Source organism: Streptomyces sp. NPDC047061, assembly GCF_040643955.1.
In the GTDB taxonomy this organism is placed as follows: Bacteria; Actinomycetota; Actinomycetes; order Streptomycetales; family Streptomycetaceae; genus Streptomyces.
This window is the reverse complement of record NZ_JBEYVI010000012.1, coordinates 170297-227415: the sequence shown is the minus strand read 5'-3', so window position 1 is coordinate 227415 and position 57119 is coordinate 170297. Positions and strand designations below refer to the sequence as shown.

Annotated in this window: 51 protein-coding genes and 1 pseudogene (1 of these 52 cut by a window edge); 15 read left to right on the top strand and 37 right to left on the bottom strand. The window is 71.7% G+C overall.

All coding sequences use genetic code 11. From position 1 onward, the window contains the following. The first annotated feature begins 108 nt into the window (after positions 1 to 108). The 5 genes from ABZ887_RS20015 to ABZ887_RS19995 all read left to right on the top strand — a co-directional run bounded on the left by ABZ887_RS20015 (position 109) and on the right by ABZ887_RS19995 (position 5886). Complete coding sequence (locus tag ABZ887_RS20015) at positions 109 to 966, top strand: helix-turn-helix transcriptional regulator (protein ID WP_361291037.1); 858 nt, start codon at positions 109 to 111, stop codon at positions 964 to 966. A 227-nt stretch (positions 967 to 1193) separates the two neighbouring features. Next, complete coding sequence (locus ABZ887_RS20010; RefSeq protein ID WP_361291058.1) at positions 1194 to 1649, top strand: flavin reductase family protein; 456 nt, start codon at positions 1194 to 1196, stop codon at positions 1647 to 1649. A gap of 73 nt (positions 1650 to 1722) precedes the next feature. Continuing rightward, positions 1723 to 2121, top strand: a complete 399-nt coding sequence (locus tag ABZ887_RS20005; RefSeq protein WP_361291034.1) for a hypothetical protein — start codon at positions 1723 to 1725, stop codon at positions 2119 to 2121. A gap of 1562 nt (positions 2122 to 3683) precedes the next feature. After that, the gene (locus ABZ887_RS20000; protein WP_361291031.1) at positions 3684 to 4952 is read left to right on the top strand and encodes an MFS transporter; all 1269 of its coding nucleotides are present in this window, start codon (positions 3684 to 3686) and stop codon (positions 4950 to 4952) included. Between the two features lie 235 nt (positions 4953 to 5187). Further along, the gene (locus tag ABZ887_RS19995; RefSeq protein ID WP_361291028.1) at positions 5188 to 5886 is read left to right on the top strand and encodes a transposase family protein; all 699 of its coding nucleotides are present in this window, start codon (positions 5188 to 5190) and stop codon (positions 5884 to 5886) included. 80 nt (positions 5887 to 5966) lie between these two features. On the opposite strand, the gene ABZ887_RS19990 is transcribed toward ABZ887_RS19995, so the two are convergent. After that, positions 5967 to 6860, bottom strand: a complete 894-nt coding sequence (locus ABZ887_RS19990) for a helix-turn-helix transcriptional regulator (protein WP_361291025.1) — start codon at positions 6858 to 6860, stop codon at positions 5967 to 5969. Between the two features lie 27 nt (positions 6861 to 6887). Beyond that, the gene (locus ABZ887_RS19985; protein ID WP_361291022.1) at positions 6888 to 7694 is read right to left on the bottom strand and encodes an SDR family oxidoreductase; all 807 of its coding nucleotides are present in this window, start codon (positions 7692 to 7694) and stop codon (positions 6888 to 6890) included. Positions 7695 to 8083: 389 nt separating this feature from the next. Here ABZ887_RS19985 and ABZ887_RS19980 point away from each other — a divergent pair. From ABZ887_RS19980 to ABZ887_RS19970, 3 genes and pseudogenes are all read left to right on the top strand, one after another. Continuing rightward, positions 8084 to 8470 (top strand): annotated as a pseudogene (locus tag ABZ887_RS19980) (alpha-L-rhamnosidase C-terminal domain-containing protein); the annotation flags it as partial. A gap of 142 nt (positions 8471 to 8612) precedes the next feature. Further along, the gene (locus tag ABZ887_RS19975; protein WP_361291019.1) at positions 8613 to 9440 is read left to right on the top strand and encodes a glucose 1-dehydrogenase; all 828 of its coding nucleotides are present in this window, start codon (positions 8613 to 8615) and stop codon (positions 9438 to 9440) included. Continuing rightward, positions 9440 to 10189 (top strand): glucose 1-dehydrogenase, encoded by a 750-nt coding sequence (locus tag ABZ887_RS19970; protein ID WP_361291016.1) that lies wholly within the window; start codon positions 9440 to 9442, stop codon positions 10187 to 10189. The genes ABZ887_RS19975 and ABZ887_RS19970 overlap by 1 nt, the downstream gene beginning before the upstream one ends. Here ABZ887_RS19970 and ABZ887_RS19965 read toward each other — a convergent pair. The 17 genes from ABZ887_RS19965 to ABZ887_RS19885 all read right to left on the bottom strand — a co-directional run bounded on the left by ABZ887_RS19965 (position 10186) and on the right by ABZ887_RS19885 (position 24964). Then, positions 10186 to 11259, bottom strand: a complete 1074-nt coding sequence (locus tag ABZ887_RS19965; protein ID WP_361291013.1) for an MBL fold metallo-hydrolase — start codon at positions 11257 to 11259, stop codon at positions 10186 to 10188. The two genes, ABZ887_RS19970 and ABZ887_RS19965, sit on opposite strands and share 4 nt — an antisense overlap. After that, positions 11256 to 12815, bottom strand: coding sequence for a class I adenylate-forming enzyme family protein (locus ABZ887_RS19960; protein WP_361291010.1), 1560 nt, complete (start codon positions 12813 to 12815; stop codon positions 11256 to 11258). Before ABZ887_RS19960 ends, ABZ887_RS19965 begins: the two co-directional genes overlap by 4 nt. 64 nt (positions 12816 to 12879) lie before the next feature. Beyond that, positions 12880 to 13200, bottom strand: a complete 321-nt coding sequence (locus ABZ887_RS19955) for an EthD family reductase (protein ID WP_361291007.1) — start codon at positions 13198 to 13200, stop codon at positions 12880 to 12882. A 19-nt stretch (positions 13201 to 13219) separates the two neighbouring features. Then, positions 13220 to 13603 (bottom strand): nuclear transport factor 2 family protein, encoded by a 384-nt coding sequence (locus ABZ887_RS19950; RefSeq protein ID WP_361291004.1) that lies wholly within the window; start codon positions 13601 to 13603, stop codon positions 13220 to 13222. Continuing rightward, complete coding sequence (locus ABZ887_RS19945; RefSeq protein WP_361291001.1) at positions 13600 to 13950, bottom strand: nuclear transport factor 2 family protein; 351 nt, start codon at positions 13948 to 13950, stop codon at positions 13600 to 13602. Before ABZ887_RS19945 ends, ABZ887_RS19950 begins: the two co-directional genes overlap by 4 nt. A 105-nt stretch (positions 13951 to 14055) precedes the next feature. After that, entirely contained in the window at positions 14056 to 14682 is a 627-nt protein-coding gene (locus tag ABZ887_RS19940; protein WP_361290998.1) for a TetR/AcrR family transcriptional regulator, read from the bottom strand. A 116-nt stretch (positions 14683 to 14798) separates the two neighbouring features. Continuing rightward, positions 14799 to 15587, bottom strand: coding sequence for an enoyl-CoA hydratase-related protein (locus ABZ887_RS19935; protein ID WP_361290995.1), 789 nt, complete (start codon positions 15585 to 15587; stop codon positions 14799 to 14801). Beyond that, positions 15584 to 16354, bottom strand: coding sequence for an SDR family oxidoreductase (locus ABZ887_RS19930; RefSeq protein WP_361290992.1), 771 nt, complete (start codon positions 16352 to 16354; stop codon positions 15584 to 15586). Before ABZ887_RS19930 ends, ABZ887_RS19935 begins: the two co-directional genes overlap by 4 nt. Continuing rightward, on the bottom strand, positions 16351 to 17172 hold the full coding sequence (locus ABZ887_RS19925) for an SDR family oxidoreductase (protein ID WP_361290989.1): 822 nt from the start codon (positions 17170 to 17172) through the stop codon (positions 16351 to 16353). Before ABZ887_RS19925 ends, ABZ887_RS19930 begins: the two co-directional genes overlap by 4 nt. Then, positions 17169 to 18383, bottom strand: coding sequence for an acyl-CoA dehydrogenase family protein (locus tag ABZ887_RS19920; RefSeq protein WP_361290986.1), 1215 nt, complete (start codon positions 18381 to 18383; stop codon positions 17169 to 17171). Before ABZ887_RS19920 ends, ABZ887_RS19925 begins: the two co-directional genes overlap by 4 nt. 12 nt (positions 18384 to 18395) lie before the next feature. Continuing rightward, complete coding sequence (locus ABZ887_RS19915; protein WP_361290983.1) at positions 18396 to 19403, bottom strand: phosphotransferase family protein; 1008 nt, start codon at positions 19401 to 19403, stop codon at positions 18396 to 18398. Beyond that, positions 19400 to 20611: an acyl-CoA dehydrogenase family protein gene (locus tag ABZ887_RS19910; protein WP_361290980.1), complete on the bottom strand. Its 1212-nt coding sequence runs from the start codon at positions 20609 to 20611 to the stop codon at positions 19400 to 19402. The genes ABZ887_RS19915 and ABZ887_RS19910 overlap by 4 nt, the downstream gene beginning before the upstream one ends. A gap of 10 nt (positions 20612 to 20621) precedes the next feature. Next, positions 20622 to 21770: a thiolase family protein gene (locus tag ABZ887_RS19905; protein ID WP_361290977.1), complete on the bottom strand. Its 1149-nt coding sequence runs from the start codon at positions 21768 to 21770 to the stop codon at positions 20622 to 20624. Beyond that, positions 21767 to 22138, bottom strand: a complete 372-nt coding sequence (locus ABZ887_RS19900) for an OB-fold domain-containing protein (protein ID WP_361290973.1) — start codon at positions 22136 to 22138, stop codon at positions 21767 to 21769. The genes ABZ887_RS19905 and ABZ887_RS19900 overlap by 4 nt, the downstream gene beginning before the upstream one ends. After that, positions 22123 to 22911: an enoyl-CoA hydratase/isomerase family protein gene (locus ABZ887_RS19895; RefSeq protein WP_361290970.1), complete on the bottom strand. Its 789-nt coding sequence runs from the start codon at positions 22909 to 22911 to the stop codon at positions 22123 to 22125. Before ABZ887_RS19895 ends, ABZ887_RS19900 begins: the two co-directional genes overlap by 16 nt. A gap of 101 nt (positions 22912 to 23012) precedes the next feature. Then, entirely contained in the window at positions 23013 to 24146 is a 1134-nt protein-coding gene (locus ABZ887_RS19890) for an acyl-CoA dehydrogenase family protein (protein WP_361290967.1), read from the bottom strand. An 11-nt stretch (positions 24147 to 24157) separates the two neighbouring features. Further along, a complete protein-coding gene (locus ABZ887_RS19885; RefSeq protein WP_361290964.1) occupies positions 24158 to 24964 on the bottom strand; it encodes an SDR family NAD(P)-dependent oxidoreductase in 807 nt (268 codons plus the stop codon). Between the two features lie 57 nt (positions 24965 to 25021). Here ABZ887_RS19885 and ABZ887_RS19880 point away from each other — a divergent pair, with 57 nt between their 5' ends. From ABZ887_RS19880 to ABZ887_RS19850, 7 genes are all read left to right on the top strand, one after another. Continuing rightward, positions 25022 to 26113: an alcohol dehydrogenase catalytic domain-containing protein gene (locus ABZ887_RS19880; RefSeq protein ID WP_361290962.1), complete on the top strand. Its 1092-nt coding sequence runs from the start codon at positions 25022 to 25024 to the stop codon at positions 26111 to 26113. A 203-nt stretch (positions 26114 to 26316) separates the two neighbouring features. Next, positions 26317 to 27699, top strand: coding sequence for an FAD-dependent oxidoreductase (locus ABZ887_RS19875; RefSeq protein WP_361290959.1), 1383 nt, complete (start codon positions 26317 to 26319; stop codon positions 27697 to 27699). Between the two features lie 165 nt (positions 27700 to 27864). Then, positions 27865 to 28734, top strand: a complete 870-nt coding sequence (locus tag ABZ887_RS19870) for a branched-chain amino acid ABC transporter permease (RefSeq protein ID WP_361290956.1) — start codon at positions 27865 to 27867, stop codon at positions 28732 to 28734. Positions 28735 to 28746: 12 nt separating this feature from the next. Further along, complete coding sequence (locus ABZ887_RS19865; protein ID WP_361290953.1) at positions 28747 to 31311, top strand: ATP-binding cassette domain-containing protein; 2565 nt, start codon at positions 28747 to 28749, stop codon at positions 31309 to 31311. 88 nt (positions 31312 to 31399) lie between these two features. Further along, the gene (locus ABZ887_RS19860) at positions 31400 to 32578 is read left to right on the top strand and encodes an ABC transporter substrate-binding protein (RefSeq protein ID WP_361290950.1); all 1179 of its coding nucleotides are present in this window, start codon (positions 31400 to 31402) and stop codon (positions 32576 to 32578) included. A gap of 119 nt (positions 32579 to 32697) precedes the next feature. Next, a complete protein-coding gene (locus tag ABZ887_RS19855; RefSeq protein WP_361290947.1) occupies positions 32698 to 33882 on the top strand; it encodes an acyl-CoA dehydrogenase family protein in 1185 nt (394 codons plus the stop codon). A gap of 112 nt (positions 33883 to 33994) precedes the next feature. Further along, entirely contained in the window at positions 33995 to 34723 is a 729-nt protein-coding gene (locus ABZ887_RS19850) for a phosphatase PAP2 family protein (protein WP_361290944.1), read from the top strand. A 17-nt stretch (positions 34724 to 34740) separates the two neighbouring features. On the opposite strand, the gene ABZ887_RS19845 is transcribed toward ABZ887_RS19850, so the two are convergent. The 18 genes in view from ABZ887_RS19845 to ABZ887_RS19760 are tightly spaced (at most 16 nt apart) and all read right to left on the bottom strand, a layout consistent with a single transcriptional unit that may run on beyond the window. Next, positions 34741 to 36066 carry a glutamate-1-semialdehyde 2,1-aminomutase gene (locus ABZ887_RS19845; protein WP_361290941.1) on the bottom strand — a complete coding sequence of 442 codons (1326 nt, stop codon included), beginning with the start codon at positions 36064 to 36066 and terminating at the stop codon, positions 34741 to 34743. A 7-nt stretch (positions 36067 to 36073) separates the two neighbouring features. Then, positions 36074 to 36625, bottom strand: coding sequence for a dTDP-4-dehydrorhamnose 3,5-epimerase (rfbC, locus tag ABZ887_RS19840; protein ID WP_361290938.1), 552 nt, complete (start codon positions 36623 to 36625; stop codon positions 36074 to 36076). After that, positions 36622 to 37860, bottom strand: a complete 1239-nt coding sequence (locus tag ABZ887_RS19835) for a polysaccharide pyruvyl transferase family protein (protein ID WP_361290935.1) — start codon at positions 37858 to 37860, stop codon at positions 36622 to 36624. The genes rfbC and ABZ887_RS19835 overlap by 4 nt, the downstream gene beginning before the upstream one ends. Next, positions 37857 to 38804, bottom strand: a complete 948-nt coding sequence (locus tag ABZ887_RS19830; protein WP_361290932.1) for a glycosyltransferase family 2 protein — start codon at positions 38802 to 38804, stop codon at positions 37857 to 37859. Before ABZ887_RS19830 ends, ABZ887_RS19835 begins: the two co-directional genes overlap by 4 nt. Beyond that, a complete protein-coding gene (locus tag ABZ887_RS19825) occupies positions 38801 to 40090 on the bottom strand; it encodes a hypothetical protein (protein ID WP_361290929.1) in 1290 nt (429 codons plus the stop codon). Before ABZ887_RS19825 ends, ABZ887_RS19830 begins: the two co-directional genes overlap by 4 nt. Before the next feature lie 5 nt (positions 40091 to 40095). After that, on the bottom strand, positions 40096 to 41379 hold the full coding sequence (locus ABZ887_RS19820; RefSeq protein WP_361290926.1) for a DUF4910 domain-containing protein: 1284 nt from the start codon (positions 41377 to 41379) through the stop codon (positions 40096 to 40098). Next, positions 41367 to 42392: an SDR family oxidoreductase gene (locus ABZ887_RS19815; RefSeq protein WP_361290923.1), complete on the bottom strand. Its 1026-nt coding sequence runs from the start codon at positions 42390 to 42392 to the stop codon at positions 41367 to 41369. Before ABZ887_RS19815 ends, ABZ887_RS19820 begins: the two co-directional genes overlap by 13 nt. 6 nt (positions 42393 to 42398) lie before the next feature. Then, the gene (locus tag ABZ887_RS19810) at positions 42399 to 43046 is read right to left on the bottom strand and encodes a PIG-L deacetylase family protein (protein ID WP_361290920.1); all 648 of its coding nucleotides are present in this window, start codon (positions 43044 to 43046) and stop codon (positions 42399 to 42401) included. After that, positions 43043 to 43837, bottom strand: a complete 795-nt coding sequence (locus ABZ887_RS19805; RefSeq protein WP_361290917.1) for a sugar phosphate nucleotidyltransferase — start codon at positions 43835 to 43837, stop codon at positions 43043 to 43045. The genes ABZ887_RS19810 and ABZ887_RS19805 overlap by 4 nt, the downstream gene beginning before the upstream one ends. Then, positions 43834 to 45081: a class I SAM-dependent methyltransferase gene (locus ABZ887_RS19800; RefSeq protein WP_361290914.1), complete on the bottom strand. Its 1248-nt coding sequence runs from the start codon at positions 45079 to 45081 to the stop codon at positions 43834 to 43836. Before ABZ887_RS19800 ends, ABZ887_RS19805 begins: the two co-directional genes overlap by 4 nt. After that, positions 45078 to 46319 (bottom strand): glycosyltransferase, encoded by a 1242-nt coding sequence (locus tag ABZ887_RS19795; RefSeq protein WP_361290911.1) that lies wholly within the window; start codon positions 46317 to 46319, stop codon positions 45078 to 45080. Before ABZ887_RS19795 ends, ABZ887_RS19800 begins: the two co-directional genes overlap by 4 nt. 2 nt (positions 46320 to 46321) lie before the next feature. Then, positions 46322 to 47590 (bottom strand): O-antigen ligase domain-containing protein, encoded by a 1269-nt coding sequence (locus ABZ887_RS19790; RefSeq protein ID WP_361290909.1) that lies wholly within the window; start codon positions 47588 to 47590, stop codon positions 46322 to 46324. Position 47591: 1 nt separating this feature from the next. After that, positions 47592 to 49121, bottom strand: coding sequence for a right-handed parallel beta-helix repeat-containing protein (locus ABZ887_RS19785; protein ID WP_361290906.1), 1530 nt, complete (start codon positions 49119 to 49121; stop codon positions 47592 to 47594). Between the two features lie 9 nt (positions 49122 to 49130). Continuing rightward, positions 49131 to 51119, bottom strand: a complete 1989-nt coding sequence (locus ABZ887_RS19780; RefSeq protein ID WP_361290903.1) for an alginate lyase family protein — start codon at positions 51117 to 51119, stop codon at positions 49131 to 49133. Then, entirely contained in the window at positions 51119 to 53308 is a 2190-nt protein-coding gene (locus ABZ887_RS19775; protein ID WP_361290900.1) for a bi-domain-containing oxidoreductase, read from the bottom strand. Before ABZ887_RS19775 ends, ABZ887_RS19780 begins: the two co-directional genes overlap by 1 nt. 16 nt (positions 53309 to 53324) lie before the next feature. Next, positions 53325 to 55259 (bottom strand): asparagine synthase (glutamine-hydrolyzing), encoded by a 1935-nt coding sequence (asnB, locus tag ABZ887_RS19770; protein WP_361290896.1) that lies wholly within the window; start codon positions 55257 to 55259, stop codon positions 53325 to 53327. Between the two features lie 3 nt (positions 55260 to 55262). Further along, positions 55263 to 56816, bottom strand: a complete 1554-nt coding sequence (locus ABZ887_RS19765; RefSeq protein WP_361290893.1) for a Wzz/FepE/Etk N-terminal domain-containing protein — start codon at positions 56814 to 56816, stop codon at positions 55263 to 55265. Next, positions 56813 to 57119 carry the final stretch of a Wzz/FepE/Etk N-terminal domain-containing protein gene (locus ABZ887_RS19760; protein ID WP_361290890.1) on the bottom strand. 1067 nt of this gene lie beyond the right edge of the window, so 307 of the gene's 1374 nt are visible here — the last part of the coding sequence; its start codon lies off the right edge, out of view; its stop codon occupies positions 56813 to 56815. Before ABZ887_RS19760 ends, ABZ887_RS19765 begins: the two co-directional genes overlap by 4 nt.

Here is a 57119-nt window from a genome sequence, read left to right as displayed (position 1 = left end):
AACAGGACCCTAGACAAGTCCCATCGTTGCAGGTCAGGAGCACTCTCCGCTTATTTGATCAAGGCATGGACGAGCACGCTCATGAAAGCGCGAGGCTAGTCTTGCCGCATGAGCAATGGGACGCCTTTGGGTGATTTTCTCCGAGCCCGCAGAGAAGCCCTGAAGCCGCACGACGTCGGTCTCCCCGAACACGGACGACGCCGGGTACCGGGGCTGCGCAGAGAGGAAGTCGCGCTGCTCGCCGGAGTCAGCTCCGACTACTACATCAGGCTGGAGCAAGGACGCGAGAGCAGCCCGTCCCCACAAGTCGTCGCTGCCGTCGCGCACGCGCTGAAACTGGACGCGGAGTCCACCGACCACCTCAACCGCCTCTGCCTGGCCGCCCCTCAGCGCCCGCACAACTGGGGCGAAGTCGACGTCAGCGCGCAGCTGCTGCAGCTGATGGACGGATGGGACCACACTCCTGCCTTCGTCGCGGGGCCGGCCCTCGACATCATGGCGGGCAACTCCCTGGCCACGGCCCTGCACAGCGGTTTCGAGAAGTTCGACAACCTCGCCCGGATGGTGTTCGTGGACCCGGCGGGGCGCGACTTCTACCAGGAGTGGGAGCGGGCCGCGCACTCCTGTGTCGCCGAGATCAGGGCCGCCTACGGCCACGACCCCGAGTCCGCCCGCATCGCCGAGGTCGTCGCGGAACTGTCCGCCCAGAGCGAGGAGTTCGCCGCGCTCTGGCAACTGCACGACGTCAAGGGCAAGTCCCAGGAGGGCAAGCACCTCAAGCACCCCCAGGTCGGGGACCTGCACATCAAGTTCGCGGCCTTCACCGTCAACGGCGCCCCGCACCAGCAGCTGGTGGTCTACCAGGCCGAGCCGGCCGGCCCGACGGCAACCGCCTTCGAGACGCTGCGGGCCATGGCCGCCCAGCCTCAGCAGGCCCGGACGGCAGCGGTGGACGCGGGCAGCTGAGTATGTGAGCTCCCGTACAGGCTGGTAGTGGCACACCCAGGAAGAACGCGGCCTGCATAGGGGTGTGCCCGCCTGCCGACACTCGATGCCACAGACCGCACGGCATCGGGAGCAGACATGATCACCGTGAACGACCTTCGGCCGCATCCCCTGGACCAGGTCCACCGCCTCGTCGAACCCGGCCCCGTCATCCTGGTCACCACCCGGCCCGCGGCGTCCCGAACGTGATGACCAACGGGTTCAACATGATGGTGCGCCATGTCCCGCCACTGATCGCGTGCACGATCGGTCCCTGGGACCACAGCTACCAGGCCCTGGTCGAGACCGGGGAGTGCGTCGTCTCGATCCCTACGGCGGACATGGCCGCCACCGTGGTCGACATCGGCAACTGCTCGGGGGCCGATGCCGACAAGTTCGAGGAGTTCGACCTGACCGCCGTGACCGGTGAGAAGGTCCAGGCACCGCTGGTCGCCGAATGCCTCGCCAACATCGAGTGCAGGGTCGCCGACACCAGCCTCGTGGCCTCCTACAGCCTCTTCCTGCTGGAGCCCGTCAGGGCCTGGACCGACCCCTCCCAGCCCCAGCCGCAGCTGTTCCACCACCGCGGAGACGGCACCTTCACCCTCGACGGACCGACCGTCGACCTGAAGGACCGCATGACCAAGTGGAAGTACCTCCTGTAGACAGGCCCGGGACCGGGCGCCGCTCGCCGGGCCTCCCCGGCCGGCCGGCAGGACGATCAGGAGAGCATGGAAAGTGGGTCCGGTGAAGGGGCTGAAGTGGTGGCACCGGGTGGTGTTGGTGGTGTGCCTGGGCACGCTCGCGGTGCCGCTGTGGTTCGCCGCGAGGAACACCTACCGGTTCGTCACCGGCCACCGGACGGCGACGAAGGGATACGTCCACTGCAACTGGGGCGGCCCGTGCCGAGGCACGTGGCAGCTGCCCGGCGGCCGACAAGGGCGCGGTGACATCGAAGGCCTGACCTTCCAGGACGACGAGGAACTCGTGACGGACATACCGCTGTACGCGGGCGAGGACTGGGCCGTGGCCGACCGCTCCGACCTGCTTGTCCACGCGGCTCTGGAATTCGGCGGCACCGCGACCGGCACGGCTCTGGTACTCACGGTTGCCTGGATCAGATCCAGAGATCTTTGACGCCGCAAGAGCGTCCGTCCGGCACCAGCATGAAACTGTCGACAGGCCATTCGCGCACGTCAGGGACCGCTTGCCCCACGCTCGGGTTCACCTTCGCCACCGGCCCACAAGCCGACAGCGACGGTACCGGGCAGGCCGTCGCCGACGACAAGCCGCAGCGCCTACTACGCCAACTGCAGCCACACGGTCGGCAGGGCCGCCCCGCATCCCAGCATGGTTCCGCCGCACCCCGGTCCACCACCACAGCGACGGCGAGGCCGACCACATCATCGATTCCCATGGCTACCCCTGCCCGGCAGAAGAACCGCCCCACACTGTAGCCGCGTCCGCCATGAGGCCGACAAGAGCACCGCGCCGCCCGTTCCCCTGACCGGGGCCTCCTCTGGGGAGAATGTGGGGTGTATGAGCGGCCTTGGGGAGCACGTGGGGAGAGGCGGCCGCACAACGCGGCATGCCCCTGAAAGGCCGTGAAAGACGCGTGGCAGCAGGTCAGATACTGCGAAGGAAGCATTACCGCAGGTCAACAGCGTCAGGTAGAGGACTTCAAGAAGGTCTGTTCGTTCTCCCGGCTTCGCGCATCACGCCCCGTCTTCAAGCGAGGCCCTCTCCGACTCCGGCTTTGCCCAGTTCACGACCAAGATCCCGACCATATGCGGGCCAAACCGTATTCTCACGGAGGCTCGGTCCGTCCCGCCCCCGCGGTAGTCACGACGGCAACCCCCGAAAACGCCACCGAACGCAACCATACGTCGTCAGGTGTCAGTGCCCGTCGGGCACGGAGAACAGATCGCAAGCCGCGAAGGGGTTCGGTGAGGTTGAGGGACAATCCACCACCTGACCGGCCTCGACGGTCAGCGCTCCTTGCCCATACGGAGATGATCTGCTCCTTCCCCTGGCCCTGGGGCACGCCGCCGCCTACGTGCTCCGCGAGAACACCCCCTGCACCGCCTACCTTGAGCGATTCACCGATCGCTACGGCCGACAGACACACCACCACCCTCCTCCTCGCCCTCGACGCCACCGACAAGGACTTCCCCTGCGGCTCGTTGGCGCCGGCGTCCCGGGCTTCGAACAGCCGGTCTGGCCGGCGGGGTGGCAGGGCCTGAGTGATTGGCGGACCGGGCGTCGTCGGTGGTGCCGGGCGCGGCGGTGAACCCGAAGCAGGCCCGGGTGGAGACGACCGGGCCGCCGGTGCTCGCGGCCTTTTTCTTGACCTCCCACTCCATGCGGACAGCGTGCGGGCCTGACGCACAACTCCGCCGGGCCGGCGACGGGGCACCGAGGAATTCACCGATGCCCCAGAGAAGGGCATATCGCTCTCCGCCGGAGACTCGCGCACCGAATACGCCGCGTCACTCTGTGAGCTGTATAGTTCAGCCGTCAACTGGCGCCGTCGGCATGCCAGTTCCTCTTCCTTCCTCAGAGCGGAGGCAAGGTGCCCCTGGTGCGCAGCCTGATGGGCGCAGACGCAACTCGGTCTTTTTCAGACATGCATTTTCCGTGCAGTGACCGGGATCTCCCCTAACCCTCCCCCACACATCTATCGAGAGTCTCCCTCTTTCGTGGCCATCACTGTGCACGAGGACCGGCCTGTCGGTCGGCATGCCGCCGTTCCGGCCGGCAGTCTCTTTCGGCGAATATATGCTCCGCGCGCGAGTGACGCGCTGGCGTTCTCCATGGCGACGTACGCCATGCCCCTCCTGGTCCTGTCCATTACCGGTTCCGCGTCTTTGACGGGCCTGGCGTTCGCATTGGAGTGGACGCCGCGGATCGCGGCGTTCGTCGTCGCCGGCAAGGCGGTCGACCGACGCGGTGCGGCGATCGTCTGCTTCATCGCCTCGCTCGCGCGGGCCGTGGTGGTGGCCGTCTCCGCGGTGGCCCTGCTCATGCTGCCGCCGGGCCCGGCGGAGACCGCTGTAACGCTGGTCCTGGCGGCCGTCACCGGAACGCTGTCCCAGTTCAGTTTCGTCGCCAACGAGGCCGTCGGAGCGATCGTCACCCGGCGGGACCAAGCCCGACCGCACGGAATCCAGACGGTCCTGGTCAGCATCGACCAGTCCGCCACGGTCGCCGGTCCGCTGCTCGCAGGCCTGCTCCTCCTGGCGGGTCCGGACTGGATGCTCGGATGCCTGAGCGCGGTGTCCCTGATCGCCGCCGTGCTCGGCCTGCAGACTCCCCCGACTCCGCTGCGCGCCGCACGCGCCGACGGCACCGGAAAGGGCGGCGCGCTGCGCCTGGGCCTGCGGACACTGCTGACGCTTCCCGCGCTGGGCTGGCTGGTGACCGGGCTGGCCTGTTCCAACCTGGCCCTCGGCCTGCTCCAGTCCGCCAGTCCGGTGATCGTGGTGGAGACGTTCGGGCGCTCCTCCGCCGACGTCGGCGCCATGTGGTCCGCGGCCGCCGTGGCGACCCTGCTGGCCATCACGTGCTGCCGGCTCGTGCTGAGCCGCGTCGACCTCTGGGGGGTGGGCATGGTGTCCGCGACGCTCGCCTCCGCCGCGTGCCTCGCCCTCACCCAGGTCCCCTCCTTCGTCTCCTACACCGTCCTGGTGGCGATCTTCATGGCGGGGGACGGCGGCCTCACGGTCGTACTGCGTACGGTGCGGTCGCTGATCATCCCTACCACGGCACTCGGGGCGACGCTCTCCCTGACGATGCTTCTCCTGCTGCTGCCCTTCCCCGCGGCGGGCGTCCTCGTGGCGCTCACGCGGCCGGCCCGTCTCAGCGACGTGATGCTGGTCTGCGCTCTCGTCCAGGCCGTCGCGCTGGCCACCACCTTCGTCAGGCTCCGCAACGAACCCACTCTGCGCATGGTGGCCGGCCGCAGGTGACGTCGGCGCCCTCGCTCCAGGGGCGCGGTGTGTCACTTGGCCCGTCGTGGCGATGCACTGAACTATCTGCCGCCGGAAGACCAGGAAGACCGCGAGGAGCGGGATGAAGCCGAGGACCGAGGAAGCCATGATCTCGGCGTACTGCAGGCTGCTGGAGTCCACTAGGAGATCGCCTCAACTGGCGTGGTTACTAGAAGGGTGTTGCACAAGGCTCTGAGCTGGTCATTTCCTCTGTATGGCCGGTGTCTTACGTGCTGAGCGGGTGTGGGTGGAGACGTTCACGGGACTGCGGGTGACGCAGTTCTCGGGGCTGTTGAAGGTGGTGCGGAAGCGGGGCGGCAGCGGCACCTTGCGGGGCCGGCCGTGGGCGTTGCCGCTGGCCGAGCGGGTGCTGATGGTCGCGGTGTACTACCCCACGAACCTGACCATGCGGCAGCTGGGCCCGCTGTTCGGTGTCTCCTCTTCCACGGTGTGCCGGGTCGTCCAGCGGCTTGGTCCGTTGCTGGCGCTTGAGCCTGTCTCCCGTACCGCTGATGCGGCGGACCGGTTGTGGATCGTGGACGGCACCCTGATCCCGGTGCGCGACCGGAACATCGGCTCATCGTCACGCAACTACCGGTTCTCGGCGAACGTGCAGGTCATCGTAGACGCGGACACCCGTCTTGTGATCGCCGTCGCCCGGCCGGTGCCGGGCGACGGTGCCTACCTCAACTGCGGGATGGTCGTGCCGCACCGCAAACGCCCTCACCGGCCCCTGCTGCCGGGCGAGGAGGACGACAACGCTGCCCACCGCAAGGTGCGTGCGCGGGTGGAGCACGTCATCGGCCGCATGAAGAACTACAAGATCCTCCGCGACTGCCGGCAGCACGGCGACGGCCTCCACCACGCGGTCCAGGCCGTCGCCCACATGCACAACCTCGCCCTCGCATCATGACCAGAAGACCGCGATCACAGCTCTGACCTGCAAAAACACGGCCTTGTGCAACACCCTTTAGTACGGCTGAAGGGGTTGGACTATCCGTTGTGTGCTTCGAGCTCGGTCGCCAGCGTCTGTTGGGTGGCCGCCCACGACGCCAGGAGCGCCAAATTGTCAAAGGTCGGTGTGCCCGCGGGTGCGGTGTAGACGTTGAGGTGCAGGCCGGGTTCGGCGGGCAGTTCCAGGGACTCGACGTCCAAGTCGAGCCGGCCCACGATCGGATGGTGTACCCGCTTGCTTCCGGACCGGTGCAGCCGCACGTCCTGAGAGGCCCACCGCTGCCGGAACAGCTCACTGCACGTTGACAGTTCGCCGACCAGGGCGATCAGCTCCTCGTCGTGCGGATTGCGGCCGGCTTCCATGCGTAGCTTCGCGGCCGCGTCACCGGCAACTTGGTCGTAGTCGACAAAGAAATCTCTGGCCGCCGCGGAATTTTGATAGACGAACCGCGCTGTGTTCGCTGGCCGTCGCGGGTCGGCCAGCACCGGTGAAAACAGCGCGCGGGCGAGTTGGTTCATGGCGAGCACGTCATAACGGCCGTTACTGATCCAGGCCGGTGCAACGGAGATCGCGTCGAGCACCTGTTGCAGTGTCGAGCGCACCGTCACGGCAGATCTGCGCCGACGTGGGCCGCTGGGCGCCCTGGATCGGCGCGCGAGGTGGAACAGGTGGTCGCGCTCGGCCTCGTCGAGTTGCAAGGCGGAGGCCAACGCGTCGAGCACGCCGTCGGAGGCACCGGCGAGGCTGCCGCGCTCCATGCGCACGTAGTAGTCGACCGAAACCCCCGCCAGTAGCGCTACCTCCTCGCGGCGCAGGCCCTTGACCCGACGGTTGCCGCCGTAAGCGGGAAGGCCCGCCCGCTCGGGTGCGATGCGGGCGCGACGCGAGCTGAGAAACTCCCGGATCTCGGTGCGTAGGTCCATCGTGGCCATCCCCTCACCGTATGCCCGTTCCGCAGCCTAAGGGGTACCCGTTGCGGTCGTCGCGATGCCGCCGTCTACCGGGATAACGGTGCCCGTGAGGTAAGACCCGGCCCGGCTGGCGAGGAACACGGCGATACCGGCCATGTCGTCGTCGCGGCCGAGCCGGCGCAGAGGGGCCGCCGCCGCGATCGTGTCGCCGATGGCATCGAGCGTGGACGCCATCATCTGTGACGGGAACACTCCCGGTGCTACCGCGTTCACCGTGACGTGCTGTGGGCCCAGCTCTCTGGCAAGCACTCGGGTGAGTTGATGGAGTGCCGCTTTGCTGCTGGCGTACGAGTAGTTGGGCGACTGGGCGACGTGGATGGCGGCGATACTGCCGATGTTGATGATCCGCGCGGGATCATCGGCGGTGCCCGCCCTGCGAAGTTCGGGAAGCAGCGCCTGCACCAGCCAGAAAGGCGACTTGAGGTTGAGGTCGATCACTGCGTCCCAGGCCTCGTCCGGGAACGTCGCCAGCGGCTCGCGCCACATCGCTCCCGCGTTGTTGACAAGGATGTCCAGGCGTTCCGAGTCGACCCTGACAAGATCAGCGAGGCGCTGACACTCGTCGTGCCTGGACAGGTCGGCGGGAATTGCCTGAACGTCGCCGAATTCGGACAGTAGATGCTGCGCCTCCGCGCACGCGTCTTTCTTGCGTGAGCTGATGACAACGCGGGCGCCCGCCTGGAGGAGGCCGCGCGCTATCATCATCCCAATGCCCTTGGTGCCGCCAGTGACAAGGGCATACTTCCCACTCAGGTCGAAAAGTCCCGTACGAGTGGTGAATTGGGCATCCGCCATTGATCTCCGTCCCTTCTGCCGTGGAACAATGCGCCGACACGGTCGCGCATTCGGGCCAGCTGAATTGAACTGATGAGGGTAAAGCTGCAGCGCGTGTCCATGAAGTGTTGTCGGCGCTTTCGACTCAACCAGGTTGACAGGCGTTTTGGACGTCTGGGAGACCCGGGTGATACAGGTACTGTCAGAGCCCCCTTGCCTGGTGCGCTGAGTCCGGATCACCCGGCTTGATGCCGGTGGATGGTTCTTCCAGAAACGAAGAAGTGCCTTGCGACCTGCGATGACGGGGTTTCTCCAGGACCGCATCAGGCATGATCGGCAAGGCACTTCCGAGATGCAATCCGCCCATGCCGCGGCGGCGCTCTCATCCGCGTTCGATGATCCGAACCCAGGACGGCAGCTTCCAGGACCCGGGCATGAACTCCTTCAACCACTACGCCTACGGCTCGGTGGGCCAGTGGATGTACACGAACATCGCCGGCATCGCGGCGGGGCGGCCCGGCTACCGGGAGATCGTCATCCGTCCCCGTCCGGGCGGCACCGTCACCACCGCCCGCGCCACCTTCACCTCGGTGTACGGGCCCGTCTCCACCCGCTGACGGCTGCGGTCCGGCCGCTTCGCCCTGACCTGCGAGGTGCCGCCCAACACGACGGCCGAGGTATGGATCCCGGCGTCCGACCCGGCGGCGGTCACCCACACCCACGGCACGTTCCTGCGCCGGGAGGACGGCTGCGCGGTGTACCGCGTGGGTTCCGGCACCCACGGGTTCACCGCCTGACCGTACGCCCCCACAGGGACGGCCCGCGTCCATGAGGAGTCGCCGGTGCGCACTCCTTGTCGCTCTCACCGCAGGAACCTAGACTCCTGACCATGAACTGAAGTTAGTTCAGTTCGGGGTTCTCGGCAGAAGGGAGTGGGGCATGGACGGTTCCCTCAAGGGCAAGGTCGCTCTCGTCACCGGGGCGGGCCGGGGCATCGGGCGGGCCATCGCGGTGGAGTTGGCCCGGCAGGGCGCCTCTGCCGTGGTCGTCGCCGATCTCGACGAGGCGGGCGTCGGCGAGAGCGCCGCCATGGTGCGCGCCGAGGGGGCGAAGGCCGAGGCGGTCGGGTGTGATCTGCGGGTGCGCGACGACATCGAGGCCATGGTGACAGGGTGTGCTGACCGCTTCGGCGGCCTCGATGTGCTGGTCAACAACGCCGGAGTGATCGACACCGCGTTCACGACCGGCCAGGACCACGGTGTCGGTTCGCTCCCCGAGGAGGTCTGGGACGCCGTCTACGAGGTCAACCTCAAGGCCGTCTGGCTGACGACCAAGTTCGCGGCACCGTACCTCCGCCGCTCCGCCCGCGGCCCGGCCATCGTCAACACCGCCTCCGTCTCCGGCCTGGTCGGCTTCCCCAACTGCCCCGCCTACGGCGTCACCAAGGCCGGTGTCATCCATCTGACCAAGGTCACCGCGGTCGACCTGGCCCCGGTGCGCTGCAACTGCCTCTGTCCCGGCGTCATCGACACAGAGCTGACGCGGGAGTACTCCGCCGCGGCCGGGGACCACGAGGCGATGACACGGGAACTGGTGGCCCCGCAGCTGGTGGAACGGCTGGGACGGCCGGAGGAGGTGGCGCGGCTCGCCTGCTTCCTGGCTTCGGACAGCGCGGCGTTCATCACGGGCGCCGCCCATGTGATCGACGGCGGCGCGCTGGCCTGGCGCGGCGTCAGGGCTGAGGGACCGAGGGAGGGACGGGTGTGATGGAGGCGAGGCTGGGCGGCCGGGTGGCCCTGGTGACCGGCGCGACCGGAGGCATCGGCGACGCCGTCGTCCGACGGCTCGCGGCCGAGGGCGCCACGGTGGTGGTGACGGACGTCGACGGGGAGGGTTGCGAGAAGCTCGCCGACGAGGTCGGCGGCGGGGCCGTCGGGCTGGCGCTGGACGTGAGCGACGAGTCGGCCTGGGAGGCTGTCGTGGACCGGGTGACCGGTCGGTTCGGCTCGCTGTCCGTGCTGGTGAACAACGCCGGTATCGCCGCGATGCGCACCGTCGAGACGGAGACCCGGGAGTCCTGGGACCAGGTGATCGGGGTGACCCAGACCGGGGTCTGGCTCGGTATGAAGCACGGCGGCGCGGCCATCGAGCGTTCGGGGGGCGGCTCCGTCGTCAACGTCGCGTCGATCTTCGGTACGGTCGGCGGTTTCGGCTCCCAGTTCTCCTACCACGCGGCCAAGGGTGCCGTGCGTCTCATGACGAAGAACGCCGCGTTGCACTGGGCGCGGCGCGGTGTCCGGGTCAACTCCCTGCATCCCGGTTTCATCGAGACGCCCCGGTCCCGTGAACTGTGGCGGGGCACACCGCGGTTGGCGTCGATGCTCGACGGCACACCGCTCGGCCGGCTCGGGACGCCCGAGGAGGTCGCGGCGGCCGTGGCGTTCCTGGCCTCCGACGACGCGAGCTTCATGACCGGCTCGGAGCTGTATGTCGACGGAGGCTGGACGGCACGCTAGGCGAGAGCGGTCGGCGTCCGAGGGGGCGCGGTGTAGTGGTCGACGCCTTCGGCCGACCGGGTGCGCCGGACATGGCCGCGGGCCACCAGTACGTCCAGGTGGGCCGCGGTCTCGTTGACCGCGAGCATCTGGTTGAAGGCGTTCAGGCCGGTGAAGGGCACCTTGCGCCGCGTCCACCCCAACTCCCCCGCCACGTCGTGGGCGTTGAGCGTACGGTCGCCGAGGACCGCCTGGGTCTGGGCGAGCCGGTCGTCGTGGTGGGCCAGCAGCTCTCCGACCCTGCCGTGCACGCTGTCGCCCACCGGGCCGTGCGCGGGCAGCAGCCGGGCGTCCGCGAGCGTCGTCAGCATCCGCAGCGAGTCGAGGTAGTCCCCCAACGGCAGTTCGGCAGGGCCGAGTTCGAACCCGATCGACGGAGTGATGTGCGGCAGGACGTGGTCCCCGGAGAACAGCAGGCCCCGGGCCCGGTCCAGGTAGACGACGTGGCCCCGGGTGTGGCCCGGGGTCGGGACGACCGCCAGCCTCGCGTCGCCGAACCGGAGTTCCTCGGCCTCCAGCCAGCGGTCCGGGGCCTCCCACACACCCGGGTCGAAGTCGCCGTGGTCCATCGCGGCCACGCGCTCGGCGAGTTCGCCCGCGCCGGACCGCGTCAGTGTCTCCAGCGAACCGGCCGGCCGCGTCGTGCGCAGTGCTCCGAGCAGTTCCAGGCCCCGGCGTTCGCCGGCGCCCAGGTAGACCCGGGAGCCGAGCAGCCTGCGCAGTGTCACGGCCTGGGTGTAGTGGTCGCGGTGGATGTGGGTGACCAGGATGTGGCTGATCTCGCCGAGGTCGTGGCCGAGGCCGGTGAGCGCCTCCTCCAGTGCCTTGCGGGACTCGGGGATCGACCAGCCCCCGTCGATCAGGACCAGCCCGTCCACGAGGCCTTCCAACGCGTACACGTTGACCGCCCGCAGCCCGTCGTCCGGCAGCGGGAGCGGGATGCGGTGGACGCCGGGCCGTACGGTCTCGGTACCCGCCTGCGCCCACCGGCCGCGGTCGAAGCGGGAGGTGCGGGTCGTGGGGGTGGTCATGCGTCTCCTTGCCGGTGCGGTTGCGGGGCCGGCTCCGGGGAGAGCCGGGTGTGCAGTTCGTGCGCGAGTCTGCGGGCTCCGGAACGGTCGAGCTTGCCCACCGTGGTCTGGGGCAACTCGGCCACGGTGAAGGCGAATTCGGGCCACTTGGCCTTGGACAGACCGGTGCGGTCGAGGTGTGCGGTGATGTCGTCGAGGCCGATGCCTTCGTGGCCGTCCTCCGTGACCACGAGCACCGCCGCCCGTTCGCCGAGCAGCGGGTCCGGTACGGGCACCACACAGGCGCGGGCGATGCCCGGGTGGGCGGCGACGGCGCGTTCGATCTCCGTGATGTCGAGGTTGCGGCCGCCCCGGATGATGACGTCCTTCTCCCGGCCCATGACGGTGACCGTCCCGTCGTCGCCGGTCACCAGCAGGTCCCCGGTGGGGAAGAAGCCGTCCGGGGTGAGAGCGGGCGGCTCGACCTTGCCGTCCCTGGCGTACCCCAGGAACAGGGAGGGGCCGCGGACCTCGGCCCGGCCGGTCCGGCCGGGGCCCAGGACGGTGCCGTCGGCGCCGACCGCGCGCAACTCGGTGCCGGGGAAAGGGCGTCCGTCCCGGCCCAGCCGGATCTCCTCGGGGTCGTCGGGACGCGGGGAGGTGTGCCCGAGGCATTCGGACATGCCGAAGACGCGCAGGATCCGGGTCCCGAGCGAGCGCTCGGCACGGGCGAGGGCGCCGCGGTCCATGGGACCGCCGCCGACGGTGATCGAGCGGACGCCTGCCAGAGCCCGTGATCCCGCGGCCGCCGAGCCCATCTGGAGTGCCATGGTGGGCACGCACATGGTCCATCGGACGTCGTTCGCGGACATCCGCGCCAGTGCCTCCTCGCGGTCCCACCGGCCGCCGAGGACGAGCGGGCCGCCCAGCATCAGTGCCATGCCCACGCCGAAGCAGTACGCCGCGGTCGAGGAGAGCGGCACGATCGCGGCCACCGCGTCGCCGGCGCGCAGCCCGTTGATCTCCGCGGTGCGGGCGCATGCGTAGCGCAGGGCGCTCTCGGACTGGACCACCCCTTTGGGCCGCCCGGTGGAGCCGGACGTGAGGCCGACGAGCGTGCCGCCGGACCAGCAGGAGACATCGCGCGGGCCGTGGCCGGCGAGCACCTCCCAGCCGTCGAGGGCGCCGGCCGTCCGCGCACCCGACCCGCCTTCCCCGGCATCCGCGACGCCCTCCCGCGCCCGCCATGCCTCGGCCGCGGACGGTTCGGCGATGACGACGTCGGGGCGGATGTCCTCCAGCGCCGCCGCGAACTCGGCCTCGGTCGTGTGCCGGTTGACCAGCGCCAGGACCCCGCCGGTCAGCCCCACGGCGAGGGTCGCGGCGACGGTGCGCCAGGAGTTGTCGGCCTGGAGCAGGACGGTCCCGCCGGGCGTTCCGTCCGGTGCCATGGCGTCGGCCAGTTCGGCGGCGCGCGCCAGCAGGTCACGCGCGCCGTGCCGGCCGAAGTCGTCGACGACGGCTGTGAAGTCGGCGCTCTCCGCGCGTTCCTGGAACTCCCGCACTGTCTGTCGCATCCGCTGCTTCCTCGCCTCTTCGCGTGAAAGGTGGTGGGTGACCGTCCGTCCCGGACGGGCGTGTTCAGCCCGGGTACAGCTCCGTCTCGCCGCCCATGACGGCGATCCGCCGGCCCCGCATGTCCCCGACCTGGGCGACCGCGGCCGCCCACTCGGGGCTGGCGAGCGCCTTGCGCAGGTCCTCGGCGGTGTCGAAGCCGAGGACGGAGACCCCGTCCCAGCCCTCGGAGCGCGGTTCGAGGGCCGTGTCGATGTCGGTGTGCCGCCAGGAGCGCAGTCCGGGCAGGACGCGGGTGAGTTCGGCGTGTTCGCCGCGCCACCAGCCGATGAACCGCTCGTGCGTCCACTCGGGCGGCCGGGCGGCCAGCAGGATCAGGTTGTACACGGCGCCCTCCTCGGGCTTCTCAGGTGAACAGCACCTCGGGCGAGCGCCCGATCATCAGGCGGCGCAGCCGGCCGGTGTCGTCGAGGCGGGCGCCGGCCACGAAGGTGGCCTCCGGCACCCCGGAGCGCCGTACCTCGCCGAGGAACAGTTCGTCCCGGCCGACGGTGCCCGCGGTGAGCAGGTGGTGCGTGCGGACGCCCACCTCGCGCTGGGCGAGGTAGCCCTCCAGTTCGGCCCGGCCGCCGTGGAAGTCGGTCGCGCCGCCGCCCCCGGTCGAGAAGAGGATGGAGAAGGAGAAGTCGTCGCTGATCAGGTCCAGGACGCGGTCGGCGTCCTCGCTGTCGAGGAGGGCGAACCACCGGGTCAGGAACGCCGCGGTGGACTGCGTGGCCGGGGCGGTCACGGCCGGTCCACCAGGTCGAAGTCGGTGGTGAAGAAGGACTGGTAGCGGGCCATCAGCCCGGCGGGCGAGATCTGCGCGGCGGAGAGGAACGCCCCCGTGGTGACGCCCTTCTCGACGACGAAGCCGTACGCCGTCTCGACATCGCCGTCGACCGCGAACCTCTTGATCTCATGGGTACGGTCCACGGCCCGGCGCCCCGCTATGTACGCGGCGAACTCCGCACGCGAGGTCCCGCTCCGCTCGCCGCCGGGCAGGGCGATGAGGAACCGGAATCCGGGCTCCACCAACTCCAGGGCCTTCTCCGGATCCTGGCCGTCCATACGGGCCATGTACTCGCGCAGCACCATTGCCGATCGCTCTCCCTCGCACCCCTTGGAACAACCTGAGTTCAGTTCAGTTTGACTGTAGGACGGCCGCCCCGACCCCGACAAGAGGCGGGACGGATCCGGAGACTACTCGGCGACCATGCGCACCACGCATCCCTCGATCATCTCGCTGATCTCGGCGAGGGGGATCGCTCCGGTCGGGCGGTACCAGCGCCAGACGCTGACGATCATGCCGAGCACGGACAGGCCGAGGGTGTGGGCGTCACGCAGCGGGAAAGCGCCCTTGGACATGCCCCGCATCAGCAGGTTCGTCCAGTCCCGCTCGACCATCTGCACCAGCTGGCGGGCCGCGACCCGCTCGGTCTCCTCCCGCTTGGACTTGCGGGGGTTGGCCAGCAGGGACATGTTGGCCTGCAGGATGCGCATCTGGCGGATCTCCTGCTCGCTGACCGCGAAGGCGGCGCGTACCGCCGCGCGCACCTCCTCGACCGGCTCCGTCACGTCCTTCGTGGCCTCGACGAACTGGTCGTGGGAGCGCTGGAGCTCCAGGCGCATGATGGTGAGCAGGCAGTGGGCCTTCGACTCGAAGTAGTGGTAGAGCGCGGTCTGCCCGATGCCGACCCGGTCGGCCACCTCGGACCACTTGGTGCTCTCGTAGCCGTCCTCCCCGAACCGCTCCACCGCGGCCACCAGGATGGCCGCCCGCTTCGACCTGGGCCCCTCCTCCGGATCCACGATCCGTGCCCTTGCCATCGCCGCTCCCTCTGCTCCACAGCCGGTTCCGATCACCGGCCGGTCGTCCGAGAGTAGACCCAAGTTCAGGTTGGCTTCGAATCGACGGGACGCGAGCCCCCGGGCACCCCCGCCCGTCACCGTGCTTCCGCACGCACGAAGTCCGGCCGTCGCCGGCCGAGGAACGCGGCCAGGCCCTCCCGTCCCTCCCCGGACACCGCGGCGGCGGCGAGCCGCCGGGCCTCCGCGTCGAGCTGTTCGTCCAGCCCGGCCGAGAACGCGCCGGCGACCAGCCGCCGCGTCACCCCGTACGCCTCGGTGGCCCCGCGCGCCAGCATCCTCGCGGCGCCCGTGGTCTCCTCCCGGAGCCGCTCTGGTGCGACGACCCTGCTCACGAGCCCGATCTCCAGCGCTTCCCCGGCGGGCACCCGCCGGTTGGTCAGCAGCAGGTCCAGCGCCCGCCTGGGGCCGACGAGGCGGGGCAGCAGCCAGCTCACCCCGGCGTCCGGCGAGTACCCGACCGCGGTGTACGCGGCCGTGAAACCGGCGTCGTCGGCGGCGAACGCCAGGTCGGCGGCCAGGGCGAGTCCGAGTCCGGCCCCGGCGACGGCTCCCTGCACCGCCGCGACCAGCGGCGCGTCCAGCCCGGCGAAGATGCGCAGCGCCCCGTGCAGGGCGTCGGTGACCTCGGTGAGATGCCCCGCCAGCAGCTCCCCGGGCAGGGCGCCGAACTCCTTCAGGTCGCCGCCCACGCAGAAGGAGCTCCCCCGCCCGGTGAGCAGCACCGCCCGCACCCGGGCCGCCTCGCACTCCCGCGCCGCCTCCAGCAGCCCCCTGGCCGTCGCGAGGTCGATCGCGTTGCCCGAGCCCCGGCACATCTCGACGTGGGCCACCCCGTCGTCGTCGATCCCGACCGTGACCCTCATCGCGCCGTCCACCCGCCGTCCACGGTGAGCACCTGCCCGGTGCAGTACGAGGACGCGTCCGAGGCCAGGTAGAGCAGCGCGCCGTCGAGTTCGCCCGGTGCGCCGCCGCGCCCGAGCATCGTGCCGCGCTCCACCCAGCGCCGGGAGCGCTCGTCGGCGAACAGCGCGTCGGTCATCTCGGAGCGGAACCAGCCGGGGGCGAGGGCGTTCACCCGTACTCCCGCCCCTCCCCACTGCCCGGCGAGCTCGCGTGTCAGCCCGAGGAGCCCGGCCTTGGAAGCGGCGTAGGCGGCCCCGCCGAGCGGGGCACCGGAGACGAGCCCGAGGACGGACGAGACGTTGACGACCGAGCTCGTACGGTCATGATCGCGCCGTGCCTCGGCGAGCAGCCGGGCCAGATGGAACGGTGCCACGAGGTTGACGGCCAGGACGTCCGCGAAGTCACCGGGGCTTTCGTCCTCGGCGCGCACGGCACCGGACGCCCCCGCGTTGTTGACCAGCACGTCGAGCCTGCCGGTGTGTTCGAAGGCGGTTCCGGCCAGCCGGACGCGGTCCGCTTCCTTCGCCACGTCGCAGACGACGGGGTGGATGCGCGGGTCGGCGTCGGCCAGTTCCTTCAGCCGGTCCGGTCGCCTGGCGGCCGCGAAGACGGTGGCCCCGGCTGCCGCGAGCACCGTGGCGAACCGCGCGCCCAGTCCTGACGAGGCCCCGGTGACCACGGCCGTCCGGTCTTCGAGCGAGAACAGGTGCGGGCCCGCGCCGGTCACCCTTCCACCCCGATCGGCAGCGCGGTCGCCCCGCCGTCCAGGACGAGCGTCTGGCCGGTCATCCAGGAGGAGGCCCCGGATGCGAGGAACACGGCCGCGTTCGCCACGTCCTCGACCGTGCCCAGTCGGCGCAGCGGGAGCTTCGCGGTCAGGATCGGCTCGCGCGGTTCCCATACGGCCCGCGCCAGTTCGGTCTTGATCAGACCGGGCGCGATGGCGTTGACGCGGGCCTGCGGCCCGAGTTCGTAGGCGAGCTGCCGGGTCAGGTGGAGCATCGCCGCCTTGGTGGCGTTGTACCAGCCGATGTGCGGATCGACGACCAGGCCTCCGACGGAGGCGATGTTGACGACGGCTCCCCCGTGCTCCCGCATCCAGGCCCGCCAGGCGTACCGGGTCCAGGCGACCATGCCGTACTGGTTGACCTCCACGGTCTTGTGGGCGCGCGGCGGATCGAGGTCGAGGAGGGGGCCCATGTACGGGTTGGTGGCCGCGTTGTTGACGAGGACGTCGAGCCGGCCGAACCGGTCCATGGTCTCCTCGGTACACCGTTCGGCGTCCTCCGGCCGGCCCGCGTGGGCGACCACCTCGTGCACCTCGCCGTCGCCCTTGACCCGCAGCAACTCCGCACGGGCGGCTGCCAGTCCGTCCGGTTTGCGGGCGGCGATCACCACATGGGCGCCCGCCTCCCGGTACGCCTTCGCGATGCCGAGACCGATCCCCCGGGAGCCGCCGGTGATGACGGCCACCCGTCCGTCCAGCGGCAGCGCATTGAGTGGTTGTGCGTTCAATGCCTGTGCGTTCAGTGCCTGTGCGTTCATGCCGACTCCTCGGGATACCTGGCCAGTTCGCGTCGTGCGACGGTGCTCAGATGCACCTCGTCCGGCCCGTCCGCGATCCGCAGTGCCCGGGTGATGGCGTACAGGCGCGCCAGTACGGTGTCGTCGCTGACCCCGGCCGCCCCGTGCGCCTGGACCGCGCGGTCGACCACCCGGTGGGCCACCTCCAGTGCGGCCACCTTGATCGCGGCGACTTCGGTGCGGGCGGCCGCGTTGCCGGAGGTGTCCATCAGCCAGGCCGACTTCAGGACGAGCAGGCGGAGTTGCTCGATCTCGATGCGGCTGCGGGCGATCCACTCGCGCACGACGCCCTGTTCGGCGAGCGGCCCGCCGAAGGCGCTCCGGGTCAGGGTCCGGCGGCACATCAGCTCCAGGGCGCGTTCGGCGAATCCGACCGCGCGCATGGCGTAGTGCATACGGCCGGGCCCCAGCCGCCCCTGCGCCAGGGCGAATCCCTCGCCCTCGCCGCCGAGCAGCGCGGACGCGGGCACGCGTACGTCCTCGAAGAGCACGTCGCCGTGGCCGCAGCGGTCGGTGTAGCCGAACATCGGCAGGTCGCGCAGGATCGTGATGCCGGGGGTGTCGCGCGGGATCAGCAGCATGCTCTGCTGCCGGTAGGTGGGAGCGTCCGGGTCGGAGACCCCCATCAGGATGATCAGCCGGCAGTCCGGGTCGAGGATCCCGGAGGTGTACCACTTGTGCCCGTCGACGACGTACTCGTCGCCGTCCCGGGTGATGCGGGTGCGGATGTTGCGTGCGTCGGAGCTGGCCACCTCGGGTTCGGTCATGGCGAAGCAGGAGCGGATCTCGGCGGCCAGCAGCGGTCGCAGCCAGCGGTCCTGCTGTTCCGGTGTGCCGAAGAGGGCGAGGAGTTCCATGTTGCCGGTGTCCGGTGCCGAGCAGTTGAAGACCTCGGGGCCGATGACGGAGCGGCCCGCCAGCTCGGCGAGCGGCGCGTACTCCAGGTTGGTGAGGCCGGCGCCCCAGTCGCCGTGGGCGAGGAAGAGGTTCCACAGCCCTTCGGCGCGCGCCTTCTCCTTCAGCTCCCGCATGACCGGGGGGAGTCGGTGCGGGTCGTCCGCCTCGGCGAGCTGGCGGTCGTGGACGGGCTCGGCGGGCAGGACGTACTCCGCCATGAACGCGGCCATGCGCGAACGGAGTTCCTCGGCCCTCGGCGAGAGTCCGAAATCCATGGTGCGGCTCCTTCAAGGCCGTGGGGACCGTCGGGACCGTTGGGCCCTTCGGGATCGCTGGGCGAGGATGTCGCCGGCCGTGCGGATCATCGCCGCGATGGTCGGGGGCAGCCGTTCCTGGTCGGGGTCGTGGTGCTTGCCCTCGCGGTGCCTGCGCAGGTTGTGGCCCATGATCGCGGCCATCTTGGTGCGGGCCAGGGCGCGGAACCAGTCGAGGGCGGGCGGTTCGGGACGGCCGTCGAGGTAGGCGGTGAGCAGCTCTTCCTCGGTGGGCAGCCCGGGGACCGGGCGGCCGAGGCGGGGGAAGTTGCGGTGGTCGGTGAAGAGGAGGAACCACGCGAGGTCGATGCGCGGATCGCCGTACCCCCAGATCTCCCAGTCGACTACGGCCGTCGGCCGTTCCCCGCGGCACAGGACGTTGCCGAGGCGGAAGTCGCCGTGGGTGAGGGTGGGTGCCGTGCCGTCGGGGATGTGTGCGGCCAGGGTGCTCAGCAGTTCCTCGGCACCGGGCCGGAGTTCGGGCGGGACCGCCCGCATGGTGTGGCTCCATCGCGCCAGCTCCGCGGCCGGGGTCAGGGGTTCGGGATCCGACGGAACGGCCGTCCGATGCAGATCCCGCAGCACGTCGGCCAGGGCCAGCATGCGGGTCCGGCACAGTGCGGGTTCCGGACCGTGCTCGTCGAGGACCGGTTCGACGGCCTCGCCGTCCACGAACTCCATGGCGAACCAGGCGGGTTCGGTCTCGTCCACGGCCACGACGGCCGGGACGGGCACCGGTGACCCGGCGAGCGCGCGCAGGATCCGGGCCTGCCGCAGGACGTCGTTGCGGCCGACGGCACGCTGTCCGGGTGGCACCGCCTTCACGACGTACGAGACCGCTCCCGCCGTGAGCGAGTAGGTGAGGCCCGAGTGTCCGCCGGGCAGGGTCCGCAGGTCGCCCGGGGTCTCGTGCGGGTGCCGGTCGGCGAGCCGCTCGCGGACCCGGCGGCCGAGTTCGGCCACTTCGGTCGTCGTACTCAACTCCCCACCCCTTTGGGTTCCTTGGGCAGCCGGAGCACACGCTCGGCCAGGATGTTGCGCTGGATCTCGTCGCTGCCGCCGGCGATGCGGTAGCCGGGGGCGCCGAGCAGGTGCTCGGTCCAGGCGAACGTGCCCCACTCCCCCGTGTCGGCGGCCAGCCGTGGTCCGAGGAGTTGCTGGACGAGATCGGTGGTGGCGCGCATGGTCGCGGTGGCGTGCAGCTTGCCGACCGAGGCCTCGGCGCCCGGTTCGCGGCCGGCCGCCAGGGTGGCCGTCACCCGGAGTCCGGTGAGCCGTTGGACGAGGCTGCGCACGTACAGGTCGGCCGCCTGCTGCTGTTCTGCGCCGGTGAGCGGGCGGGGCAGCCGCCGGGCGAGGTCGAGGGCGCGTTCGGCGTTGTCCAGGCCGAGGCCGCCGGAGTCGAGGCGTTCGGCGGCGAGCACGGTGAGGGTGACCCGCCAGCCCTCGCCGACCGGACCGAGCCGGTCGGTGTCGGGCACGAACACGTCGTCGAGATAGACCTCGTTGAAGCTGGCGCCGCCGGTCATCTGGCGGATGGGCCGTACGGTCACGCCCGGGGCGTCCATCCGGACCAGGAGGACGGTGATGCCCGCGTGCCTGGGGGCGTCGGGGTCGGTACGGCAGACGGCCACGCCCCAGGTGGCGACCCGGGCGCCGGACGTCCAGACCTTGTGGCCGCGCACCACCCAGCCGTCACCGTCCCGTACGGCACGGGTACGGACACCGGCCAGGTCGGAGCCGGCCTCGGTCTCCGAGAAGAGCTGGCAGGCGAGTTCGTCGGTGCGCAGCATGGGGCGCAGCCAGCGCCGCTTCTGTTCGTCGGTGCCCCAGATACGGATGGCGGGGGCGACGAGCTGCCGGGTGACCGGGAAGACCTCGGTACGCCGCGGCACGTCGAAGGCCGCCTCCTCCGCGCGGTACAACTGCTCGTAGTAGGAGGGCAGTTCACGGCCCCCGTACTCCGGTGGCCAGTCGAGGGCGCCCCAGCCGTGGTCGTACCGGGTGCGTTCCCACTGCCGTACGAGGTCGGTGTGGGCGCACTCTTCGGGTTCGGTCCGGTTCTCGAAGACGGCCACCGAGTCGTCGCCCCGGCCCCAGTCCCGGTGCGCGGTGCGTTCCTTCGCCACGCCGGTCAGCCAGTTGCGGGCCTCGGCGCGGAACTCGTCCGGGCCGGGTATGCCATCCATGGTCCTCCCTTCAGCGGGTCAGCACGGTGCAGGCGCTGACGCCCGGCGCGCCGTACACGTGGGTGAAGCCGGCCGTCGGATCACCCGGCACCTGGCGCTCGCCCGCCCGGCCGCGCAACTGCTGGACGACCTCGTGGACCTGGCGCAGCCCGGAGGCCCCGATGGGTTCGCCGTTGGCGATGCAGCCGCCGTCGGTGTTGACCGGCAGTGAGCCGCCGATCCCGGTCGCCCCGAACGGGATGAGCGACTCCTGTTCGCCGTGTGCGCAGAACCCGCACTCCGCCAGGTGCATCACCTCGGCGCCGCTCTCGGTGTCCTGGAGCTGGCACACGTCGATGTCGGCGGGTCCCAACCCGGCCTCCTCGAAGGCCTGTTGTGCGGCGTCGGTGCTCACGCTCGTCGGGATCCCGGGCGGCGCCCAGGGGCTGAACACCTCGAAGGAGCCGAAGCTGCGGGTCCGTACGACGGCCGCCCGCAGGGTGACCGGTGTGCCGCCGAGTTCGCGGGCAACGGCGCGGCTGCACAGCACCAGGGCGACGGCGCCCTGGCCGGGCGAGCAGAACATGTAGCGGGTCAGCGGGTCGTTGACCATGCCGGACGCGAGGATCTCGTCGGCGTCGAGCGGCTTGCGCCGCCAGGCGAGCGGGTTGAGCGCGCCGTTGGCGTACGCCTTCTCGGCGACCAGGGCGAGGGTGCGGGGGCTGATGCCGTGGTCGTGCATGTACCGCTGGATCTTCAGGGCGAAGAACTGGGTGGTGACCATCAGCCCGTCGCGGCCGTACGCCTCGTCGAGTCCCCACTCGGCGGGCCGTGGGGCGAAGGCGCCGCGCGGGTGCTTGTCGAAGCCGACGGCGAGGGCCACGTCCGCCGCCCCCGACCGGATCGCGTGGACAGCGGACACCAGCGCGCTGCCGCCGGTCGCGCAGCCGTTGCGGACGTTGGTGAACGGCACCCCGGTCAGGCCGAGTTCGGAGACGAGGGTGTCGGCGTTGCCGGCCGCGTCGCTGCCGCCGTACGCGGCCCGCACCCGCGACCAGGGCAGTCCGGCGTCGTGGAGAGCGGCACGTACGGCCTGCACCGCCAGCTCCCGGCCGGTCGCCTCCGTCCGGGCGAAGGAGGTGATCCCGGCACCGCAGACGAGTACGTCCGCGCCGCTCATACGACGGCTCCCACGCCCCTGGGCACGCCGTCCCCCGCCGTGACCGTGACCGGCATGCCGATCTCGGCGTCCTCGGGCCGGATGTCGAGGGCGGCCAGCACCCGTACGCCTTCGGGGAGTTCGACGTATCCGACGGTGTACGGGGTGAATCCGGCGGCGGGCGGGACGTACGGCGGCGACTTGGGCGGGTACCGCTGCACGGTCCAGGTCCACAGCGTGCCCGTGGCGGAGAGCAGGACCGGTTCGGCCGGTCCCCCGCAGCGCGGGCACCCGGGGCGGGCCGGGTAGGCGGCCACCGCGCAGCCGGCGCACCGGGAGCCACGCAGCGGGCTCCCGGTCCCCGCCGCGGCGCTCAGCGGCCCTTCCACTGCGGCTCCCGCTTCTCCAGGAAGGCCGCCACGCCCTCCGCCGCGTCCTCGGAGTTGAGCATCACGCCGACGGCGAGGTGTTCCATGACCATCAGGGACTGGATGTCCGCGTCGAGACTCCGGTCGATGGTCATCTTGGTGATCCACATGGTGAACGGGCTCTTGTCGACGAGCTGGTCGGCGAACTCCTCGACGGTGGCGTCGAGTTTGTCCGCGGGCGCCGAGGAGTTGACGAGCCCGAACTCGGCGGCCTCGACCCCGGTGAGCAGCTTGCCGGTGAGCATGAGCTCCTTGGTCTTGCGGACGCCGATCATCCGCGGCACCCGGTAGATCGGCCCCGCTCCGCCGAACAGGGCGCGGCGGATGTGGAAGTCGCCGATCAGGGCGTCGTCCGCGGCGATCGCGAAGTCGCAGGAGATCATCAGCTCGAAGCCGCCGGCGGTGACATGCCCTTCGAGGACGGCGATCGACGGGGTCCTCATCGAGTACAGCCGGTCGCAGACCTTGGCCGACAGCACGGCGACGTCGATCGCGTTGGACCTGCCGACGAAGTCGGCCCTGAGGCTGTCCAGATCGAACCCGGAGCAGAAGGTGCCGCCGCGACCGCGCAGCACCAGCACACGCAGTTCGGGGTCCGCGTCGACCTCGGTGATGATCTCGTCGAGGCGGTTGAGGATCGGCACGGTCACGCAGTTCTTCTTGTGCGGGCGGTTCAACCAGACCCGCGCCACCTGCCCGTCCCGCTCGAACTGGATCTCGTCTTCGACTGCCATGAGCTCCTCCAAACTGAACTGAATTGAGTTCGATTTTGGGGGCGGTAGATGCCCCTGTCAATGGTCTGGAACGTGACCGGCCGGAGAGCGAACGCGTGCGCTCAGCCGCTGCGGCCGGTGAGGCCGAGCAGTCCGGCCAGCCGCAGGGCATGGTCGTCCCCTGTACCGAACAGCGCCTCGTCGGCCCTGGCGCGACGCAGGTAGAGGTGGGCCGGATGCTCCCAGGTGAAGCCGATTCCGCCGTGGAGCTGGACGTATTCGGTGGTGGCCAGGCGATACGCATGGGTGCAGGCGACCGCCGCGGCGCTCGCGGCGACGGGCAGCTCCGGCCGTCGCACAGCCAGGCAGACGCTCGCGTACGACGACGTCGAGCGGGCGCCCTCGATCGCGACGAGGAGGTCGGCCAGCCGGTGTTTGATCGCCTGGAACGAGCCGATAACCCTACCGAACTGAGTTCGGTAGGACACATGGTCCAGGATGGCGTCCAGGGCGTGCGCGCTGCCGCCGACATGCTCGGCGGCCAGCGCCGCCCGTCCGGCGTCCCGTACGGCGGCGGCTGTCGCCGGGGCCTGTCCCGGCTCGCCGACGGGCTCGGCCGCGGCGCCCGTGAGGCGGAGGTGCGCCTGGCGGCGGGTGGGGTCGAGCACGCGGCGCGCCGTGCGACGACAGGCCGCGGCGTCCGGGGCGCAGGCGAACAGTCGCGCGCCGTCCGGGGCGAGGGCGGCGACCAGCAGCAGCTCGGCGCCCTCGCCGTCGGGCACGAAGTCCGCCTCGCCGCGCAGCACCCAGCCGTCGGGACCGCGCTCGGCGGTCACCTGAGCGGGGTGCAGCACTCCGGCGACGGTGGCCGTACGGGCGCCGGAGGCGATGCCGGGCAACCAGCGTTCGCAGGCCCGCCGATCGCCGCTCGCCAGCAGGGCCTCCCCCGCCAGTACGACGGTCGGCAGCAGCGGCGCGGGGCACAGGACGCGTCCCGTCTCCTCCAGGGCGACGGCGAGTTCGGCGAAGGTGTAGCCGGCGCCGCCGTACTCCTCGGGGACGGCGAGGCCGTGCACGCCGATCTCGCCGGCGAGCCTGTCCCACAGCGCCCGGTCGAATCCGCGCGGGCTCGCGGCCTGCTCGCGGACCCGCTCGGGCCCGCAGGCGTCCGTGAGCACATCCCTGAGAACCGCTCGTAGTTGGCGCTGCTCCTCGGTCTCCAGCAGCAGCGCGGGATCGACATCGAGCCGGACCATCCGAACCTCCCTCACACCGTGAACCGGCCGCCGTTGGCCAGCAGGACCGCGCCCACGAGATTCGCCGCGTCCTCGCTCGCCAGGAACAGCGCGATGTCGGCGATCTCCTCCGGCGTCGCGTACGGCCGGACCCGCGGGTCGGCGAAGCCCCGCCGGAGCGGCGCGGGCGTGCGCGCCGCCATGCCCGTCTCCGTCGGCCCCGGCGCGACCGTGTTGACGCGCACGCCGAACGCGATCGCCTCCTTGGCGACGGCCTGGCTCAGCGCGTGCGCGCCCGCCTTCGACGCCACGTAGTGCGGATATCCGGCCACCGTGTCGAAGGCCGAGGAGGAGCCGACGGTGACGACCGCGCCGGACCCGCGGGGCACCATGACGCGCAGTGCGGCGCGCAGCACATGGAAGGTGCCGTCGAGATTGACCCGCAGCACGCGCCGCCACGCCTCGTCGCCCAGCCGCGCGGTCACCTCGGGCGGCCGGTCGTCGAGCAGCGCCTCGGCGATCCACTCCTTCGCGACGGGGTCGTCGACACCGGCCGCGTGCACCACCACGTCCAGCCGGCCGTGCGCCCCGGCCGCCTCCCCGAACGCCCGGTCGACCTGCGCCCGGTCCGCAACGTCCACGGTCAGCGCGTGCGCACCGGACAGTTCCTTCGTCACGGTCCCGACCGCGGTGCCGTCGATGTCGGCCGCGAAGACCTCGGCGCCCTGTCCGGCCAGCCGCCGGACGACCGCCGCTCCGATGCCGGAGCCCGCACCGGTGACCAGAGCGACCCGTCCGCCGAAGCGTCCGGCCCTCCCGCCACCGCGTTCGTCACCCACAGCGTCACTCCTCTCCCGGGATACTGAACTGACTTCATTTTTGTTACCGTCTCAGTCATGTCAACAGGCAAGGCAGGAGCAGTGCCCACTGGCAGGACAAGAGCGGTCCGGCTGACGCGGTGGGGCGGGCCGGCCGTCCTCACCGAGCTGCCGCGCCCCGTGCCCACGGGCGAGGAAGTGCTGGTCCGGGTCGAGGCGGCCGGGCTGTGCCGGTCCGACCTCCATGTCATCGACAGCCCGCCAGGGGGTCTCCCCTACCGGATTCCGTTCACCCTCGGGCACGAGGTCGCCGGCCGGGTGGCGGCGCGCGGCCCGCGGGCCGTGGGTCCGGCCGTCGGCGAGCGCGTGGTCGTGTACGGGCCCTGGGGCTGCGGGCGGTGCGCGCGCTGCGCGGCGGGCGCGGAGAACTACTGCGACCGGCGCGCGGCTCTCGACCAGGAGCTGACCGGGACCGGGGCGGGACTGGGCCGCGACGGCGGCATGGCCGACACGCTGCTCGTCCCGTCCGGGCGGCTGCTGGTCCCGGTGGGCGACCTGGACGCAGCCCAGGCGGCGCCGCTGACCGACGCCGGGCTCACCGCGTACCACGCCGTCACCGCGGTGGGGCACTCGCTCTCCGACGGCGCGAGCGTGGTCGTTCTCGGCGTCGGCGGGCTGGGCCACCTCGCGGTGCAGATCCTGCGGGCGACGACGACCGCGCACGTACTGGCCGTGGACGTACGGCAGGAGGCGCTGGCCCTGGCCGACGCCTGCGGCGCGCACTTCGGGACGCTGCTGCGGCCCGACACCGCCCAGGTCCTGCGGGCCCGGACCAGCGGGGCCGGAGCCGTCGCCGTGCTGGACTTCGTCGGCAGCCGCTCCAGCCTGGAGCTCGCCGTCGCCGTACTGCGGGCGGGCGGGGAGCTGGCCGTGGTCGGCAGCGGGGGCGGCGAACTGACGGTCCGCAAGCCCGGGGTGCTCCCTCCCGGGACCCGGATCTCGCTGCCCTTCTGGGGAACCGTGCCCGAACTCGAACGGGTCGTCGCGCTGGCCCGCGAGGGTTCCGTGCGGGTGGAGGTGGAGCGGTACGGGCTGTCGAGCGCCCTTGAAGCGTTCGAGAGGCTGCGGGCGGGCGCGGTATGGGGGCGCGCGGTCGTCGTCCCAGACTGAGATTTCCCGACCGCGTTCCCGACCGCGTTCCCGACCGGGTTCCCACCAGGCTTCCGGCCGGGCTTGCGACCGGGCCTCCGACCGCTGCGTCGGCCCGGCCGAAACCGTGCCGCCGCAGCGCATCCACACCGACCTCTCGACTACAGAAGTGAGTTCAATTAGCGTCGTGTCTCATTCAGCGACGCGAAGGCGGTGGGCTGCCCATGGGTGCGGACACAGTGGATCTGCTGGTGATCGGTGGCGGCATGGCCGGGCTCTCGGCCGCCGCCCGGGTGGCGGCCGAGGGCGGCTCGGTGGTGCTGGTGGAGAAGGCGGAACGCCTCGGCGGCTCCGCCCGCTTCGCCGGTTTCATCTGGACGGCCCCGACCGTCGAGGAGTTGCGCCGGGTCAATCCGGACGGCGACCCGGAGCTGGCCGCGGCCCTGGTCGACGGGTTCGCCGACGGTGTGGCCTGGGTGCGGTCGCTCGGCGTGGAGTGCAGGCCGCCGGTGCCCGTTCTCGGCTTCGGCCGCGGGCATCAGGTCGACACCCACCTCTACCTCGACACCTGCGAACGACTGGTCCGGGACCGGGGCCAGGAGGTGCTGACCGGCACCTGGACCCGCACCCTCCTGACCGAGAACGGCAGGGTGACGGGAGCCGAGTGCCTGCTGCCGGACGGCTCGGCGCGCCGCATCGAGGCCACCTGGACCCTGCTCGCGACGGGCGGCTTCCAGGGCGATCCCGGCCTGCGCGCCCGGCACCTCCACCCGCAGGCCGCGGACGTCGGCCTGCGGGCCAACCCGCACAGCCGTGGCGACGGGCTCGCGCTCGGCCGGGCCGCGGGGGCGGGGTTCGGCAAGAAGGACGCCGGTTTCTACGGCCATCTGATGCCGGCGGGCGTCTCCCTCGCCGACCCGGCGCGCTTCGTCGACCTCGCGCTCTACTACAGCGAGCACGCCCTGCTCTTCGACACCACGGGTGCGCGCTTCGTCGACGAGACGGTGGGCGACCACCTCACCGCCATGGCCCTGCTGGACCGGCCGCAGGCCCGCGGTCTGCTGGTCGCGGACGCACGCGTGCACCGGGAGTGGATCAGCGCGTCGTACGTCGAGGGGATCCCGGGCGTCGACAAGTTCCAGCTGTGCCATCGCGCCGGTGCCCGCTGCGCGGTGGCGGACGACCTGGCGGACTTCGCGTCGATGCCCGAGGAGTGGGGGTATCCCGGCGCCGAGATCCGCGATCGCATCGAGGAGTTCAACACCGTTGCGGCAGCGGGCGGCACCCCGGCACCCGAACGCCTGCTGGACTCCCGCCCGCTGGACGAACCGCCCTTCTACGTCATCGAGGCCGCCCCGGCGGTGACGTTCACCTTCGCGGGGCTGCTGGTCGACGCCGGGGCCCGCGTCCTGTCGGCGCCGGGCGACGGGGGCGCCGACGCGGGCGCCGACGGGGACGGTCCGGTCCCGGGGCTGCTCGCGGCCGGCGCGGACGCGGGCGGGCTGTACCAGCGCGCCTACGCGGGCGGCCTCGCCCCCGCCCTGGTCTTCGGGCTGGCGGCGGCTCGTACCGCGCTCGCCGGGAAGCTCACGGCCTACGGCCGCTGAGACGGCGCGGACGGGCTCGGCACAAATCCCGTGCACGAGTCTTGCCCGTCCGGCACCGCAGTGCCTAGCGTACTGAATTGAGTTCACTTTGATTTAACGCCGCCTGCCGTGCCCGTGAGTCCCGCACGCATGGCGTGAAACGCGCTCTTCCCCGAGGGAGGGACTGTGAGCCAGTTCCTGCTTGTCCTGGTCAGCGGTGTGGCGAGTGGAGCCGTGTACGGCCTCATGGGCCTCGGGCTGGTCATCATCTACCGGGCCACGGATGTCGTGAACTTCGCGATGGCGTCGCTCGCGACGCTGGGCCTGTATGTCGCGGTCTCGCTCCACGACCGCGGGGTGGCGACGGTGTTCGGCCTCCTCGCCGCCGTCGCGGTCACCGTCGCGGCGGGCCTGCTGGTGCGCGAGACCGTGATCCGGCCGCTGGGTCAGGGACAGCTGTTCTCCGCGCTGGTCGTGACCATGGGAGTCTCGCTGATCGCCGAGAACCTGGCCGGATCGGTCTGGGGCGAACAGCCCCGGGACTTCCCCAGCCTGGTGGACGGCACGGTGCGTTGGTCGGGCGCGGCCCTGCCGGTGCAGAGCCTGGTGACGATCGGTGTCGCCGCGGTGGCGATGGCGCTGGTGGGTTATCTGTTCGCCCGCACCACGCTCGGTTCGGCCATGCGTGCCGTGGCCGAGTCGCCGGGGACGGCGCGGGTCGTCGGCCTCGGCGCCCAGCGTCTCGCCCGGATCTCCTGGGCCCTCGGCCTCGGGCTCGCGGCGCTCGCCGCGTGTCTGTACGCGCCGCGCTCGGGCCTTGCGACCACCGCGCTCACCGCACCGCTGTTCCGGGCCTTCGCCGGGATCTTCCTGGGCGGTCTGACCAGCATGTACGGCGCCGTCGTCGGCGGGCTGGCCATCGGTGTCCTGGACAACCTGGCGGCGAACTACGTCTCCGCCAGCTTCCGCGACACGTTCGTGTTCTCGTTCACCGTGCTGGTGCTGCTGATCCGCCCCCAGGGCCTGTTCGGCACCCGCACCTTCCAGCGCGTCTGAGGGGTCGCATCCATGGTCTTCAACCGTTCCGTCCTGGCGAGGGCCGCCCTGGGACCGGCCGCCGGCGCGGTGCTCATGGTGTTCATGGCGGCCGGCGCGATCCCGGCCTACCAGATGTACTCGGTGGCACTGGCGGCCGTGTACACGATCGTCGTGCTGTCGGTCGGTCTGCTCGCCGGCTGGTCCGGCATCTGGTCGGTCGGCCATCCCGCGTTCTTCGCCATCGGCGCCTACTTCGCCGCGTACGGCAGCGCGCACGGCTGGGCCCTGGAGGCGGTGGTGCTGGGGGCGGTCGCGGCCGGCGCCGCCCTGGGCGCGTTCCTCGGGTACGCGGGTGCCCGGTTCTCGGTGCTCTACATCGCCCTGCTGACCCTCGCCTTCACCACGGTCACCCTGGAACTGGTCAACCGGTGGAGCAGTGTGACAGGGGGCGACCAGGGAGTTCCCGTGCTCCAGTTGCGCAGCGCCCTCGGCCTCGGCACGTTCCCGGGCGGCGGCACCGAGGCCCAGTACCTCGCGGTGGGCGCGGCGGCCGTGGTCCTCGCCCTGGCCGTGCCGGCCCGCGCCTCCGCGCTGCGGATGCGGCTGGTGGCAGCCAAGTCGCATCCCATGGCGGCCCGTACGGTGGGTATCGCGCCGGAGGCCCAGTCCTCGCTGTCGTTCGCGGTGAGCGGCGCGTCCACGAGCTTCGCGGGCGTGCTGCTCGGTCTGATCACCGGGTTCGTCAGCCCGGACCCGTTCTCGCTCTCCTTCGGCATCTCCCTGATCGCGGCGTGCGTGCTCGGCGGGGTCGGCTCGGTCCTCGGCGCCGTGGCCGGCGGCATCTATCTGACCTGGAGCCCCTCGCTCTCCTCCACTGTGGGGATGCCCCAGCCGGTGGTGCAGGGCCTCGTGCTGATCGCGATCCTCCTCTTCCTGCCCGGAGGAGTGGTGCCGTTCCTCGCCGGGCCGGCGCGACGGGTCCTGAGGCGCGTGCCGCGAAGGGCGGGGGCAGGGCAGCCGCCGTCCGCCGAGCCGCCCGCTGCGGTCCCCGAGCCGTCCGCTCCGGTCCCCGAGCCGTCCATTCCGGTCTCCGAACCCGCCCCCGCATCCGAAGGTCCGGCCCTCCTCCATCTGGAGCACGTGTGCGTCTCCTACGGCGGCCTCAAGGCCCTGGAGGATGCCTCGCTGTCCGTGCGGCAGGACGAGATCCTGGCCGTCATCGGGCCCAACGGGGCAGGAAAGACGACGCTGTTGAACGTGCTGTCCGGGCTGACCGGCAGCGGACGGGTGAGCGGGTCGGCCGACTTCGCCGGCCGACCGCTGCTGGGGGCCAGGGCGACCGCGCGTCGCCGGCTGGGGATCGGCCGTACCTTCCAGCATGCGGAGGTGTTCTCCGAACTCACCGTCGCCGAGAACGTGTTGTGCACCCGCCGCCGGGTCAGGGCCGGCGACCGGGACGCCGTGGCGCGGCTGCTGCACTCCGTGGGCCTCGCGGACGTGGCCGACCGTCGCCCCACCGAGCTGCCCTTCGGCCTGCAGAAGCGCCTCGATCTCGCGCGGGCGATGGCCGAGAGGCCGCGGCTGCTGATCCTGGACGAGCCCTTCGGCGGGCTCGACGCGAGCGAACGGGCGTTGCTGGCCGGGCACATCCGCCGTCTCAACGCGGACGGCACCGCCGTGGTCGTCATCGACCACGTCCTCGACGACCTCTTCTCCGTCGCCCACCGGGTGCTCGCGTTCGACTTCGGCCGCACCATCGGCGACGGCACCCCGGACACCGTGCTCCAGGATCCGAAGGTGCGGTCGTCCTATCTGGGAACGGTCGGCAACCGGGCCCGGCTGCCCGACACCGTGGGTGAAGAGAGCCTGATCCGGCTGCGCGGGACAGGCCATGCGTACGGCGGTGTGGTTGCCCTGCGGGACGTGGACCTAGACGTCCGGAAAGGAAGCGTGCTCGGTGTCGCGGGGGCCAACGGGGCGGGCAAGAGCACCCTCGCCGGCATCCTGCACGGCTCGCTCCGGCCCGCCCACGGCGCCCGGGAGACGGGCGGCGCCGTCCGCACCAGCCTCGCGCCCGAAGGCCGCGGGCTGTTCAGGACGCTGTCGCTGCGCGAGAACCTGGAGGTCGCGGCGTACGCGGCCGGCATCACCGGTGCGGCGCTGCGCGAGCGGCTGGAGGAGACCGTCCAGTGGCTGCCGCCCCGGCTGCGGGACCGGATGTCCGTCCCGGCCGCCGGGTTGTCGGGCGGCGAGCAGCAGATGCTCGCCATCGCCCGCGCGCTGATCGTCCGGCCGGACGTCCTGATCGTCGACGAACCGGCTCTCGGGCTGGCACCGGCCCTGGTGGACGAGGTCTACGACCGGCTGATCGGGCTGACCCACGAGGGCCTGACGGTGGTGCTCCTGGAGCAGTCGCTCAGCCGGGCCATGGCCGTCTGCCACGAGGTGGCCGTCCTGCACGAGGGCGTCGTTGCCGCTCGGGGACGGCCGGGCGATCCGGAGTTCGCGGCCCTGGCGGAAGCGGCGTATTTCAGCGGCGGCCCGGTGCCCGCCACGACCGCGGCGGCCACCGCCCGGCCCTCCCGAGTGAAGTGAACACCCAGTGAAGTGAATCCCGTTGTGCACGTTGTGCACGTTGTGAGCGAGGTGGACCGTGTTCCGGACAATCAGCAGATTCCGCCGCGTGGCGGGAACGACAGCCGTTCTCGCCGCGATGGCGCTGACCGCAAGCGCGTGCGCCGGTCAGGACTCGGCGTCGGCGGGCAGCAACTCCTCCGAGATCCACATCGGCGCGTGGCTGCCCCTCACGGGCTCCACCGCCACGTACGGCGTGGCCGAGAAGGTGGGTGCCGACGCGTACTTCAAGATGCTCAACGCCCAAGGGGGCATCAACGGCCGCAAGGTGGAGTGGACCGTCAAGGACAACGCGGCCGATCCGCAGCAGACCGTGCAGATCGCCCGTGAACTCGTCGGCCAGGACAAGGTCGTGGCCATCGTCAACGCGAACGGCACCTCCCAGGCGGAGGCGGCCTTCCCGTTCGTCCTCAACCAGTCCAAGGTGCCGGTCCTCAACGAGGTGGGTGGCGCCGAGAACTGGTACGAGCCGCCGCGCGCCGGCCTGTTCGGCACCCAGACCCTCTACGAGGACCAGGCCGCGGCGGTCGCCGCGTGGGCGGTGCAGGACGGCGCGCGGAAGATCCTCGTCGTGCACAGCGACCCGGCCGCGTTCGTGAACGTGGCCGAGCAGGTGGCGCCCGTCGCGAAGAAGGTGGACCCCTCGGTCGAGGTCGACCGGCTGCCGGTCAAGTACCAGACCACCGACTACACCCCGGTGATCAGCAAGGTGAAGTCGGCGAAACCGCAGGCGGTCATCCTCATCCTCACCTCGCCCGAGGCGGCCGCCTTCCTCAAGGAGGCCAAGCTGCAGGGCCTCTCCCTGCCCACCTATGCCTACGCCCCGGTGGCCGCGGAGTCGACGATCGCCCTGGCCAAGGACGCCGCCGAGGGTCTCAAGGCCGTCCAGCTGGTCAAGGCGCCCTCGGACGACGACCCCGCGGTGAAGGAGTTCCGGACCGCGATGGCCAAGTACGAGCCCGGCCAGACCGCCGGCTTCCTCGCTCTGTGGGGCTGGAGCAACGCCAAGGTCTTCGCCGAGATCGCGAAGACGGTCAAGGGCCCCGTCACGGCGCAGTCCCTCACCGCGGCGTACCAGAAGGCTACGAAGGTGGACCCGGGAGTGTCGCCGGTCATGAGCTTCGGCGCGAGCAATCACCTGGGCACGCGGAGCGTGCAGAAAGTAGTGGTGAAGAACGGCGTCTGGACCTCCGTCGGCGACTTCTACACACCCCCGGCACGCGGCTGACCGCCGCCTCGACGGAGCGGAGTCCGGATCAACTTCGTTACGCCGACGGGCCGTTGACAGTAGGCGGGAACGGCGCGACGGTGAGGGTTCCCCTGCGTCCCGAGACCGGAGGTCGACCCTTGGCCGGTTCGTCAGCATCTCGATCGGACACCGACCTCGTCGAGCGCCTACGCGCGCTCCGGCCGCTGATCCGCTCGCACGCCCTGCGCGCGGAGCAGCGGCGACGGGTGACCGGCGAGGTCGTCGAGGCTCTCACGGACGCCGGGATCCACCGTATGAACGTCCCCCGCCACTACGGGGGTTACCAGACCTCGTTGCGGACTCAGGTCGACGCGCTGAGCGAGGTGTCCGCCGCGTGCGGATCGGCCGGGTTCATGGCGTTGATCCAGGCCGGGTGTGCGTTCATCTCGGCCCTGTTCCCCGACGAGGCCCAGGACGAGATCTTCACCGGACCCGGGATACGGGTCGGTGGCACTCTCGTCCCGGGCTCGAAAGCCGTTGCGGTGGACGGCGGTTATGTGGTGAGCGGTAAGTCCCCCTTCGCCACCGGCTGTCAGGACGCCGACTGGCATCTGCTGACCGCGCTCGCCGACTCGGGGGACGGCCCGCCGGAGATGCTGTGGCTGGCGATCCCCATGGCAGACCTCAAGGTGCTGGACGACTGGGACGTCTCCGGTCTGGCCGGAAGCGGCAGCAACACCGTGGTCGCCCAGGACGTGCACGTGCCCGCCCGTCGCGTCCTGCCGATAGGGCCGTTGCTGGCGGGCACGTTTCCGTCGCAGCGCAACAGCGCCGACCCCTTCTACCGCATGCCCGTGCTTCTGTTGTTCTGTGCCTGGACGGCCGCGAACGCCCTCGGTCTGGCACGGGCGGCTCTGGCGGAGTTCGGCGAGAGCATCCATCGGCGGGGCATCACGTACACCTTCTACGAGCGCCAGCACGAAGCCCCGGTGACGCATCTCCAGTTCGCCGAGGCCTCGATGAAGATCTCCTCCGCCGAACTGATCGCCGCCGACTTCGTGGCGCTGATCGAATCCAAGGCGGCCGTCGGAGAGCCGTACACGACGCAGGAGCGGGCCCGGATCAGGGCACAGTGCGGGTATCTGGTGCGGATGTGCAAGGAGGCCGCCGACCTGATCGGGTCCGCTTCGGGTGCCTCGTCCCTGCACCGGGAGGCGCCGGTCCAGCGGATCGTGCGGGACCTGAACGCCCTGAGCCTGCACTCGTTCGTCAACCCGACCGCCAACCTGGAGCTGTACGGCAGGGTGCTGTCGGGCCTCGACGCCGGAACGCCGTTCCTCTAGCTTCCGGAACCTCGCGTCGGTCCCTCCGGCCGATTCCTGGACCACCCGGACCACCCGCAAACGGTTAGGGTGGCGATCAGAGGCTGGGGGGCGGACACGAGGGGGGCTCGCGTTGGATCGCCTGGCAGGAGCGGACCTGGAAGTCGGCCCGGGCCAGCTCGCGGCGCGCGCGGTGCTGCCCGCGGCGCTGCGCGCGTGGCTAGGACTTGTCGCAGCGCTCGCCACGCTGGTGGTCGTGGCGCTCGGGGTCCTGTACGCCGGCCACGGCGAGCCCGGCAGGGTGGACAGCCGGCTCGTCCCGCCGACTGCGGACAGCGTGCGGCCGCCCTGGCGGAACGTCGCTCTGGTCCTGGACTTCCTGGGGGAACCCGCGGGATCGGCGATGGTGGTCGCGGCCTGCGTGGCGGGCTGCCTGCTGCTGCGGCGGCCCCGCGCCGCGGTGCTCGTCCTGGCCGGGGCCGGTCTCACCGTGGGGACGACCACACTCCTCAAGCACCTGGTGGGACGCACCATCCACGGCCCCGGCAACCTGTCCTACCCGAGCGGGCACACCGCCTTCTTCACCGCGCTCGCCCTCATGGCGGCGCTGCTCGCGACCGGCCGGCTCGGCCTCGGCAGGACGGCCGGCCTGTCACTCGTGCTCGCCGCGGCGCTGGTCGCCGGCGCTGTCATGGGCTGGGCGGAGGTCGGGCTGGGCGCGCACTACCCGACCGACGCCCTCGGCGGCTGGTGCACCGCGCTGGCGGTGATACCGGTGACGGCGTGGCTGGTCGACCGGACGGCCGACCAGCTCACCGCGCGGACGACCGGCGCGGGCCCGCGCCCGCGCCCGCGCCGCTGACGCCACGCCACGTCACGTCACGCCAGGCGGCGGAACACGGGCTTCACCGCCCGCCCGGCCAGCCACGGGGTGGGGTCGTCGGCGTCCAGTGCCTGCCGGTACACCGCACATGCCTCGGCCACCACGTCGACGGTGCGGTCGATGTCCGCGTCGTCGAGGGCGCTGCTCACCACGAACGACGGGGCGAGCACCCCGCCCGCGAGGAGCCTGCGCAGGAACAGGGTGCGGTACCGCTGCGACGGCTGCAGGTTCCCGTCGAGGGTGGCGAAGACCAGGTTGCTGGCCCGGCCCCGGACGACGACGTGGTCACCGACGCCCGCGGCGGCCGCGGCGCTGCGGACACCGGCGGCCAGCCGCTCGCCGAGGGCGTGCAGCCGCGCGGTGACGCCCTCCTCGACGTAGGTGGCCTGCACGGCCATCGCGGCCGCCAGGGAGTGCGTCTCCGCGCCGTGCGTGGTGGACAGCAGGAACACCCGGTCACCGGAATCGCGCAGTCCGCCCCGTTCCATGAGGTCGCGTCGGCCCGCCAGTGCCGAGACGGCGAATCCGTTGCCCAGCGCCTTGCCGAACGTGGAGAGGTCGGGGACGACGCCGTACAGGCCCTGGGCGCCCGCCTCGGACCAGCGGAAGCCGGTGATCATCTCGTCGAAGACCAGGACGCAGCCGTGCCGGTCGGCCAGCTCGCGCAGGCCGGCGAGGTATCCGGGCGGCGGCTCGGTGTGGGTGGCGGGCTCCAGGATCAGGCAGGCTATCTCGTCCGGGTACCGGCTGAGCAGCTCCTCCGTGGCGGCCAGGTCTCCGTAGGGGAACGCCACGGTGAGCTCGTTGGTCGCCGCCGGGATGCCGGCGGACATCGGTGTGGTGCCGATGAACCAGTCGTCGACGGAGAAGAACGGGTGGTCGGCGCAGATGGCCACCCGCGCGCGGCCGGTGGCGGCGCGGGCGAGGCGCACCGCGGCGGTGGTGGCGTCGGAGCCGTTCTTCGCGAACTTCACCATCTCGGCGGTCGGCACGGTGGCCAGGAAGCGTTCCGCGGCCTCGACCTCCACGATGGACGGCCGGACGAAGTTGCTGCCGCGGCCCAGTTCCCGCCGTACCGCCTCGACCACACGCGGGTGGGCGTGGCCGAGGCTGACCGACCGCAGGCCGGAGCCGTACTCGATGTAGCGGTTGCCGTCGACGTCCCACACGTGGGCACCGCTGCCGTGGCTGATGACCGGGGCCAGGTTCTCGGGGTACTGGTCGTCGCCCTTGGCATAGGTGTGAGCGCCCCCGGGGATCATGGCGTGCAGCCGCTCGTTGGCTGTCCGCGACAGGGGCAGGTGGAGCTCTTCGGTGTCCACGAGGACCTCAACTCTCTCTGTGCTTCAGGACCTCGGCGAGACTCGGCGCCTCTCGGTCCCGTCGGGACGTCAGTGCGACCGGCAGCGGCCAGGGAATGGCCAGCTCCGGGTCGTCGAAGGCGATGGTCACGTCCTCGGCCGGATCGTGCGCGCGGTCGATGCGGTACGAGGTGTCGGCGGTGTCGGTCAGTGCTTGAAAACCGTGCGCGCATCCCGCGGGAATGTAAAGAGTTGGTTGTGTTTCTCCTGTGAGTTCAAAGGAGGTCCAATGGCGGTAAGTCGGAGAATCCGGACGCAGATCCACGACGACGTCGAAGATCCGGCCGTACGAGCACCGCACCAGCTTGGCCTCGCCGGCGCCGGAGCGCAGGTGCAGGCCGCGCACCACGCCCCGGACCGAGCGGGAGACGCTGTCCTGGACGAAGGCGTTCGGGTCGAGGCCCACCGAGCGGACCACGTCGGCGTCGAAGGTGCGGCAGAAGAAGCCGCGTTCGTCGGCGTACGGCGTCGGCTCGAACAGGAACGCGCCCGCGATCTCCGGGACTTCGGTCGCTTTCATGGAGACTCCTGCCGGGCGTGGGCGTGCATGTGGTCAGCCGTCGGGAAGAGGGCCGCGGTCAAAGCGGTGAACTGCTCGTCGAGTTGACGGGCCGCGTCCAGGTTCCGCTCGGCGAGGGTCTGCCGCAGGTCGGCGGAGTTCTTCTCCAGCGCCCGGAACTGTTCAAGGAGCCGGTCGGCGTCGACCTCGCGGGCCGGATGGCAGTACGCGCCGAGGCCCATCCGGGCCATGAGGGCGTCGCTCTTCGCCGCGTAGCAGAGGGCGAGCACCGGTGTTCCGGTCTTCAGCGCGCAGATCAGGTTGTGGTACCGGACCGCCACGACGGAGTCGGCGGCCGCCATCTCCTTCATCAGGTCGGCCAGTGAGGCCGGTTCGGCGGCGGTGACCAGCGGTGAGTCCACCGCATCGAGGATCGCGGCGACCACCGCCCCGTCGCAGTCGTCGCCGGTGAGCAGCCGGACCGGCCTGCCCTCCTCGACGAGCACGCGGACGAACCGGATCGTCCCGTCGAGGTAGCGCCGGTGGATCTCCTCGGCCCGGGCGCGGTCGTCGTTGCCGCCGTGGAAGTCCATGACTCCGAGGCAGACCGGGCCCGGTGAGCCCGAGGGCGCGCCCGCCGGCGGTGTCGGCAGGGAGAAGGCGAGGTCCGGGTAGACCTCGTCGTGCGTGGTGTCCACGCCCATCGCCCGCATCGCGTCCCGGGACTGGGCGTCCCGGTAGGACCGGTACGCGGCGAGCCGCGCCGACCAGCGCACCAGGGCCCGGGTGGGCCGGTTGCGGATCTCCGCGGCGCCGACGCTGACCAGCGCGACCCGGGTGCCCAGCAGCCGGCCGCTCGCACAGAGCAGGAAGAGCGAGTACGGGAAGCCCCAGGGCCGCAGCGGCAGGGTGGCCTCCAGGACGCCCATGCCCGGCACGATCACCACGTCGTGCCGGCGCACCCAGGCGGCGGTGCGGAAGACGTCGACGAGCTTGCCGAGTCCCTTCGAGGCGATCGCGCCCACGCGTGAGGCGGTCCGGTACTCCGCGCGGTTCCAGTGCATCCGGGTGGCGGGGATCCCGAACCGGGCCGTCACGGCCTCGGGGCCGCCGCACAGCGCGTCCACGACGGCCTCCGGGTGCTCGGCGCGGAGGTAGCCGAGGACGGCCTCCAGTGACCCGTCGTTGCCGAGGTTGCCGGAGCCGAGCAGGCCGAACACCCCGACGCGCACCGGCTTTTCGCCCGCGGCCGTCATCGCCGCCTCCCCTCACGGCCGGCGACGAGGGCGTCGACGGAGACCGTGAGCAGGGCCGGGTCGACCGGGGCGCGGTCCTCGACCCGCTCGCCGGCGCCCGGCCGGACCCTGCTGGTCATCCACGAGGCCAGGTGGCCGTAGCAGGCGCGCCGGTCGGCCGGGGACAGCGGCGCCCGACGGATCGCCGAGGCGAAGCCCCAGACGTACTCGGCGAGCAGCCGGGGCGTCGGGTGCAGCAGGCCTGCCCGGCGCGGGTCCAGGTTGACGCACCGGGAGCGCTTGGACGGGTTCGCCCGCTCGGCGCGGGTGGGGTGGTCGCGGCGGAAGTACAGCAGCTCCGGAACCTGGTGGAAGCGTCCGTGCAGGGTGATCTCGGCGACGAACGTGCGGTCCGCGTGGTGGTAGCTGTCCATCGGCTTCACCCGGCGCAGCATGTCGGCCCGCAGCACCCCGTAGAAGTCGTCGCCGCCCGGCTCGAACAGCAGGCTGCGGAAGCGCTCCGGCGCGTGCGGCGAGCCGGTGGCGAGCGTGTACTCGTAGGGGACCGTCACCTGGCCGTCGCCGTCGATGACCGCCTGGTCGGTGTGGGCGAGGATCACGTCCGGCCGCTCGTCCAGCGCCTCCACGCAGCGCCGGATCAGGTCGCGGCCGTAGAGGTCGTCGTGCGAGGCCCACTTGAACAGCTCGCCGCGGGACTCCGCGAACACCCGGTTGTGGTTCGGTGTGGCGCCGATGTTGCGGGGCAGCCGGAGGTAGCGGATGCGGGAGTCCTGCGCGGCGTACTTGCGGCAGATGTCCTCGGTCCCGTCGGTCGAGGCGTTGTCGGAGACGACCAGTTCGAAGTCCTCGTAGGTCTGGCCGAGGAGGGCGTCGAACGACTCGGCCAGGTACTCCTCGCCGTTGTACACGGGCAGGCCGATGCTCAGCCTGGGTCGGTCGGTCATGCGGTCCTCACTTCGGGGATGGGATGGCGGTGGCGCTCGCGCAGGGCGGACCGCAACTGCAGCCACCACACGGCCGAGCCGCTGAGGGTCGCGGCGGCGACGCCCCAGGCCGAACCGGCCGTGCCGGCGACGGCCGCTCCGCCGAGACCGCCGCCGACATAGCAGGCGGAGGCGAACAGCTGGCAGCGCAGGCTGCGCCGGGCCGCACCGAGCGCGCGCAGCCCGGCCGCCGCGCCGGTGCCGAGGCCCGCTCCCGCGACGCTGAGGGTGATCTGCACGATGAGGTGCGAGGAGGAGTGCCAGACGTCGCCGAGCGCCAGGTCGCCGAGCCGGTCCGGCATCAGCAGCAGCGCCGAGCCCCAGAGCAGCGCTCCGGCGGCCTGGCCGCCGCCGAGGAGGAGGCAGAACCTGCCCAGTTGGTGCGGGGCCTGCCGCAGCACCCGGGCCGCCTCCGGGACGGTGACCAGCGAGAGCCCCATCAGCACGGCGAGGAACGGGCCCATCAGGAGCTCGGCGCCCCGCACCGCGCCCACCGCGCTCACCCCGACGATCGCGCCCAGCCCGTACGCCCGCACCTGGCTGGCACCGCTGAGGCTGACGTTCTCGACCAGGTACCGGTAGCCGAGATCGCGCTGCTCGCGCAGCCAGCCGCGCGCCTCGGCCGACCGGGGCCGGATGCCGGACTGGAGGTAGCCGTATCCCGCCGCCACCGTGGCCGACCCGCCCCAGGCGAGGACGAACGCGGCCACCGTGTCCACGTGGGCCGCGACCACCATGGCGGGGACGAGCGCGATGCCCCACACGACGTCGTTGACGAACGCCTTCCGCCCCGCGCCGGCGGCGAAGAACGAGAACCGCCAGGCGTCCTGGAGCAGCAGGCCCGGCAGCATGACGGCGAGGGCGGTGAACGCGGGCCCCACGCGGCCGCCGAGGCCGAGCCCGGCCGCCAGACACACCACGCCGAGGACCGCGCCGACGCCGAGGGCGGTACCCGTCGAGCGGGCCACCGCCCCGCGCCAGGACGCCTCCGCCACTCCGCTGAAGCGCACCACGAGCGGGTCGGTGGCCAGGCCCCGGGAGACGTTGAGCACCACGCCGTACGTCACCCAGGCCAGGCTGAAGACACCGAACGCGGTCACCCCCAGCGAGCGGGCCACGTAGAGGCCCACCGCGAAGTTGCTGATGCTGGAGGCCGCCTGGTCGGCGAGCCCCCAGGACAGCCGGCCGACGAGGGCCCGCTTGGCGGACCCGGCCGGTGCTGTCGTCTTCTCCCCCTGGGTGGTCATGGGCGTCATTCCTTGACCAGGTCGGCGCCGCGCAGCGCATCGGCCGCGGCGGCGACGGTGTCGAACGGGAGCCCGGACCGCTCGGCGACGTCCAGCAGGCTGTGCTCGCCGTCGGAGAGGTTGAGCACCCAGAGCATGGCCATCTGGGCCTGCTTGGTGTCGCTGCGGCCGCCGAGCGCGTCGTACAGCCCGCGCCGGCCCAGTTGCGGCTCGCCGTAGGGACTGAGGTTGACGTACCGCCGGTTGCGGTCCAGGACGGCGAACGCCTCGCGGCAGACGGCGAGGGTGTCCGCCATCGCCGCCGGGGAGACGAAGTCCAGGTTGTCCGCCGAGGTGTGGTACTCGGGGTATCCGGCGTACGGGGTCCGGGTGAGCGAGCCGACGCCCAGGTTGAACCCGGGTGAGCAGAACTGCCGCTCGTCGTAGCCGTACGGGGTGAACTCGGTGATGCGGTGCGGGCGTTCGGACGCGGTCAGGACATGCTGCAGCACCCGGTCGATCTCCGCGTCGCCCCGCCTGCTCTGCTTGTACGTCAGTTGGCCGGGGTCACCGGCGCAGGCGAGCACCAGGCCGTGCCTGACCCGGTCCACCCGCTCCGCGTTGCGGGCCAGCCAGGTGATCGCCCCGATGGTGCCGGGTGCGAACAGGAACCGGTAGGTGTAGTAGGTCGGTTGTTCGGCAAGGGCGCGGGCCAGGTACGTCGCCACCGCGATGCCGGCCAGGTTGTCGTTGGCCAGCGACGGGTGGCAGACGTGGCAGGAGACGATCACCTCGTCGGGGACCTGGCCGGGGACCACGTACTCGGCGTAGGTGAGGTGGCCGTCGGCGAGGGTGCAGTCGATGCGGACCTCGTACTCGCCGTCGGGCATGGCGTCCAGGGTCTCCTGGGCCAGGCAGAACCCCCAGTCCGGCTTGTAGTAGCTGGTGCGGTACGGCACCCAGGACGGGTGGTCAGGCAGGGTGTGCAGGTGGCCGCGGAGTTCGGCGAGGGGCATGGTCGCCGACACCGGCACGCTGTAGCCGAGCACGTGCAGGCTGGACGCGGCGAAGTCGACGACCCTGTTGCCGGCGGTGTCGGCGATGTACGCGTCCCGGATGTTCCACTCCTGCGGCACCGTCCAGTCGAGCACCTGCGTCCCGGTCGGCACCTCGTGCACCTGCAGCGGGATGTACTCCCCGACGATGTCCAGGGTGGCGCGCACGCCGTCGCCGGTGATGCTCCGGCAGAGCGGGTACATCCGCTCCACCAGCGCGTACATCTCCTCGCTCACGTCGGTCACCGGCGCCACCGGAGGGTGTCGTCGACGGTGCCGGCCTCGGACCCCGCGCGCAGCACGGCGAGCCGGGTGAAGCGCTGCTCGAAGGCCTCCCGGGTGAGGTCGAACTTCCGGTAGGCGTCGGCGAGTTCGAGCGCGCCCCGCTTCACCGTCCACTCGCAGTCGAAGCCGGGGATCGCGGCCCGGAACCGGGAGAAGTCCACCCGGTAGGACCGCGGGTCGGCGCCGGTCTCCCCGGTGATCACCACCTTGGAGCCGGTGACCGCCTCGGCGACCTGCTCGGCGATCTCGGCGACCGTGACGTTGTTGACCTCGCTGCCGATGTTGAACGCCCGGTCGTGCACCGCCTCGCGCGGCGCGGTCAGCGCGGCCGTGAAGGCCCGCGCGATGTCGGCGGCGTGCACCAGCGGGCGCCAGGGGGTGCCGTCGGAGAGCACAAGGACCTCGCCGGAAAGGAGCGCGTGGCCTACAAGATTGTTGAGCACGATGTCGGCGCGCAGCCGGGGCGAGTAGCCGAAGGCGGTGGCGTTGCGCATGAACACCGGGGTGAAGTCGGCGTCGGCCAGCGCGTGCAGGTCGTCCTCCACCCGCACCTTGGACTCCGCGTACGGGGTCACCGGGCGCAGCGGGGCGTCCTCGGTCACCAGGTCGTCGCCGCCGGCGGCGCCGTAGACCGAGCACGTCGACGCGTACAGGAAGCGCCGCACTCCGGCGTCGCGGGCCAGCTGCGCCAGCCGGACGGACGCGTGGTGGTTGATGTCGTAGGTGAGTTCCGGCGCCAGCGAGCCGAGCGGGTCGTTGGAGAGCGCGGCCAGGTGGATCACGGCGTCCACCCCGGCCACGTGCTCGGCGGTGACGTCGCGCAGGTCGACCCGGTACCCCTGCGGGTCATCGGGCTGCGGGCCGAGGACGCAGTCGGCGAACAGGCCGGAGTCGAGGCCGACGACCTCGTGCCCGGCGGCCTTGAGGACCGGGGCCATGACGGTGCCCAGATAGCCCTGGTGTCCGGTCAGTAGTACGCGCAAGGTGGTTCAACCCCCCAGGTTGAGCGTGAGTTTGGTGACGGCGAACGCCTCGGCGTAGCGCGCGTGGCATTCGATGCCGCGGATCCGGGCGAGGCCGAGGAAGGCCTCCCGGTCGTACCAGGGCCGGTGCCGCTGCGAGGGGTAGTGCTCCTGCAGCAGCCGCACCTTCTGTTCGGCGGTCTCCGGCTCCAGCGGCTGGTACGCCGACGGCCGGCCGAGGTCGCCGTCCCACTTGACGATCTCGTAGCCGAGCACGAGGTGGTCGCGGAAGGCGGTGGGCAGCAACTGCGCCAGGCCGCGGTGGTCCTGGTGCGCGTCGTCGGTGCGCGGCGCGAGGACCAGATCGGGGTCGGTCCGTTCGCGCAGCTCCTCGACCGCGGCCTTGGCCTCCTCCCAGTGCGCGGGCAGCCGGCCGTCCGGCAGCTTGAGCACGGTCAGCCGCAGGTCGGCGCCGGGGCAGAAGGCGGCGAGGGCGGCCTGCTCCTCCTGCTCGCGCTCGCTGCCGCCGCCGGAGAGCACCAGCGCGTCGACCCGGACACCGGGCCGGGCCCGGCACAGCGTCAGCAGCGTGCCGCCGGCGCCGATGGCGATGTCGTCGCAGTGGGCGCCCACCGCGACGATCCGGTCCAGGGGTCCGGCCCCGAGCCGGATCACGCTCTGGCTCCGGCGGTGTCCCGCTCCCACACGGCCCACGGGCGGTCGCCCCGGGTGTAGGCCTCGTCGAGCGCGGCCCGCTCCTTCACGGTGTCGGTCGGCTTCCAGAAGCCGCGGTGCTGGTGCGCCACCAGCCGTCCCCGCTTGGCGAGTTGGGCGCAGCCGTCGGCGACCAGGTCACCGTTCTCAGGTATGTGGTCGAAGATCTCCTGGCGGAGCACGAAGTAGCCGCCGTTCTCCCACAGGGGCAGTTCGCTCACCGCGGTGATGCCGCCCACCAGGTTGTCCTCGCCCAGCTCCACGCAGTGGAACGACGACTGCGGCGGGACCACCATCATCGACGCCCCGGCGTCGCGTGCGGCGAACTTGTCGATCATCTCGGGCAGCGGGGCGTCGGTGAGCACGTCGGCGTAGTTGGCGAGGAACATCTCGTCGCCGTCCAGGTGGTGCCGTACCCGGCGCAGCCGCTCACCGATGGGTGACTCGATGCCGGTCTGGGCGAAGGTGATCGTCCAGTCGGCGATGTCGGTGGAGAGCAGCTCGGTCTTCCCGCCGCGCAGGACGAAGTCGTTGGACGTCGTCTCCTCGTAGTTGAGGAAGAAGTCCTTGATGTGGTGGGCCCCGTACCCGAGGCACAGGATGAACTCGGTGTGCCCGAAGTACGCGTAGTAGCGCATGACGTGCCAGATCAGCGGTCTCGGGCCGACCATCGCCATCGGTTTGGGCACGTCGTCGGAGGTTCCGTTGCGCATCCGCATCCCGTAACCGCCGCAGAACAGGACGACCTTCATGCTGTGACCTCTTTCGCGGCCTCGACGATGCTCAGTTCCGGGATGGGAAAGACCAGCCGGCCGCCCCACTCGTGCACGAAGGCCAGTTGCTCGACGAGTTCGGCCCGCAGGTTCCACGGGAGGACGAGGACGTAGTCCGGCTTGTCGGCGGCGATCCGTTCGGGCGGCAGGATCGGGATGCGGGTGCCCGGGGTGAACCTGCCGTGCTTGTAGGGGTTGCGGTCGACGGTGTAGGCGAGCAGGTCGGGGCGGATGCCGCAGTGGTTGAGCAGGGTGTTGCCCTTGCCCGGGGCGCCGTAGCCGACGACCGTCTCACCGCGCTCGGCCGCGTCGATGAGGAACCGCAGCAGGTCCCGGCGCACCTTGGCGACGCGGGCGGAGAACTCGGCGTACCCGGACAGCTCCTGCAGTCCGGCGGCCTTCTCCCGGTCCAGTACGTCGGCCACCCGCTGCGTCGGCTCGCCGGCCACCTCGGCCGGGCGGGCCCGCAGCCGGATGGAGCCGCCGTGCGTGGGCAGCAACTCGACGTCCACGAGGGCGAGTCCGCCGCTCGCAAGGGCCCGGATCGCAGAAGCCACCGTGTAGTACTGGAAGTGCTCGTGGTAGATCGTGTCGTACTGGTTCTCCTCGATCAGGGTCAGCAGGTGCTGCACCTCGATGGAGACCCAGCCGTCGTCGGCGACCAGGGCGCGCAGCCCCTGGGTGAAGCCGACCACGTCGGGGATGTGCGCGTACACGTTGTTGGCGACGACCAGGTCCGCCGGACCGTGCTCGGCGCGGACGGCGGCGCCGGTCTCCGGGGAGAGGAACTCCGTGAGCGTGGGCACCCCCGCCTCCCGTGCGGTGGCGCCGACGTTCACCGACGGTTCGATGCCGAGGCAGCGGATCCCCCGGTCCACGACATGCCTCAGCAGGTACCCGTCGTTGCTCGCCACCTCGACCACGAAGGCGTCGGGGCCGAGCGGAAGCCGCTCGACGGCATCGGCGACGAAGGTGCGCGCGTGCTCCACCCACGAGGTCGAGAAGGAGGAGAAGTAGGCGTACTCCTTGAAGGTCTCCTCCGGTGTGATCAGCGGCGGGATCTGCGCGAGCCAGCAGTCGGTGCAGACCCGCAGGTGCAGCGGGTAGGCAGGCTCCGGATCGTCCAGTTGGTCCGCGGCGAGGAAGCTCTCGCACGGCGGCGTCGCCCCCAGGTCGACGACGCTCGCCGTCGCCTCCGAGCCGCAGAGTCGGCATCGTGTCATCTGTTGTCCCCATCCCCCCTGCCCGCGCGGGTGTCCCCGTCGCAAGCCTGTGCTGACCGACCCGCGATCGCGGTGCGGTACTCCTCCAGCAGGCGCTCCAGGCCGACGGCCGGGCTGAAGCCCTGCTCGTAGCGGCGGCGGGCGGCCTGGCCCATCTCCCGGTTGCGGACCGGGTCGGCCGCGATCCGGCGGATGCCGGACGCGAGCGAGGCGGCCTCGCCCGGCCGGTGCAGCAGCCCGGTGACCCCGTCCTCGACGAGTTCGACGAAGGCGCCGTGTCCTGCGGCGACGGTCGGCACCCCGGCCGCCATCGCCTCCACGACCACCAGCCCGAACGCCTCCAGCCACGTCGAGGGAGCCACCACGGCGACCGACCGGACGATGAACTTGCGGCACTCCGCCGTGTCCAGCAGGCCGACGTAGCGCACGTCGTCCCGGCCCGCCGCCCAGGCGGTCACCTCCCGCTCCAGCGGTCCGGTGCCGGCGATCACGAGCGGCACGCCCACCCCGCCGACCGCCGCGATCTCGTCCCACGCGGCCATGAGCAGCCGTATGCCCTTGGCCTCCGCGAGCCGGCCGAGGTAGAGCAGGTGCTCGCCCTCGCCGTCCCGGCAACTGCCCGGGTCGGGCACGAAGTTGTGCTTCACCGTCAGCCGCTCGGCCGGCATGCCGGACCGGACCAGGACGTCGCGCTGTGCCGCGGAGATGCAGAGGAACCGCTCCACACCCGACCACCACCGCCGCCGGTTGGCCGACAGGCTGACGGCGAGCGGCACCGTCGCGAGGCGGGAGTTGCGGTAGCAGCCGTGCCGGACGGCGGGCAGCGGTGCGGAGCCGACGCACTCGGTGCACGGCCGGCCGTCCCGCTGCAGCGTGCCGGGCGGGCAGACCTGGGTGTAGTTGTGCAGCGTGGCGACGGCGGGCACCCCGGCGTCGGCGCACGCGGCGAGGACCGCGGGCGACAGGAGCGGGAAGACGTTGTGGACGTGCACCACGTCCGGCCGCTCGGTGCGCAGCCGGGCGGCGAGTTCCGTGCGGACCGCCGGGTTCCAGGGCACGAGGAGCGGCACCGCGACCTTGCCGAGGAGGGACCGGGCGGCGATGTCGTCGCTGCGCCGCTCGAAGACCTCGACGCGGTGGCCGGCCGCGCGCAGCAGCTCCACCTCCTGGTCGACGACCTTGTTCTCCCCGCTCGGCTGCGCCGAGCCGTAGCGGTTGTGTACTACGAGGACGTGCATGGTCAGGCCGCCTCCGTTCCCTGGGCGAGTGGTCGAGGAGCCCCGGGCGTGGCAGGGGACGTCGCCGCGGCGGGCGACGCCAGCAGCGAGGCGGCCAGCGCCAGATGCAGCAGGTACGGCGAGGCGTCGCCGAGACCGGCCTCGGTGTACGAGGCGATCGCGCAGTAGCTGATCAGGAAGATCGCGCAGGCCCTCGCCAGCGACGGCGGCCGCAGCAGCGCCACGGCGCCCAGCACGATGATGATCACCGCGACGAGGGCGACGCCCATCAGGCCCTGCTCGTTGTAGACGGCCAGCCAGCTGTTGTCGATCGGCAGTCCGCCGAACGACTTGTCGCCCAGGCCCACGCCGAGCAGCTTCTCCGAGGTGGACCGGGGCGCGGCGAGCAGGGCGTCCCAGACCTTGGCCCGGCCGGTGAGGCTGGAGAAGTTCTCCTTGGTCTGGCCGCGCAGGAACCACGTCTGCAGGGCGGAGGCGAACCCGACCGCGGCCACCACGCCGAGCAGCACCGCCCAGCTGAAGAACTTGCGGGCAGCCGCGCTGGTCAGGATGAGCGAGCCGAGAGCCAGCGCGAATCCGAGCAGCAGGCCGAGCGTGGCCGTGCGGGTATGCGTCAGCGCGAGCAGCACGAAGGACGGCACGATGACCACCGCGGCGCTCTTCCGGTCGGTCCGGCGGCCCAGCAGGAGCAGCGCGGTGAGCCCGATGATCACCGCCGCGTACTGCCCGATCTGCGGCGGGGTCAGCGGCCACAACGCACCGACCAGGCGTCCGCCGTAGAGGTCGGGCAGGGCCGCGCCCGGTGAGACGACCAGGCCGAGGGCCACCGATCCGAGCACCGCGAAGTACGCCCGGATGTGGTACCGGACGAATGTCAGGCTGCCGTCCCACCAGCGGCTGAGCAGCCACAGGGTGCCGATGAAGAGAGCCAGCCGGAAGCAGCGGAACAGCGCGCCGAACCCGGACTCCAGGTTGGCGCTGGAGATCACGCTCGTCACCAGCAGCAGGGTGAGCAGGAGCAGGTAGGCGCTGGGCCGGATGCGCAGCCGGAGATTGACCGCGAGTGCCAGCGCGAACGCGGCGACCAGGGCGCCCATGGTGACCATCTGGATGAGGGAGCGCGGCAGCGGGACGATGGTCTTCGCCCCGGCGGAACCGAGCGTGTTGAGGACCAGCAGCCCCCAGACGATTCCGACGATCTTCGGGGTGCCGGTGGAGCCCGGTTCGGCACCGGACCGCGTGTCCGCCGCCGTGTTCGTCTGCGCGTCCATCTCAACCACCGGCCCCTGGGTCGAGAGTGCTGCCCGCGTCCTGCCGGTAGTCCATGCCCTGCCACTCGTCGAAGTCGAGCACCCGGCTCGGGTCGTAGGCGACGAACTCCCACGGTCCGAGGTAGGTGTTGTGGTGCCAGCGGTTGTCCTGCTTGTGGGTGATCGCCTCGGCCACCTTCTCGCCCTTGTACGGCGACCAGTCCGGATAGGTGCCGTAGTTGGACAGCACCGCCATGCGGTCGCACATCTCGGTGCACTTGACCACGGACTCGTCGAGCACGAAGCGGTTGTCGTGGATGTCCACGCGCTGCGTCTTCCATCGGCAGTCCGCGTAGAGCGGCGCCTTGTCGATCGCCGGCTTCGCGCAGCTTCGGGCGTTCTTCACCAGCAGCGTGCAGTCACCGGAGGAGGTGTTGGCCGGGCTGTTGCAGAAACGGTCGGCGTTCTCCCACAGGGTGATCCCGGACCAGTTGTTCTCCAGCACGTTCCGGTAGATCTCGATCTTGTCGGTGCGGGCCCGGACCCGTGGTTCGCCGCCGGACTCGGACAGGTAGATCGTCGCGTACGGGAAGTTGTCGCCGCGGTCGGCGTACCTGCGGCCCTCGACCCAGTTGTTCCGCCGGATCGTGTTGTTCCGGATGACCGCGTTGTAGCTGGTCTCGTAGATCAGCGCGGCACCGTCGTTGGCCTCGAGCACGTTGTTCTCGATGAGGAAGTCGTTGTTGTCGGTGTCCGCCCACAGCCCCGCTCCGTGGTTGCCGTGCACCCAGTTGCCGCGGATGTCCGCGCCGTCGACGGCCCAGAACTTGATGCCGCCGGTGCAGCCGCAACCCTCCTGCCTGCGTTCCCAGTTGTCGGTGTTGTTGCCGACGATCTCGTTGTCCTCGACCACCAGGCCGCTGATTCCGCCACCGCCCTTGTACGCATTCATTCCGTACTGTCCGTTGTCGCGCAGGCAGCTGGTGCGGACCTGCTGGTGGGCCCCGGCCATCAGCCCCGCCCCGGAGTTGTCCTGGATCGTCGCGTGCTCGATCACCCACCCGTCGGCCGAGTCGTGGTTGACCACGCCCTCGTTCTGCGGCGCGACGAACCGCTGCACGGTCAGGTAGCGGATGGTGACGTCGGGGGCGGTGCCCGCGAAGGCGTACTGGTTCTTCTTCCCGCCGTCGAGCACCGCGCCCGGCGCACCGAGGTAGTGGTCCCCCTTCTTGGGGATCACCTGGGCGTAGCGGTCCGGGGCGAGCCGGTGCTTGCCGGGCCGCAGCCAGAACGTGGTGTTCGGGGGGCTGTTCTTGGTCTTCGCCGCCAGGTCACCGACGACCGAGGGGTCGACCGTCACCGCGCCGGCCGGCGCCTTCGCCGGTCCGGCCGCGGGGTTGGCGCACACCCGGGCCACGGCCCGGGCCGCGGACGTGGACGGTGCGGCGGTCGGCTCCGCTGCCCGGGCACCCGACGTGCTGTCGCAGCCGGTCGCCGTCAGCAGGGCCAGCGCCAGCGCTGCCGCCGCCCAGTGCCGCCTCTTGATCACCACGTGCCCCCCCTAGCCGCCGAACCTGAGCACGGTGGTGAACCCGCGCGTGCCGTCTGCGGGTTCGGTGCCCGTGCCAGTTCCGGTGCCAGTTCCGGTGCCGATCAGCGTCGTGCTGGGTTCCTTGCGCCCGAAGCCCGCGGAGTACCAGCCCAGCGGCGGGGCGGTCTCCCCGCGGTGCGCCCGCCAGGACAGCTGCCCGGGCAGGTCGAGCACCGCGGAACGCCCCTCGCCGTCCCGGATCCAGGTGAGCACCGCCCGGTTCCCCACCAGGTCCGCGGCGATCTCCGGGCCGAGGTGGAAGGCCAGTTGCACGGTCCGGTACGGGCCGCGCACCTCGTCGACCACCTTCAGCTGCTGGCTCGCGGCCGTCAGCTCCACCCGGCGGCGGTGCACGGTGCCCTGGTATCCGTCGTGCTCGGCACACCAGCGGGCCACCCCCTCGCCCGACGTGTCCGCGGTCAGGACGCGGGTGCGGGCGTGCCGGGTCCACAGGAAAGGGCCGCCGGAGACGGACTGGTCGCCGCCGTCCAGTTGCAGCGTGTTGTGGCCGAGGGTGGAGCGGAAGTACTGCCGCCACTCGGGCTGCCCGTGGTAGCAGAACGTCCCGGGGTCGGCGAGCACGTCGACCCCGTCGTGCCGGACCTCCACGGACAGTGCGTCGGCGTGGGCGTGCGCGGCGATGGACAGGAAGCCGTGCGGGCCGCCGTCGCAGCGGCACCAGATCCCGCCCGGATCGCGCAGGACGGTGAGCCCCGCGTCGGCGAAGTGGTCCGGCCTGCTTGCCGGGCGGGACACGGCGGGTGCGGTTCCGTCTTTCGCGTACGGCCGGATGAGCGCGGCCAGCAGCGGGGTGCGCACATCGGTGCCGGTCACCGCCGGCCACCAGTCGAGGCGGCCGAACACGGCGTCGCCGGTGGCGAGGAGCGAGGCCCAGCGGTCGGTGCCCGCGCCGTCCACGACCAGGCCGTGTCCGTCGTCGGCGTCTCCCTGGCGCGGCGGCCGCAGCCGGTTGTCCACGACGGCCGCGAGGGCGTCGGTCATCCGCAGCAGCACCAGCCGGACGGACGGGGGGACCTGCACGCCCGCGGCATCCGCCTCGGCGACCGCGGCCAGGCCGAGTTCCAGCACGAGGCCGTGGTACTCGCTGGCCAGCTCGCGGTTGATGCCGGAGGGGAAGGTGTTGCTCCGCAGGTGCCGCTCCAGCGACCGCAGCGCGTCGGCCCGCCAGCGCGCCGAGGAGGGGAACCAGTCGAACGCGCAGGCCGCCGCGAGCTGTCCGGCGGCCTCGGCGACGACGTGGTTGTTCGCCGAGGAGCCCCGGCTGGGGAAGGATGCCAGCCAGCGCTGGTGGTACCAGATCTGGTTCAGCGCCACCGGGTTCTCCTCGAACAGCCCGGCCGCGCCCGGCCAGTCGTCGAGCAGCCGGCGGACCCACACCCAGGACAGCAGCCGGATGCCCAGCTCGATACCGCTGATCCAGTGCACGCCCTTCAGCGGCGGGTTGGCCGTCCACCACGACCGCAGGTGCTCGGCCACGCGCTCGGCGTACCGCTCGTTCCCGGTGACCGCGTAGGCGGCGGCGAGCACGGTGAGGTACTGGTGCCGGGACGGCTCCCAGATCTGCTTGATGTCCCCGACCACGTCCTCGTTGCGGTACGGCACGTCGAAGGCGTAGCCCCACGGGGCCCGGCGCCCGGTCTTCGGGTCGCACCACCAGTCCGGGTCGGTGAGGTCGTCGCGGACCACCCCGAAGTACTCGACATGCCCGTACATCAACCGGTCCGCCTCGGCGACGAGGCGTTTCGCGGCGTCCGGCGGCACCGCGGCGATCGTCCCGGCGGGGAGTACGGCGGTGAACCGGGCGCCGGTCACCTTCGGGGCGTCGGGCCGTGCGGACCGCCAGCGGCGTCTGCGCACCGTGTCGCCCGCCCGGCCCGCGATCTCCCGCGGCCCCATCCGGGACAGCCGTCGCAGGTACCAGCCTGCGCTCATGGTCATCAGGCCCTCGCCAACGTCACCGGCGCGCCGCCGGCCAGGCCGGCCTGCACGGCGAGGGTGGCCGCGGTGGTCGCGACCAGGGATTCGAGCGGCACCGGCATCGGCCCGCCGGTGCGCACGGCCTTGATGAACGCGGCCAGTTCGGCGTTCTGGCCCTTGTCCCGGGCCTTGGGCAGCCGCGAACTCACCCACCGCTTACGGCTGTACACCGAGGCCCGGACGAAGTCGTCGAGCCGCAGCACCTTGCCGTCCGCGACCAGGTCCAGCGTCTCCTTGGGGAAGCCGGGCGCGCCGGTGGTGACGTAGCTGATGGTGGCGGTGGACCCGTCCGGGTAGCGGAGCACGACCTGCAGGTCGTCGCTGCCGGCGGTGGCGACCGCGTAGACCGAGACCGGGTCGGCGTCGAGCAGCCAACTCGCCGTGTCGACGAAGTGGCCGCCCTCGCCGGCGAACCGCGAGCCCTCGGTGCCCTGCTGGAGGTACCAGCTGCCGTGCTGCAGCCGGCCCGCGTTGACCAGGTAGCGCAGGCTCGCCGGACCGGTCCGGGCGCCGAACCGCTCCTTGGCCTCCTGAAGCAGCGGCGCGAACCGGCGGTTGAAGCCGACCTGGAGCCGGTCGTTGCCGGACTCCTCCACCGCCGCGAGCACGCCGGCCAGTTCGTCCTCGGTGAGGGCCAGGGGCTTCTCCACGAACACCGTCTTGCCGGCCAGCAGTGCCTTGCGGGTCAGTTCGGCGTGCGAGCTGTGCCGGGTGACCACGAACACCGCGTCGACGGACTTGTCGCCGAGCACGGCGTCGAGGTCGGTGGTCGCCCCGGCGAAGCCGAACTTGCGCTGCGCGTTGGCCGCGGACAGCGCCGTCGTGGTGACGACCGTCGACAGCTCGACGCCCTCGCGCTGGGCCAGGTGCGGCAGCAGCATCGACGTCGCGTAGTTCCCCGCGCCCACGAACGCGAGACGCACCGGGGACTTGGCGGCCCGGACCGGGGCGGGCGTCGCCTCACCGCGGCGCACCGCGGGCACGGCCACCGACGGGGCCGCCGCCTCCCCTTCCCCTTCCGTGGTCTGCTCGGGGTACCGGAACAGCACGGCCACGGCCTTCAGTTCGCCGTCCTTCAGCCGCCGGTACGTCTCGACCGCGTCGTCGAAGTCGGCGACGTGGGAGACCAGGGGCTCCACGTCGACGCGGCCGCGGGCGACGAGGTCGAGGAAGCACGCGAGGTTGCGGCGCTCGGTCCAGCGCACGTAGCCGATCGGGTAGTCGCGTCCCTCCAGCTCGTACTCCGGGTCGTAGCGCCCGGGGCCGTACGACCGCGAGAACCGGACGTCGAGTTCCTTCTCGTAGTACGCGTTCCACGGCAGGTCCAGGCGGCACTTGCCGATGTCGACGACCCGGCCGCGGTCCCGGCAGAGCCGGGCGGCCAGCTCGACGGGCTGGTTGCTGCCGCCGCCGGCGGCCAGGTACACCTGGTCCACGCCGTGCCCGTCGGTGAGTTCGGCGACCGCGGCCTCCACGGCCGCGGAGGCGGGGTCGCCGCAGGCCACGGCGCCCAGGCGCTCGGCGAGTTCGCAGCGCGCCGGGTCGGGGTCGGCGCCGACGACGCGGACTCCGGCGGCGGTCAGGAGCTGGACCACCAGCTGCCCGATCAGGCCGAGGCCGATGACCAGGGCCACCTCGCCGAGCTGGGGCTCGCCCTGGCGGACGCCCTGCATCGCGATCGACCCGACCGTGCCGAAGGCGGCGTGCCGCGGCGCGAGGCCGTCCGGCACCGGGGTGTAGAGGTTCTTCGGCACCCAGTTCAGCTCGGCGTGCAGCGCGTGCTCGTTGCCGGCGCAGGCCACGAGGTCGCCGACCTTCACGTCGTCGACGCCGGCGCCGACCTGCTCGACCACCCCGCACAGCGAGTAGCCGAGCGGCGTGTAGGAGTCCAGCTTGCCCATCACCTTGCGGTAGGTGGCGGGCAGCCCGTTGGTGGCCACGCTCTGCATGACCTTGGCCACCTGGTCGGGGCGGGAGCGGGCCTTGCCCAGCATCGACATGCCGGCCTCGGACACCTTCATGAGCTCGGTCCCGGTGGAGATCAGCGAGTAGGCGCTGCGGACCAGCACACCGCCCGGCTTGCACCCCGGAACCGGAACGTCGAGCACCGCCAGCTCGCCGCTCTTGTAGTTCTGCACAACCTGCTTCACCCGAACTCCTGAATTCCTAAGCCGTCAACCGAGTGCTCTGGCCGGACCCGGAGGTCGCGTCGCGATACCAGTACTCGAGGGTCAGTACGTGCCACAGATGCTTGGAGAAGTCCTGCTGCCCGGCGGCGTCCTCGGCGACCATGCGCGCGAGTGCGTCACGGCGCAGGAACCCGGACCGGACGAGCTCGCCGTCGTTGACCACCTCGCGCACCAGCGGTGCCAGGTCCCGGCTCATCCAGGCCCGCAGCGGGGCGCTGAACAGGCCCTTGGGCCGGTACACGATCTCCCGGGGCAGGATCGAGGTGGCCGCCTCCTTGAGGACGGCCTTGCCCTGCCGTCCGGCGATCTTGCGGTCGCCGGGCACCGCGAACGCGGCCCTGACCACCTCGACGTCCACGTACGGCACGCGTACCTCGGTCGAGGCGGCCATGCTGGAGCGGTCCGTGTACGTGAGGTTCAGGCCCGGCAGGAACATCCGGGCGTCGGTGAGGCACATGCGGTTGACGAAGTCGTCGAGGTCGTTGTCCGCGTAGACGTCCGCGTGCTCGGTGAGCACGTCCTCGACCGTCCCGGCCAGGTCCGGGTCGAGCAGGGCGAGCAGCTCGTCCTGGTCGTACATGGTGTAGCTGCGCCGGAAGGCGGTCTCCTCCGGCAGGTCGGCGAAGGAGAGGAACCGCTTCGCGAAGCGCACCGACCGGTACCCGCGGCGACTGGTGGCGACCGGCAGCCGGTCCACGGCCGCGGACACCCCGCGCCGCAGGGGCCGCGGGACCCGCTGGTAGCGCAGCGCGATCAGGTTGGCCAGGTGCTTGCGGTACCCGGCGAACAGCTCGTCCGCGCCCATCCCGGAGAGCATCACCTTCACCCCGGCCTCTCGCGCGGCCATGCAGATCAGGTAGGTGTTGATCGCGGCGGGGTCGCCGATCGGCTCGTCCAGGTGGTACGTCATCTGCGGCAGCAGGTCGAGGACGTTCGGCGCGATCTCGATCTCGTGCAGGTCGACGCCGAACTGCTCGGCGACCTGCCGGGCGTAGCGCAGATCGTCCGGCATCGCCTCGAACTTCGCGTCCTCGGCGCGGAACCCGATCGTGTAGGCGGAGATCCCCGGCTGGTGGCGGGCCGCCAGCGCGGTGAGGTAGCTGGAGTCGAGGCCGCCGGAGAGGAAGGTCGCCACGGGTACGTCGGAGAGCAGGTGGCGCCGGGTCGACTCCTCGACGATCGCGGCCAGGTCCGGCGTCTCACCGGCCCGGGCCCGCTCCCGGCCCTCGGCGGCGACGTCCTTCAGGTTCCAGAACCGGCCGCGCTCCACCCGGCCGTCGGGCCGGCACCGCAGCCAGCTGCCCGGCTCCAGCTTCTCCGCCTCGCGGAACGCGCACCGTGAGTCCGGCACCCAGTAGTACAGCAGCGAGGCCACCAGCGCCGCGTCGTCCACCTGCAACGACCGGCCGGTGGCGACGGAGAGCGCCTTCAGCTCGGAGGCGAACACCAGGCCGCCGCCGCGCCGGAGCAGGAACAGCGGCTTGATGCCGAGCTGGTCGCGGGCGAGCACCAGGTCGCCGGTGCGCTCGTCGAAGACGCCGAAGGCGAACATGCCGCGCAGCCGGGGCAGGCAGTCCGTGCCCCAGCGCCGCCAGGCCTCCAGGAGCACCTCGGTGTCGGAGGTGCCGCGGAAGCGCACCCCGGTGGCTTCCAGCTCCGCCCGGAGTTCGGGCGCGTTGTACAGCTCGCCGTTGTAGGTCAGGACGAGGCCGTCCGAGACCATCGGCTGGGCGCCGGTGTCGGACAGGTCGATGATGGCCAGCCTGCGGTGTCCGAGGTGCACCTCGCCGTCGCCCACGGGGTGGCTGTACCGGCCCGAGCCGTCCGGACCGCGGTGGGCGAGGGTGTCGGTGAGCCGGTCGGTGACGATCTTTCCGTCCGGCCATCGGTAGGTGCCTGCGATGCCACACATGTGCTAGCGCACCTCCTGCTCGTTCTCCGGGCCGCGGGCGGCCCACACCGGCTGCCGCTCCGTCCGCCGCCGGCCCGTCCCCGACCCCGGCTGCGTGGCCGACCGCTCCGTCCCCGGCTGTGCGGCCGGCCGCTCGCTCCGGCCGCGCAGCGCGGTCTGCAGTCCGTCCCACAGGGTGCCGTCGGTGCGGTCCCGCGGGTCGGGGTCGATCAGCACCACACCGATCACCGGGATGCGCTGGTCCGCGAGTTGCCGGGCCACGGTGTGCAGCCAGGCTGCGCTGCCGTGTCCGGCCCGCACCACGAGGACGGTCTGGGTGCCGAGGTACTGGAGATCGGTCCACGCCGTGCCGGGCGCCACCGAGCCGACGCCGATCCTGCGCTCCTGGGGCGGCACGGTCGCGGCCTGCTCGGCGCCGACCACGGTCGGGTCGCCCGGCTTCTGGCGGCGGCCCGCCAACTGCCTGCCCGGCAGCGCGTCGACGACGGTCACCGGCCCCTCCGCCGCCAGGGCCCTGGCGAGGTCCAGGGCGATCACGCTCGCGCCGCGCGCACAGCCCAGTTCCAGCAGCGACACCGGTTCCGTGGAGCCGCGCAGGGTGCGGGCCAGGGACGCGGCAAGGCGTTCGCGGGTCAGCCGGGTCCGCCGGCGCCGCCACGGCCTGCCCGACCGGCGGGGCAGCTCCGCGATGACCGAGGCGCCCAGGTTCGCCGAGATGTCCCGGCGCAGCACGGGGCGGTCCGCCACCACCGTGCCGACCGCGGCCAGCGCGAGCCCGAGGAAGAGCCCGAGGACGAGGCCGATCGCGGAGTCGGTGGCGACGGCCTTGGGCAGGGAGTGCCGCAGTGCGCGCGGGGTGTCCACGATCTGCGTGCCGGCGACGACCTGGGGTGCGCCGGTCCGCGCGTCCGCGGCGCGCTCGTCGAAGTCGGAGATACGCGAGTTGAGTTCGGCACGGCGGGCGAAGAGCGACTCGAGGGTCGCCGACGCCTTCGGGTCGCTGTCCGCCTGCTGGTTCCCGATCTCCTTGTTGACCTGGGCGAGCTCGTCGCGCATGCGGTCGCGCTGGTCGAGCAGGGCCTGGGCCTCGGCCTGCGCGGTCCGCTGCATCCGCTGCACGTGGTCCGCGACGAACGCGTCGGCCAGCGCCTTGGCCCGGGCCACGGCCTGGGCGTCGGTGTCGCCGGTCACGGTGATCTGCAGCAGGTTGTTGGTCAGCCCGGCACCCTTGTACTCCTGCAGGAAGTCCTCCGGTTTCTCGGCGGACTTGAGGGACCGCAGGGCCTTGCCGGCGATCTGTGTGGTCTGGAGCAGCTGGACGTCGGTGCGGATCAGCGTTCCGGTGTCGTTCGGCTGGTCCGCTTCGTGCGCGACCAGTACTTCGGTCACCGCGGTCGGCGCCGGCGGCATCGCGACCGCCAGCCCGGAGCCCCCCAGCAGGCCGAGGAGTGCCGTGGCGTACCAGAGGCGGCGGCGCCTGCGCACCGACACCACCAGGGCCTGAAGGTCGAGAAGCGGAGCGGCGGCCGACGACTCCGCGGTCGTGCTGGTCGTCACGCTGAACCTCCTGTGGCCTGGCCGCGAACCGCGAGTGCGAGAGTGGCGTCGTCCGGCGGGTGGTGGCCGGCGGACCGGGTCTCACGGGCGCGGACCGGGTCGGCGACGACGATGCCGAGGACCTCGTGCCGGCCGTCCGCACACGCCTCGGCGATACCGGCGAGCTCCTCCGCGGTCCAGCTGCCCGCGCTGAGGACGACGAGGGCGCCGGACTCGGTGTCGCGGTCCGGCACGATCGGCCGGTCCACCGAGACCTCCACCACCCGCAGCTGCGGATCGCTCTTGGCCTCGGCGGCGAGCTGT

Bases quoted from the DNA above. Each gene is read 5' to 3' on its own strand.
- ABZ887_RS20015 (WP_361291037.1), top strand. From the start codon at position 109: ATGAGCAATGGGACGCCTTTGGGTGATTTTCTCCGAGCCCGCAGAGAA.
- ABZ887_RS20010 (WP_361291058.1), top strand. From the start codon at position 1,194: ATGACCAACGGGTTCAACATGATGGTGCGCCATGTCCCGCCACTGATC.
- ABZ887_RS19995 (WP_361291028.1), top strand. From the start codon at position 5,188: ATGGCCGGTGTCTTACGTGCTGAGCGGGTGTGGGTGGAGACGTTCACG.
- ABZ887_RS19990 (WP_361291025.1), bottom strand. From the start codon at position 6,860: ATGGCCACGATGGACCTACGCACCGAGATCCGGGAGTTTCTCAGCTCG.
- ABZ887_RS19985 (WP_361291022.1), bottom strand. From the start codon at position 7,694: ATGGCGGATGCCCAATTCACCACTCGTACGGGACTTTTCGACCTGAGT.
- ABZ887_RS19975 (WP_361291019.1), top strand. From the start codon at position 8,613: ATGGACGGTTCCCTCAAGGGCAAGGTCGCTCTCGTCACCGGGGCGGGC.
- ABZ887_RS19970 (WP_361291016.1), top strand. From the start codon at position 9,440: ATGGAGGCGAGGCTGGGCGGCCGGGTGGCCCTGGTGACCGGCGCGACC.
- ABZ887_RS19965 (WP_361291013.1), bottom strand. From the start codon at position 11,259: ATGACCACCCCCACGACCCGCACCTCCCGCTTCGACCGCGGCCGGTGG.
- ABZ887_RS19960 (WP_361291010.1), bottom strand. From the start codon at position 12,815: ATGCGACAGACAGTGCGGGAGTTCCAGGAACGCGCGGAGAGCGCCGAC.
- ABZ887_RS19945 (WP_361291001.1), bottom strand. From the start codon at position 13,950: ATGGTGCTGCGCGAGTACATGGCCCGTATGGACGGCCAGGATCCGGAG.
- ABZ887_RS19940 (WP_361290998.1), bottom strand. From the start codon at position 14,682: ATGGCAAGGGCACGGATCGTGGATCCGGAGGAGGGGCCCAGGTCGAAG.
- ABZ887_RS19935 (WP_361290995.1), bottom strand. From the start codon at position 15,587: ATGAGGGTCACGGTCGGGATCGACGACGACGGGGTGGCCCACGTCGAG.
- ABZ887_RS19925 (WP_361290989.1), bottom strand. From the start codon at position 17,172: ATGAACGCACAGGCACTGAACGCACAGGCATTGAACGCACAACCACTC.
- ABZ887_RS19920 (WP_361290986.1), bottom strand. From the start codon at position 18,383: ATGGATTTCGGACTCTCGCCGAGGGCCGAGGAACTCCGTTCGCGCATG.
- ABZ887_RS19910 (WP_361290980.1), bottom strand. From the start codon at position 20,611: ATGGATGGCATACCCGGCCCGGACGAGTTCCGCGCCGAGGCCCGCAAC.
- ABZ887_RS19905 (WP_361290977.1), bottom strand. From the start codon at position 21,770: ATGAGCGGCGCGGACGTACTCGTCTGCGGTGCCGGGATCACCTCCTTC.
- ABZ887_RS19895 (WP_361290970.1), bottom strand. From the start codon at position 22,911: ATGGCAGTCGAAGACGAGATCCAGTTCGAGCGGGACGGGCAGGTGGCG.
- ABZ887_RS19890 (WP_361290967.1), bottom strand. From the start codon at position 24,146: ATGGTCCGGCTCGATGTCGATCCCGCGCTGCTGCTGGAGACCGAGGAG.
- ABZ887_RS19880 (WP_361290962.1), top strand. From the start codon at position 25,022: ATGTCAACAGGCAAGGCAGGAGCAGTGCCCACTGGCAGGACAAGAGCG.
- ABZ887_RS19875 (WP_361290959.1), top strand. From the start codon at position 26,317: ATGGGTGCGGACACAGTGGATCTGCTGGTGATCGGTGGCGGCATGGCC.
- ABZ887_RS19865 (WP_361290953.1), top strand. From the start codon at position 28,747: ATGGTCTTCAACCGTTCCGTCCTGGCGAGGGCCGCCCTGGGACCGGCC.
- rfbC (WP_361290938.1), bottom strand. From the start codon at position 36,625: ATGAAAGCGACCGAAGTCCCGGAGATCGCGGGCGCGTTCCTGTTCGAG.
- ABZ887_RS19835 (WP_361290935.1), bottom strand. From the start codon at position 37,860: ATGACGGCCGCGGGCGAAAAGCCGGTGCGCGTCGGGGTGTTCGGCCTG.
- ABZ887_RS19830 (WP_361290932.1), bottom strand. From the start codon at position 38,804: ATGACCGACCGACCCAGGCTGAGCATCGGCCTGCCCGTGTACAACGGC.
- ABZ887_RS19825 (WP_361290929.1), bottom strand. From the start codon at position 40,090: ATGACCACCCAGGGGGAGAAGACGACAGCACCGGCCGGGTCCGCCAAG.
- ABZ887_RS19805 (WP_361290917.1), bottom strand. From the start codon at position 43,837: ATGAAGGTCGTCCTGTTCTGCGGCGGTTACGGGATGCGGATGCGCAAC.
- ABZ887_RS19800 (WP_361290914.1), bottom strand. From the start codon at position 45,081: ATGACACGATGCCGACTCTGCGGCTCGGAGGCGACGGCGAGCGTCGTC.
- ABZ887_RS19795 (WP_361290911.1), bottom strand. From the start codon at position 46,319: ATGCACGTCCTCGTAGTACACAACCGCTACGGCTCGGCGCAGCCGAGC.
- ABZ887_RS19790 (WP_361290909.1), bottom strand. From the start codon at position 47,590: ATGGACGCGCAGACGAACACGGCGGCGGACACGCGGTCCGGTGCCGAA.
- ABZ887_RS19780 (WP_361290903.1), bottom strand. From the start codon at position 51,119: ATGACCATGAGCGCAGGCTGGTACCTGCGACGGCTGTCCCGGATGGGG.
- asnB (WP_361290896.1), bottom strand. From the start codon at position 55,259: ATGTGTGGCATCGCAGGCACCTACCGATGGCCGGACGGAAAGATCGTC.